The 57,671-nt window shown below is 66.2% G+C and carries 45 protein-coding genes (2 of these 45 only partly in view); 7 read left to right on the top strand and 38 right to left on the bottom strand.

Annotation, left to right across the window (positions count from 1 at the left end):
* Both M5D76_RS05100 and M5D76_RS05095 read right to left on the bottom strand, forming a co-directional pair.
* On the bottom strand, positions 1-338 hold the beginning of the coding sequence (locus M5D76_RS05100; RefSeq protein ID WP_248922298.1) for a Fic family protein. 442 nt of this gene lie to the left of the window's left edge; 338 of the gene's 780 nt are visible here — the first part of the coding sequence; the start codon lies at positions 336-338; its stop codon lies off the left edge, out of view.
* Between the two features lie 8 nt (positions 339-346).
* Positions 347-667 carry a helix-turn-helix domain-containing protein gene (locus M5D76_RS05095; protein WP_248922297.1) on the bottom strand — a complete coding sequence of 107 codons (321 nt, stop codon included), beginning with the start codon at positions 665-667 and terminating at the stop codon, positions 347-349.
* A 773-nt stretch (positions 668-1,440) separates the two neighbouring features.
* Here M5D76_RS05095 and M5D76_RS05090 point away from each other — a divergent pair.
* On the top strand, positions 1,441-2,604 hold the full coding sequence (locus tag M5D76_RS05090; protein WP_248922296.1) for an FprA family A-type flavoprotein: 1,164 nt from the start codon (positions 1,441-1,443) through the stop codon (positions 2,602-2,604).
* 273 nt (positions 2,605-2,877) lie between these two features.
* The gene (locus M5D76_RS05085; RefSeq protein ID WP_248922295.1) at positions 2,878-3,774 is read left to right on the top strand and encodes a cysteine ABC transporter substrate-binding protein; all 897 of its coding nucleotides are present in this window, start codon (positions 2,878-2,880) and stop codon (positions 3,772-3,774) included.
* Positions 3,775-3,844: 70 nt separating this feature from the next.
* On the opposite strand, the gene M5D76_RS05080 is transcribed toward M5D76_RS05085, so the two are convergent.
* From M5D76_RS05080 to M5D76_RS05005, 16 genes are all read right to left on the bottom strand, one after another.
* The gene (locus M5D76_RS05080; protein ID WP_248922294.1) at positions 3,845-4,750 is read right to left on the bottom strand and encodes a LysR family transcriptional regulator; all 906 of its coding nucleotides are present in this window, start codon (positions 4,748-4,750) and stop codon (positions 3,845-3,847) included.
* 49 nt (positions 4,751-4,799) lie between these two features.
* Positions 4,800-5,477 carry a methionine ABC transporter permease gene (locus tag M5D76_RS05075; protein ID WP_248922293.1) on the bottom strand — a complete coding sequence of 226 codons (678 nt, stop codon included), beginning with the start codon at positions 5,475-5,477 and terminating at the stop codon, positions 4,800-4,802.
* Positions 5,477-6,241: a methionine ABC transporter ATP-binding protein gene (locus M5D76_RS05070; protein WP_248922292.1), complete on the bottom strand. Its 765-nt coding sequence runs from the start codon at positions 6,239-6,241 to the stop codon at positions 5,477-5,479. Before M5D76_RS05070 ends, M5D76_RS05075 begins: the two co-directional genes overlap by 1 nt.
* A gap of 126 nt (positions 6,242-6,367) precedes the next feature.
* Complete coding sequence (locus M5D76_RS05065) at positions 6,368-7,237, bottom strand: MetQ/NlpA family ABC transporter substrate-binding protein (RefSeq protein ID WP_248922291.1); 870 nt, start codon at positions 7,235-7,237, stop codon at positions 6,368-6,370.
* 143 nt (positions 7,238-7,380) lie between these two features.
* Positions 7,381-8,172, bottom strand: a complete 792-nt coding sequence (locus M5D76_RS05060; RefSeq protein WP_283102021.1) for an amino acid ABC transporter ATP-binding protein — start codon at positions 8,170-8,172, stop codon at positions 7,381-7,383.
* Positions 8,172-8,837, bottom strand: coding sequence for an amino acid ABC transporter permease (locus M5D76_RS05055; protein ID WP_248922290.1), 666 nt, complete (start codon positions 8,835-8,837; stop codon positions 8,172-8,174). Before M5D76_RS05055 ends, M5D76_RS05060 begins: the two co-directional genes overlap by 1 nt.
* Positions 8,827-9,438: an amino acid ABC transporter permease gene (locus tag M5D76_RS05050; protein ID WP_248922359.1), complete on the bottom strand. Its 612-nt coding sequence runs from the start codon at positions 9,436-9,438 to the stop codon at positions 8,827-8,829. The genes M5D76_RS05055 and M5D76_RS05050 overlap by 11 nt, the downstream gene beginning before the upstream one ends.
* Before the next feature lie 274 nt (positions 9,439-9,712).
* On the bottom strand, positions 9,713-14,509 hold the full coding sequence (locus M5D76_RS09270) for an InlB B-repeat-containing protein (protein ID WP_248922289.1): 4,797 nt from the start codon (positions 14,507-14,509) through the stop codon (positions 9,713-9,715).
* Positions 14,510-14,846: 337 nt separating this feature from the next.
* A complete protein-coding gene (locus M5D76_RS05040; protein ID WP_248922288.1) occupies positions 14,847-15,650 on the bottom strand; it encodes a tetratricopeptide repeat protein in 804 nt (267 codons plus the stop codon).
* Entirely contained in the window at positions 15,643-16,119 is a 477-nt protein-coding gene (locus M5D76_RS05035) for an HIRAN domain-containing protein (protein WP_248922287.1), read from the bottom strand. Before M5D76_RS05035 ends, M5D76_RS05040 begins: the two co-directional genes overlap by 8 nt.
* Positions 16,109-16,936, bottom strand: coding sequence for a hypothetical protein (locus M5D76_RS05030; protein ID WP_248922286.1), 828 nt, complete (start codon positions 16,934-16,936; stop codon positions 16,109-16,111). Before M5D76_RS05030 ends, M5D76_RS05035 begins: the two co-directional genes overlap by 11 nt.
* 156 nt (positions 16,937-17,092) lie before the next feature.
* Positions 17,093-17,779, bottom strand: a complete 687-nt coding sequence (locus M5D76_RS05025) for a hypothetical protein (RefSeq protein ID WP_248922285.1) — start codon at positions 17,777-17,779, stop codon at positions 17,093-17,095.
* A gap of 184 nt (positions 17,780-17,963) precedes the next feature.
* A complete protein-coding gene (locus M5D76_RS05020) occupies positions 17,964-18,263 on the bottom strand; it encodes a flavin reductase (RefSeq protein ID WP_248922284.1) in 300 nt (99 codons plus the stop codon).
* Between the two features lie 12 nt (positions 18,264-18,275).
* Positions 18,276-19,253 carry a prephenate dehydratase gene (locus M5D76_RS05015; protein WP_248922283.1) on the bottom strand — a complete coding sequence of 326 codons (978 nt, stop codon included), beginning with the start codon at positions 19,251-19,253 and terminating at the stop codon, positions 18,276-18,278.
* A gap of 425 nt (positions 19,254-19,678) precedes the next feature.
* A complete protein-coding gene (gene cysK / locus M5D76_RS05010; RefSeq protein ID WP_248922282.1) occupies positions 19,679-20,641 on the bottom strand; it encodes a cysteine synthase A in 963 nt (320 codons plus the stop codon).
* Between the two features lie 105 nt (positions 20,642-20,746).
* On the bottom strand, positions 20,747-22,039 hold the full coding sequence (locus tag M5D76_RS05005) for an O-acetylhomoserine aminocarboxypropyltransferase/cysteine synthase family protein (protein ID WP_248922281.1): 1,293 nt from the start codon (positions 22,037-22,039) through the stop codon (positions 20,747-20,749).
* Positions 22,040-22,372: 333 nt separating this feature from the next.
* Between M5D76_RS05005 and M5D76_RS05000 the strand changes: the two genes are divergently transcribed.
* On the top strand, positions 22,373-22,801 hold the full coding sequence (locus M5D76_RS05000) for an RrF2 family transcriptional regulator (RefSeq protein ID WP_248922280.1): 429 nt from the start codon (positions 22,373-22,375) through the stop codon (positions 22,799-22,801).
* 59 nt (positions 22,802-22,860) lie between these two features.
* Here M5D76_RS05000 and M5D76_RS04995 read toward each other — a convergent pair whose 3' ends face one another.
* The 17 genes from M5D76_RS04995 to M5D76_RS04915 form a co-directional block, all read right to left on the bottom strand.
* Positions 22,861-25,809 carry a CotH kinase family protein gene (locus tag M5D76_RS04995; RefSeq protein ID WP_248922279.1) on the bottom strand — a complete coding sequence of 983 codons (2,949 nt, stop codon included), beginning with the start codon at positions 25,807-25,809 and terminating at the stop codon, positions 22,861-22,863.
* Positions 25,810-25,971: 162 nt separating this feature from the next.
* Positions 25,972-27,030 carry an acyltransferase gene (locus M5D76_RS04990; RefSeq protein ID WP_248922278.1) on the bottom strand — a complete coding sequence of 353 codons (1,059 nt, stop codon included), beginning with the start codon at positions 27,028-27,030 and terminating at the stop codon, positions 25,972-25,974.
* Between the two features lie 14 nt (positions 27,031-27,044).
* Positions 27,045-27,971 (bottom strand): ribokinase, encoded by a 927-nt coding sequence (locus M5D76_RS04985; RefSeq protein WP_248922277.1) that lies wholly within the window; start codon positions 27,969-27,971, stop codon positions 27,045-27,047.
* A 2-nt stretch (positions 27,972-27,973) separates the two neighbouring features.
* Entirely contained in the window at positions 27,974-28,717 is a 744-nt protein-coding gene (locus M5D76_RS04980; RefSeq protein ID WP_248922276.1) for a type 1 glutamine amidotransferase, read from the bottom strand.
* Positions 28,710-30,062 (bottom strand): MurT ligase domain-containing protein, encoded by a 1,353-nt coding sequence (locus tag M5D76_RS04975; protein ID WP_248922275.1) that lies wholly within the window; start codon positions 30,060-30,062, stop codon positions 28,710-28,712. Before M5D76_RS04975 ends, M5D76_RS04980 begins: the two co-directional genes overlap by 8 nt.
* A gap of 2 nt (positions 30,063-30,064) precedes the next feature.
* Complete coding sequence (locus M5D76_RS04970; RefSeq protein ID WP_283102020.1) at positions 30,065-30,706, bottom strand: Asp23/Gls24 family envelope stress response protein; 642 nt, start codon at positions 30,704-30,706, stop codon at positions 30,065-30,067.
* A gap of 94 nt (positions 30,707-30,800) precedes the next feature.
* Positions 30,801-31,229 carry a DUF2273 domain-containing protein gene (locus M5D76_RS04965; protein ID WP_248922274.1) on the bottom strand — a complete coding sequence of 143 codons (429 nt, stop codon included), beginning with the start codon at positions 31,227-31,229 and terminating at the stop codon, positions 30,801-30,803.
* A 2-nt stretch (positions 31,230-31,231) separates the two neighbouring features.
* Positions 31,232-31,930, bottom strand: a complete 699-nt coding sequence (amaP, locus tag M5D76_RS04960; protein ID WP_248922273.1) for an alkaline shock response membrane anchor protein AmaP — start codon at positions 31,928-31,930, stop codon at positions 31,232-31,234.
* A 506-nt stretch (positions 31,931-32,436) separates the two neighbouring features.
* Positions 32,437-33,477 carry a glucosaminidase domain-containing protein gene (locus M5D76_RS04955; protein WP_248922272.1) on the bottom strand — a complete coding sequence of 347 codons (1,041 nt, stop codon included), beginning with the start codon at positions 33,475-33,477 and terminating at the stop codon, positions 32,437-32,439.
* Between the two features lie 78 nt (positions 33,478-33,555).
* Positions 33,556-37,614, bottom strand: a complete 4,059-nt coding sequence (locus tag M5D76_RS04950; protein ID WP_248922271.1) for a S8 family serine peptidase — start codon at positions 37,612-37,614, stop codon at positions 33,556-33,558.
* Between the two features lie 243 nt (positions 37,615-37,857).
* Positions 37,858-40,893, bottom strand: coding sequence for a S8 family serine peptidase (locus M5D76_RS04945; RefSeq protein ID WP_248922270.1), 3,036 nt, complete (start codon positions 40,891-40,893; stop codon positions 37,858-37,860).
* 65 nt (positions 40,894-40,958) lie between these two features.
* Positions 40,959-43,142 carry an N-acetylmuramoyl-L-alanine amidase gene (locus M5D76_RS04940; RefSeq protein WP_248922269.1) on the bottom strand — a complete coding sequence of 728 codons (2,184 nt, stop codon included), beginning with the start codon at positions 43,140-43,142 and terminating at the stop codon, positions 40,959-40,961.
* Positions 43,143-43,431: 289 nt separating this feature from the next.
* The gene (locus M5D76_RS04935; protein ID WP_248922268.1) at positions 43,432-45,051 is read right to left on the bottom strand and encodes a rhamnosyltransferase WsaF family glycosyltransferase; all 1,620 of its coding nucleotides are present in this window, start codon (positions 45,049-45,051) and stop codon (positions 43,432-43,434) included.
* A gap of 156 nt (positions 45,052-45,207) precedes the next feature.
* On the bottom strand, positions 45,208-46,698 hold the full coding sequence (locus tag M5D76_RS04930) for a glucosyltransferase domain-containing protein (protein WP_248922267.1): 1,491 nt from the start codon (positions 46,696-46,698) through the stop codon (positions 45,208-45,210).
* Positions 46,699-46,734: 36 nt separating this feature from the next.
* The gene (locus M5D76_RS04925) at positions 46,735-47,727 is read right to left on the bottom strand and encodes a glycosyltransferase family 2 protein (RefSeq protein WP_248922266.1); all 993 of its coding nucleotides are present in this window, start codon (positions 47,725-47,727) and stop codon (positions 46,735-46,737) included.
* Positions 47,728-47,784: 57 nt separating this feature from the next.
* Positions 47,785-48,213 carry a GtrA family protein gene (locus tag M5D76_RS04920; RefSeq protein WP_248922265.1) on the bottom strand — a complete coding sequence of 143 codons (429 nt, stop codon included), beginning with the start codon at positions 48,211-48,213 and terminating at the stop codon, positions 47,785-47,787.
* Positions 48,213-49,190 (bottom strand): glycosyltransferase, encoded by a 978-nt coding sequence (locus M5D76_RS04915; protein WP_248922264.1) that lies wholly within the window; start codon positions 49,188-49,190, stop codon positions 48,213-48,215. The genes M5D76_RS04920 and M5D76_RS04915 overlap by 1 nt, the downstream gene beginning before the upstream one ends.
* A 236-nt stretch (positions 49,191-49,426) precedes the next feature.
* On the opposite strand from M5D76_RS04915, the gene M5D76_RS04910 reads away from it, so the two are divergent.
* Complete coding sequence (locus M5D76_RS04910) at positions 49,427-51,298, top strand: DUF6020 family protein (RefSeq protein WP_248922263.1); 1,872 nt, start codon at positions 49,427-49,429, stop codon at positions 51,296-51,298.
* 560 nt (positions 51,299-51,858) lie between these two features.
* Positions 51,859-53,367, top strand: coding sequence for a hypothetical protein (locus M5D76_RS04905; protein ID WP_248922262.1), 1,509 nt, complete (start codon positions 51,859-51,861; stop codon positions 53,365-53,367).
* Between the two features lie 75 nt (positions 53,368-53,442).
* On the opposite strand, the gene M5D76_RS04900 is transcribed toward M5D76_RS04905, so the two are convergent.
* Together M5D76_RS04900 and M5D76_RS04895 are read right to left on the bottom strand one after the other, a co-directional pair.
* Complete coding sequence (locus M5D76_RS04900; protein ID WP_248922261.1) at positions 53,443-54,846, bottom strand: sensor domain-containing diguanylate cyclase; 1,404 nt, start codon at positions 54,844-54,846, stop codon at positions 53,443-53,445.
* Between the two features lie 127 nt (positions 54,847-54,973).
* The gene (locus M5D76_RS04895; RefSeq protein ID WP_248922260.1) at positions 54,974-55,174 is read right to left on the bottom strand and encodes a hypothetical protein; all 201 of its coding nucleotides are present in this window, start codon (positions 55,172-55,174) and stop codon (positions 54,974-54,976) included.
* 190 nt (positions 55,175-55,364) lie between these two features.
* Between M5D76_RS04895 and M5D76_RS04890 the strand changes: the two genes are divergently transcribed.
* Both M5D76_RS04890 and M5D76_RS04885 read left to right on the top strand, forming a co-directional pair.
* Positions 55,365-55,715: a hypothetical protein gene (locus M5D76_RS04890; protein ID WP_248922259.1), complete on the top strand. Its 351-nt coding sequence runs from the start codon at positions 55,365-55,367 to the stop codon at positions 55,713-55,715.
* A complete protein-coding gene (locus M5D76_RS04885; protein ID WP_248922258.1) occupies positions 55,708-56,751 on the top strand; it encodes a type II TA system antitoxin MqsA family protein in 1,044 nt (347 codons plus the stop codon). The genes M5D76_RS04890 and M5D76_RS04885 overlap by 8 nt, the downstream gene beginning before the upstream one ends.
* A 10-nt stretch (positions 56,752-56,761) precedes the next feature.
* Here M5D76_RS04885 and M5D76_RS04880 read toward each other — a convergent pair whose 3' ends face one another.
* Positions 56,762-57,671 carry the 3' portion of a MupG family TIM beta-alpha barrel fold protein gene (locus tag M5D76_RS04880; protein WP_248922257.1) on the bottom strand. Its footprint extends 170 nt past the window's final position, so only the last 910 of its 1,080 coding nucleotides appear in the window; the start codon falls outside the window, past its right edge; the stop codon is at positions 56,762-56,764.

Genomic DNA, 57,671 nt, shown 5'->3' with positions numbered 1-57,671 from the left:
GTCAGGGTGCGATGCACGTCCAACACGAACTGCTCGTCAATCGGCCGCCTGTTTGCGAAGGCATCCAGGATGACCTCGTGGCATTCCTTGAGGTTTTGTATCTCGAAGAGCGTGCGGGGGTCGCCCGAAAAGCCTGCCACGCGCCCGTCCTCAAAGACGTCCCTGGTGTCGCGATAAGTAATCGAGGGATTCTCGATGGTTCCCGAATGGTAGGCAAAACGCACCCGATAGTCAGCAAGCGCGACGGCAAGTCGGTCTCGATCGACGATGTCCCGATCGGCCCATTCGGCGACGACGTCTTGATAGGCCGCCTCGACAATGCGAGCGTCATCAACCATGCGACACCTCACAAGTAGTCCGACAGGGCGACCCGAGGGCCGTCTTTAGCGAGCCCCCGTGCAACGCGCCTCGTCACCGCGCCCACCGCCTCGCCCGCGCCACCCCGCGCGCCTGAGGTCTCCGCGCGAAGGGCAACGTCCAAATGGGTAAGCACATGGATGGCCTTCCCCACCTCCGCCGTCTGCTTACCGCGCTCGAGCTCTGAAATAAAGCGCTGGGAACACCCGCATTGTTTTGCGAGGGCGCGCTGGGACAGGCCGCTGGCCCGGCGGGCCAGACGAACCGCACGTCCAAGGTCCGCCGCATCCTTGATGGTCTCGCAAATCACAAGCAGCCCCCAACTGAATACCGTTCGTTACTCACATATGCATTCTATACCACGTACGGCACTCATACCCCGTCAGATCCCTTGGCTCCAAGAACGCGACCTCGTCCGACCTCGTCCGCCACTGAGTTTCGTAGAGTTTCGCAAAGGGCGTACACACGACGTCGTGGGCGCCCCAACAACTTGCGCTAAGCTGCTCCAAGCTGCTCGCCAACAGGCTCTACACAAAAGGAAGGCTCGGCAGGGCCTGGGTCGTCATGCGAAGTGACGTGTTGTAAACAAGGGCGTTCCGCTTGACAAAACTATGGCGAACACCCCCCTTGCGGCGCGACTCGTCACCACAACGCGCGCCTCGATGAGGGCGACCTCCTCGCCCTCGCATGTGGGACGCAAGACGTAGCGGCCGGCAGCCGCGGGCACAGATGAAGGTCTCAGCGTAATGCACCTCGAGGGGCGCGGAGGAGCCGGTGGGGCTCTCGACGACGACGGAGGTGCCGTCCACCAGGTTGAGCATGCGCACGTTGCGCGTGGCGTCACGCTCGACGGCCACGCGCGTGATCAACAAAGTAGAGAATCTTCTCTATGTATTTTAGAGGAAGCGCCAGGCGAGCGACGGCAGCGGGCCGGCGCGGGCCGCACGCCCCGCGGACACCGCCACGGGCGTGCACGTTGGGCTATGTTATCTAGAGCACAGGTTTCGAGGGCGTCGCATCGCGGCCGCCAATCGCTGCGGTCGGGCGTCGGCGCCCGTGAAAGTCATCCGGAAAGGGCACGGCATGGAGCAGATAGCAGACGGCATCATCTACATCGGCGTGAACGACCACAACATCGACCTGTTCGAGGGCCAGTACATCGTGCCCAACGGCATGGCCTACAACTCGTATGCGATCGTGGACGAGAAGGTCGCGATCATGGACAGCGTGGACGCGGGCTATGGCGACGAGTGGTTCGCCAACATCGACGCGGCGCTCGAGGGCCGTGCGCCCGACTACCTGATTGTCCAGCACATGGAGCCCGACCACGGCGCCAACGTGGCCGCGTTCATGGAGCGCTACCCGAGCGCGCAGGTCGTGGCCAGCATGGGCGCGTTCAACATGATGCAGAACTACTTCGGCACCAAGTTCGAGGGGCGCTCCGTCGTCGTGAAGGAGGGCAGCACCCTCGAGCTCGGCGGGCGCGAGCTCACCTTCGTGGCGGCCCCCAACGTACACTGGCCCGAGGTCATCTTCACCTATGACGCGAGGGACAAGGTGCTCTTCTCGGCCGACGCGTTCGGCAAGTTCGGTGCCCTCGACGTCGAGGAGGACTGGGACTGCGAGGCCAGGCGCTACTACTTCGGCATCGTGGGCAAGTTCGGCCCCGCGGTCCAGAAGGTGCTCGCCAAGGCCGCCGGCCTCGACATCGAGGTGATCTGCCCGCTGCACGGACCCGTGCTCAGCGAGAACCTGGGCCACTACCTGCAGCAGTACCAGACCTGGTCGAGCTACGGCGTCGAGACGCCGGGCGTCGTGATCGCCTACAGCAGCGTGTACGGCCACACCAAGGAGGCCGTCGAGCTGCTCGAGGCCAAGCTCAAGGAGAAGGGCTGCCCGCGCGTGGTCGTGACCGACCTCGCCCGTGACGACCAGGCCGAGGCCGTTGAGGACGCGTTCCGCCACGGGCACCTCGTGCTCGCGACGACCACCTACTGCGGCGGGATCTTCCCGGCGATGGACCAGTTCATCCACCACCTGATCGACCACGCGTTCCAGAAGCGCACGGTGGCCTTCGTCGAGAACGGCACCTGGATGCCGGCCGCAACCAAGAAGATGCGCGCGCTCATGGAGGAGTGCCCCGACATCACGTTCGCCGAGAAGAGCGTCACCGTGAAGGGTGCCCTCTCGGACGAGTCGCGCGCCCAGATCGACGCGCTTGCCGAGGAGCTTGCCGCGCAGTTCTAGGCTCCTCTCCCCCGCCCGCGACGTCTCGGCGGCGCGGCACCAGACATGCATCAAACGGCAAGGCCGGATTCCGTCTGGATGCGGGGTCCGGCCTTTCTCCTGCTCACAGGCGCAAAGCCCAACGACGCGCGACCATCGCTGCGAGCGATGGAGCCCCATCGGTTCTGCCTCTGTTTCGGCTCCAAAAACCGGCGCTCAATTACCTACCAAATTACTAGGATATAAAACACGCCGCGGGGAACGGGTCCCCGCACGAACCGATTGGAGCATCTCATGCAGACAACCATCTCACGACGTCAGTTCAGCAAGCTGCTTGGCTCGTCATTCGCTTGCGTGGCAACCATGGCGCTTGCGGGCTGTGGCGCCGCGGGTGGGTCTGCCGGCGCGGCGGGCGACGCCGCGGGCGCGAAGGCCACCGACAGCTTCAGGACGCTCGACCAGATCAAGGAGTCCGGCTCGATCACCATCGGCGTCTTCTCCGACAAGGCGCCCTTCGGCTACGTGGACAACTCCGGCGCCTACCAGGGCTACGACGTCGAGTTCGCCAACCGCCTCGCAAAGGACCTGGGCGTCAACGTGAAGTGGGTCGCCACCGACCCCGCCAACCGCGTCCCCTTCCTCGAGTCGAACAAGGTCGACATCATCCTGGCGAACTTCACCGTCACCGAGGAGCGCGCGCAGAAGGTCGACTTCTCGCTGCCCTACATGAAGGTCCAGCTCGGCGTCGTCTCCCCCGAGAAGGCACCCGTCAAGAGCGTCGACGAGCTCGCCGGCAAGACACTAATCGTCGCCAAGGGCACCACCGCCGAGACCTACTTCGAGAAGGAGCACCCCAACGTCAAGCTCCAGAAGTACGACCAGTACGCCGACGCCTACAACGCGCTGCTCGACGGCCGCGGCGACGCCTTCTCGACCGACAACACCGAGGTCCTGGCCTGGGCCAAGCAGAACCCCGGCTTCACGGTCGGCATCGACGCCCTGGGCAACCAGGACACGATCGCGGCCGCCGTCTCCAAGGGCAACAGCAGCCTGCTGAAGTTCATCGACGACGAGATCGAGGCGCTGGCGGGCGAGCGCTTCTTCCACAACGACTACGACAAGACCCTCGCCCCGGTCTACGGCACCTCCGTCAACCCCGACACGCTGGTCGTCGAGGGCGGAAAGATCTAGCGGGACCGCACGCAGGCGGACGAGAAGAGCATGGCCTTGCTTGGCGCCCTCCCATGTGGAGGGCGCCTCTCTATGCGCCGACGATCGCGTGCAGGCGCTCGAGGTAGGCCTCGGGCAGCCCGTCCAGCACGCGACCGTTGTGCGTGACGACGCCGACGCGCATGCTCTCGCTCGTCTCCACGGGGATGGACGCCACGCCGGGCTGCATCTCGGGCACGAGCATGCCCGACGACAGCGTGTAGCCCAAGGTGCTCACCAGCAGCGTCGTGAGCGTCGCGCGGTCCGAGATGGCCACGCGCTGGCGGTGGGGCAGGTGGCTGAGGGGCTCCTCGGAGTAGTAGAACGAGTTGGACGTCCCCTGGTCGAACGAGTAGCAGGGGTAGGGCTCGAGCTCGTCGAGGGTGACCCTCTCGCGCGTCGCAAGCGGGTGGCGCTTCGACATGAACGCGTGGACGGACGCCGAGAAGAGCTGGGTGAACGTGAGGTTGGCATCCGCCAGGGCCTTCGAGATGATCCGCTCGTTGTAGTCGCTCAGATAGAGGATGCCCACGTCGCTCCTGAAGCTCGCCACGTCGTCGATGACCTGGCGGGTGGTCGTCTCGCGCAGCGTGAGCTCAAAGTCCTTCCCAGCGCACTCGTCGACGATGTCGAGAAACGCCTGCACCGCGAAGGCGTAGTGCTGCGTGGAGATGGCGAGGCGCGACCTCGTGGCCGCGCCCTGCGCGTAGCGGTCCTCGAGCATGCCCACCTGCTCGAGCACCTGGCGCGCGTAGCTCAGGAGCTCGACGCCCGCAGAGGTGAGCGTCACGCCGCGACTCGAGCGGTTGAACGCCTCGATCCCCAGCTCCCGCTCCAGGTCGGAGACGGACGCCGAGAGGTTCGACTGCGTCGTGTACAGGTCGTGGGCCGTCGCCGTGAACGAGCCGTGCTCTGCCACGGCGACGAAGTATCTAAGCTGCTGGAGCGTCACTGGCATCTCCCAACGTCGAGTCCAAAGGGGCAAGGCGGCCGCACGCCGCTTCCCGCTACCTGCTGCGGTGGTCGATCCTGCGGGCCAGGTGGTCGCCCATGGTCTGGAACGCCACGACGAAGATCACGCACAAAAGCACCGCCACTACCATCATGGTCGTGTTCCAGCGCTGGTAGCCGTAGCGAATGGCGATCGAGCCGAGGCCGCCGGCGCCCACGGTGCCGGCCATGGCGACGTACCCGAAGAGCGTGACGAACGAGATCGCCACGCCGCGCACGATCGACGGAAGGCTCTCCCTGATCATGACCTTCGCCACGATCTGCAGGTCGCTCGCGCCGAAGCTGTACGCGGCCTCGATGAGCCCGCCGTCGACCTCGGCGAGCGACTGCTCCACGATGCGTGCGACGAAGGGCGCCGCGCACACGGTCAGAGGCACGATCGCGCCGACGATGCCGATCGACGTCCCCACGACAAGCCGCGTGAAGGGGATGAGCGCGACGAGCAGGATGATGAACGGGACGGAGCGACCGATGTTGATGACCCACCCCAGCACGACGTTCACGACCCTGTTGGGGCGCAGCCCGTCCTCCTTGGTGAGGTGGAACCAGATGCCCAGCAGCAGGCCGATCACGTACGCGAAGAACGTCGAGGCCACGGTCATCACCAGCGACGCCCAGACACCCTCGGCGAGAAGAGCCCCATACTCTGCGAAGAACTCACCCATCGGCTGCATTACAGCACCTCCTCGTCAGACACCGTGCCCTTGCTGTGCGCAATGAGCAGGCGCGTCGTCTCGCTCTGCGGGCTGGTGAGGACCTCGTCGGTCGGGCCCTCCTCGGCGATGCGGCCGCGGTCGATCACCGCGATCCTGTTCGTGACGCGCATCGCGACGTCAAGCGAGTGGGTGATGTGCACCATCGTGACCCCCATCTCCCGGTTGAGGTCGCGCAGGAGGTCGAGGATCTGGATGGTCGTGCGGCTGTCGAGGGCGCTCGTCGCCTCGTCGCACAGCATGATCTTGGGCTCGTTGATGAGCGCACGCGCGATGGAGACACGCTGCTGCTGGCCGCCCGAGAGCTCGCTCGGGTAGCTCTGCGCCTTGTCGGCGATGCCCACGCGCTCGAGCAGTGCCGTCGCGCGCCTGCGCGCCTCTCCCCTGTCGACGTGCATGACCTCGAGGGGGAAGGTGACGTTGTCGAGCACGGTCCGCTGCTGGAACAGGCTGAAGTCCTGGAAGATCATCCCCACGCTGTTGCGAAACGCGCGCAGCTCCCTGCCCTGGTAGCCCGTGACGTCGCGCCCGTCGATCACGATCGAGCCCGACGTGGGCCGGTCAAGCAGGTTGATGCAGCGCACGAGCGTGGACTTGCCGGCACCGGACTCGCCGATGATGCCGAACATGTCCCCGTCGTCGATGCGCAGGTTGATGTCGATAAGAGCGTCGAACGCGCCCTTGCGCGTCCGGTACTGCTTGCTTACGTGTCGTAGCTCGATCATGTCTCTCCCGATTCTCCTGCCCCGAGCGGGGCCGTGCATATGCTTTCAGACGGCATGGCAGACGGATGCCACGGCCAAAAGCCCGGCATCCGTCTGCGACCAGCCATCCGTCGTATGGTGCAAGCGTTAGAACAGTGCGACCACCGCATTCTTGTAGGTGCTGTTGATGTAGTCCTTGACCTTGCTGGAGGTGAGGGCCGAGTAGAGCGCCTTGATCTTCTCCTGGTCCTGGTTGCCGTCCTTCACGACCAGCACGTTGCCGTACTGCTTGGCGGACTCGCCCTGGGAGGACTCGGTGGCGAGGGCGTCGGACACGTTCAGCCCGGCCTCGAGGGCGTAGTTGCCGTTGATGACGCCGAAGTCCACGTCGGCGAGGACGTGCGAGACGTTCGCGGCCTCGGCCTCGACGATCTCGATGTTATGCGGGTTCTCCGTGATGTCGTTCTTCGTGGCGGTCACGCCGGCGCCATCGGCCAGCTTGATCAGGCCCTCCTGCTGCAGGAGGAGAAGGGCGCGCGCCTCGTTGGTGGTGTCGTCCGGGACGGCAATCTTGGCGCCGTCCTTGATGTCGGCCAGGCTCTTGCTCTTGCCGGCGTAGAGGCCGAACGGCTCGTAGTGCACGTAGCCCACGCTCTTCAGGTGCGTGTTGTTCTCCTTGTTGAACGACTCGAGGTAGTTGACGTGCTGGAAGTAGTTGGCGTCGATCTGGCCGTCCTCGACGACCTTGTTGGGCTGCACGTAGTCCTCGAACTCCGTGACCTTGAGCGTGTAGCCCTCGTCGGCCAGGACGCCGGCGACGACGTTCTTCAGGATCTCGGCGTGCGGGACGCTCGAGGCCGCGACGGTGATGGTCTTGTCGGCATCAGCCGACTTGGCCGCCGACGCCGCCCCGTTGCCCGGGCTTCCGCAGGCGACGAGCCCGAGGGACATGACGATGGAGGCACCGAGCCCCAGGACCTGGCGACGGGTGATGTTGGTGATGTCGATCTTGCTCATGGCGTTCCCCTTTTCGTTGTGTGCGGAAGCGGTAGGTCTCATCCTAGGGATGCGCCCGGAATTTGGTAGGAGCCTGAATCTGATGGTCCTCTATCGATAATTCCGATGACCACCCCTGACCTCGCCATCCACCCAGCCGATGCCTACCGGTCGCGGTGGAATTCGAAGGTCTTCAGGAACGCCTTGGCGCGGTCCGTCACGGGCGCGTCGAAGAAGGTCTCGTCACCCTCCTCCACCACGCCGCCGCCGTCGAGCATGACCACGCGGTCGGCGATGGCGCGCGCGAACGCCATTTCGTGGGTGACGATCAGCATGGTGAGACCCTCGTCCGCGAGCTCGAGCACGACCTGGAGGACCTCGTGGACCATCTCCGGGTCGAGCGCCGCGGTCACCTCGTCGAGCAGCAGCACCTCGGGGTCCATGGCAAGGGCGCGGCATATGGCCACGCGCTGCTGCTGGCCGCCGGACAGGGTCGCCGGGCGCGCGTCCGCCTTGTCGGCCAGGCCGACGCGGTCGAGAAGAGCCAGCGCCCGCTGCCGCAGCTCTGCCTTGTCAGCGCCACGCACCAGGACCGGCGCCAGCATGACGTTGTCGAGGACGGACATGTTCGGGAAGAGGTCGTAGCTCTGGAACACCATGCCCATGCGCGAGCGGAGCTCCTGGCTTCTCTCGCGGCCGCTCACCTCCTGCCCGTCGAGCAGGATGGAGCCTCCGTCGATCTTCTCGAGCCCGATGGCGCAGCGCAGGAGCGTGGACTTGCCGCAGCCGCTCGGCCCGACGAGCACCACCACCTCGCCCGCGCGGACGGAAAGGTCGATGCCGTCGAGCACGGTGTGGTCATCGAAGCGCTTCACGAGTCCGCGAAGCTCGAGCACAGGAGATAGGCTCTTCTCGCCCTCAAGGGCGGTCTTGTGGTTGGTTGCGGATGCGCTCATTAGGAGCTCCTTTTCTCGAGCCAGCGCGAAAGCAGGGACAGCGGCCAGCAGATGGCAAAGTACAGAAGGCCCAGGGCCGCGTAGGTCCAGAGCGCCCCATAGGGGTAGTCGAAGCGGTAGAAGTCGATGATCTGCTGGCCGACGCGCACGACCTCGACCACGCCGATGAGCATGCAGAGGCTCGTGGTCTTGACGATGCGGGTCACGAGGTTGACGCTCGGCGGCAGAAGCCGGCGCACGGCCTGCGGCAGGATGACGCGAAGGAAGGCCTGGCGCCGCGAGAGGGCGAGCGCGTAGGCGCTGTCGTACTGCGAGCGCGGAATCGACTCGATGGCGGCGCGCACGAGGTCGCCCAGCTCCGCGGAGCCCCAAGCCGTGAAGACGATGACGCTCGCCACCTCGCCCGAGAAGTTCAGGCCAAGCATGGTGGCGGAGCCGAAGAACACGATGAAGAGCAGGACGAGCTGCGGCATCACGCGGATGAACTCGAGATAGACGCGCAGGACGGCGCGAAGCAGGGGGTTTCTACGGGTGAAGAGCACGCCCATCAGCACGCCCATCGGCAGCGAGAGCGCGACCGACACGAGACTGATGCGCAGGGTGACCGACAGGCCCACGAGGAGGCGGGAGATGGTCTCGCCCTGCAGGAGGAAGTCAGCAGCCATCGGCGAACCTCCTCTCGACGTAGGTGCCAAGCACGCTCAGGGGAACGAGTATCACGGCATACGACACGACCAGCAGGAAGAGCGCCTCGGCGGTGTCATAGCTCTGTCCGATGATGTCCTTGGCCACGTACATCAGGTCGGCAAGGGCGATGCCGCTCACGACCGAGGACTCCTTGACGAGGAAGATGACGTTGGCGACGAGGGCGGGCGTCGCCTGCGCCATGGCCTGGGGAAGGATGACGTGCTGCAGTGCCTGCCTCGACGACAGCCCGAGCACCTGGGCGCTCTCGTGCTGCACGACGGGAACCGCCTCGAGGGCCGAGCGGAACGCCTCGGCCATGTATCCCCCGCCGAGAAAGGCGAGGCACGCGATCGCGCACGCCTCCTGCGAGAGCAGGATGCCCAGCTTCGGCAGTCCGAAGTACAGGAAGAACAGCTGCACGAGCGACGGCGTGTTGCGGCTGAACTCAACGTACGCGCCCGCCACGACGCTCAGGACGGGAACGCGCCACAGGCGGATTACCGCGACAAGAAGCCCGATGAGCAGCGCAAGGGCCACGCCTCCCAGGGAGACGACGACCGTCACCCGGGCAGCGGTCATGAACAAGGGTGCATACGACCCCACCAAATCCCAATGCATGGATCTCCTCTCCAACAAGTTTGAAATCCTAGTACTTTGCTAGGATTCACGCAAAGGGACGGGGCCATGCGAAACCCGTCGGCAACACGGTGCCCGAGGGCCGAGGAGGCACGAGGCAAAGCCGACGCAACGGAAACGGGCGCAGGAGCCGTGGCCCCTGCGCCCGTCTTGCTGACCTATGTGCCCCTAGGGGTGCGAACCTAGGTCATCGGAGGTGTGGCTTGCGGGCCCCCTCCTAGATGGATCCCTCGTCCAGTCCGTACCAGCCAATGCCCTCGGCGTTCCACCCGACGGCCACCAGTGCGTCGTTTTCGAACTTGGACAGGGTGTAGTTGTGTGTGCCCACCGTTGCATAGGGGTTGTACTGGCGATAGACCGGCATGCCCTTGCCCTCATCTGAGTACCAGCCGATGCCCTCGCCCGACCAACCGAGGCTCACAAGCTGGTCGTACTCGGCTTTGCTCATGGTGTAGTGGTGGTCGCCGGAATAGGGGTTGTACAGGCGGTAGACCGGCTCATCCGACTTCTCCGGGGAGATCCAGGCAACGCCCTCGTCGTTCCAGCCGATGCTGATCAGCACGTCCCGCTCATAGGCGGATGCGGTGTAGAAGTGCTCGCCGGAGTAGGGGTTGTACAGGCGGTACATGACCACGGAGTTGGCATTAACCCACTTGGCGTAGAGCGTGAGGTCGCCCTTCACCGGGGTCGAGAAGTCGTACGGCTTGGTGAGGGCGGCGTCCGTGTACCACCCGGCGAAGGTGCGCCTCTGCTCGGGATCGGCGGGGTCGGCGGGCTTGGTCACCGTCTCGCCGTAAGCAACCTTCTGGGCCTCGGGCGCGGTGCCGCGACCCTTGGTGTCGAAGGAGACGGTGAACTCGTCAGCGGTCATCTTCGCGTACAGCGTCACATTGCCCATGATCTTGGTGTCGGCGAAGTCGAACTCATTGCCCGCGGTGCAGTCCTGGTCGGTGAACCAGCCGCCGAAGGTGTGGCCCTCTGCCTGAACGGCACCCGGGTCCTTCGCGTAGCTGGCCTGCTCGACCTCCTGCGCGGCAGGCGCATCGCCGTAGCCGTTGGTGTCGAACATCACGGTGTAGTGATTGATGTTCCACTGGGTGAACAGCTCCATGTCGCTGGTGACGGGATTGGTCGCGATGCTCCAGGGAGTGCCGTCCTTCGTGACCCAGCCGAGGAACGTTGCCCCGGCCTCCGCGGGCCTCGTGGGTTCGGGGAAGGGAAGCTCGCCGATGGCCGTGTTGTACGGAACGACGGACTTGCCGTTCAGCGCCGTGTCGCCGTCGTAGTAGGTGACGGTGCGCTCCTTGGGGATGACCCTCGCATAGAGCTGGGTGTCAGCCGTGATGGCCTCGTTGAAGCTGAAGGGCGCGGTGCAGTCCTCGTTGGTGAACCAGGTGGAGCCGGTCGTCGCGTCCTTCTTGAGCTCGTAGCCCACGTTGTCGCCGGCATCTGCATAGATGTCGTTGGTGGGGTCGTAGGCATGCCCGCCCTTCTCGACCACGTAGCTGGTTTCATACGTCGCAGGCGTGAATCCCTCGGCGTTGAAGAGCTTGTACGAGACGTTGAACTTCTCGATGCCCGCCGGCACCCACTTGGCGTAGAGCGTCGCGTCCGCCGAAACGGGAGCGTTGAACAGGTACGGCTTCGTGCAGTCCTTGTCCTCGAACCAACCGCCGAAGTCACAGCCCTCGGCCGTCGGGTTGGCAGGCTGCGCGGGGATGCTGCCGTAGCCGATCTTTGCAGGCTCGGGCACGCCGCTCACGGTCACGCCTGTCGGAGCGTTGCCGTCGTAGGTAATCGTGACCTGAGCAAAGCTGGCCACGACCGCAACGTCGGCGTCGGGGGTAGTAATCGAGTATGAGGTGTCGCCGACCTTGTTGGGCGTGAAGGGGTCGCCAAACGAGGCGTCGGCGCCGACCGCGACGGCCTGGATGGCCTTCAGACCGTAGCCCGCATCAGGCGTCACCACCATGGAGACCGGAGTTCCGTATTCGACCTCCTTGACGTAATACGTGTAGCCGTCCTCGGTTACTTCAGTTCCGCCCTCGATCGCGGCCGTACCGTTCACGTTGGGATCGACCTTCGTCTCCCCCTCGACCTCGTACACGTCACCGACGGCCATGATGGCAACCGTGTGCTTGGCAACGGACCACTTTGCGTACACGATCGCGTTATCCTGTACGGCGGCGCCGAACTCGAAGGGCACGGTAAGCTCGGGGTCGGCAAACCAGCCCTCGAACACGTAACCAGTGGCCTTGGGGTCCTGCGGGGTCGCTGCCGACGTGCCGCCCGGGACGACCTGCTTGTCAGGAGCGGTGCCATGGCCGTTCATCTCGAAGCGCACCGTGTAGAGGCCGCGGGTCTCGACGTGGCTCTCGTCGCGGGAGCACACGCGCTGCTGCTCTCCAGCCGCCTCGTCCGTGGCCTCCCTGGTGGTCACCCAGTCGCTCCAGACGTGACCCAGCGCTGGGACGAGGACGTGCTCGGGCGCAACCTCGGTCGAAGCGGAGGCATCCGTATAGTACTTGCCGCAGTCCGTGCACTGGTAGTTGTCCTTGCACCCGTCGTCGGCGCAGGTCGGATCCTGCGCCTCGTGGTGCACTATGTCGTGCTCAGAGGCGGTAATGGTCACCCAGTCAGAATATGCTGGATTGCCGCCGTTCTTAGTGACGTAGGCACGCACCTGATAGGTACCGGGCTTCGTGAACTGCACGCTGCCGGTACCCTCATCTACGATGATGCCCCAGCTTGCTGGTTGACGGCTCTCCCACTTGGGCTTGACCTCGAGAATCTTGTCAGTTGCGTCAGTAACCTCGTTGGTCAGAACGTCGTTGAGGTTGACCTGCTTCTTCCAGAAGCCCGAGTAGCTTCCTTGGGCATGAACCTCCGGGGCGTCAAGACTGCTGTCCTTGACCTCGATCTCGACCACGGGAGACTCGATCTTGCCAGCGGCCTGATCGCCGGCAAGATCCTGCCCGTCGAGGTGCTCGCCAGTCTTGGGCGTTGCGGTCGACTCAAACATCCACTTCAGGTAGACAGTGCCACCCGTCGTGCGGTCCTTCGGCCTGAGTGTATTCAAGTCGTAAAGCTCTACTGGGTCTGTTTCAAGGAGGCGCCCTTCGTTGATGATGGTGCCGTTCTCGTCGCAGCGGTTCCACTCGCCCAAACCAGAATCGAAGCCATAGAAGGGCACGTTGAACCTGTTGAAAGCCGAAACCGTCATGGACTGACGGTCAAGCGTGTTGCCCGTATACAGGACGTACTTGCTGTTGGGCGTCGTGACCTTGGAGAGGTCGAACAACGGATAGAGCGGACCCACATCGGAGGTCGACTTGTCCTTGGAAACGCTCAGCTTGCCTGGCGTCTCGTAGAAGTAGTTCTGCGTGGACACATCGCTGACGTTCGCACTATAGAAGCTCGCTGCGTTCTCAGCCACGGCATCCCAGTTGATCTTAGTGCTCTTGGTAAACCCGCTGGCGGTGCTGTGCGTGCTGTACGTGCGGCCATTGATGGAGTCGTAGTCTGCCATCTGCTTGTTCTGCAGGCGACCATAGAGGTCGTCCGTCGCAGCGCACCCGTAGGAGGTATCGGTCTCCTCCTTGGTATCGAACTTGATGACAAGAGACTGCTTGTCATAGCCACCAGGATTGATGCCGCCCTGACCGCCACCAGAGTAGAAGTCGCCACTCGTGGCAAAGATCGCCACCTTGTAGTTAAGGATGACCGGCTGGTTGTAATACTGGTGGTAGGTGGTCGTTTCCGACTTCTGGCTGAGCTCTGCAGCCGTGTGAGGAGGAAGCGCGACCGTAGTTGCCACAGCCTTGCTCAGCTCCCGGGACGTGCTGTGACCCTGCTCGACGCCAGCCGCACCTGCCATCTCCCAAGCAGCGCCCCAGTTGGCACCTGCGGAGATGGTCTCGGCACTGCCTGAGGTCGACTCGCCCCAGCCCGGGCCATCTTCGCCTTCGTCGTCGTTAAAAGAGCCCTGCGTGTCGGCCTGGAACTCGGTCGAGCTCCACCCCAGGTTCTCGCCGATGTTCTCCGACATCTTGGCGGAGGCAAGGGCCGAAAGCGTAGTGCTCGTCGTCTCCGTGACGGAGTCGCCAAGCGTGGCGGAGTGCATGATGTCCTGCTGCTGGCCGTTGGAAATGACGGAGTGGTTCTGACCGTTGTCGCTCGTCTGCATCTTGAAGTTGCCGCTGTGATAGTCAAGCTTTTCTGCGGCGACCGGGACTGCCTCGAAGTCGTAGAAGGCGATGCCGAACGACACGTAGTCGAAGTTGCTCGATGCGCCCTTGCAGTTGACGGCCGTGACGACGTTTGCGAAGCCGGTCGTCTCATCGTCCGAATTGAGGGCGTCCAGCCTCTCACTGCCACCACCCTCGTCCACACCGAGGAATTCATCGACCGAGAGGTTCTTGCCGTTCTGGGAGTCGTAGAGCGACTGGCCCATCATCGTACGCGCGTCACTGAGCTTTGAGATCTGCCTGACGCCCGTGATAAGGAACTGGTCCCAACCGGGATCGCCCGCGCGGGAAGAGTTCGTCTGGCCGAGCTTGCTCGCAAGGCTGTAGCAGCTCCAAACCTCATCTTCGTATTCGTCGGTCGCGCCGCCCTTGCCCATGTTGAAATAGGCGTCGAAGCCCGACTGGGTCATGCTTCCCGTATCTGTTCCATACCCATAGAGGTCCACCAGCTGGTTTGCCTGGTCGCGGAAGACACTGGCCGCGATTGGGGCCCACTTGGGCAGCAGCGTGTTCTTGACCACGGATTCCTTGGCACTTGTGCCAAGAGTCAGCGTCGCCTTGCCGCTATCGTTGCCCAGGCTCTGGTAGTTGAACTTGCCGTCGAGCGTGAACTTGTTGGTACGAGTGATCTTTGGGTCTGTAGAGACAATCTCCGTGTTCTCCTGACCCGTGGCGACCATCTCGCCGGACGAGGTGTCCTGCGTGGCCAGGGATGGACCCTGCGCCGCGCGCTGAGCCTCCACCCCCTGCGCGAATGCTGCAGACACCGTCAACGCCAAGGTACACAAGCCGGCGATGAGGGTCCTCAATCCTTTTCTCACGGCCTACCCCCTTCTCCCCTACCCATTCCCAGCGCCCATGGCCGACACGACCGTGCTCGACCTAAGGCGCCGTCGGGCATGGGGGTGCGGGAGGGCGTTTAAGGAACCATTACTTCGAGAATATATGCTTGGTGGTGACCAATTAACCTCCTCGCACCCACAATTCGCCAGGCGGGATATGTTCCACGGCGAGGTTCACCCAAGAAATGCCACTCCATAGCAAGGGGCAGGCCCGGGACGTCATCCGTCCCGGGCCTGCCGTCCGCAACCATGATGAGGTTCACTAGTACTTTCCGCTCAGCTCCTGCTTGCACCTCGCAAGACCCGCCTCCGCCCTGCGCAGGGCGCCGCGATACCACGAGTCCCCTTCGCGAACCGCGACGGACAGCCAGGTGACGGAGCGCTCGTACCAGTCACGGGCCACGTCGAACCCCTGCCTGCAGCCCTCGCCCATCTCGTGGGCCTGCCCCAGGCGAAGCGCGACGCTCCCCAGGACCGAGGCCCTCTCCTCGTCGGCACTCTCCCAGGCGCGCGAGAACCAGAGGTACGCCTCATCGAAGTTCGCGTCGCATCCACGACCGTCCCGCAGGAGGTCTCCGTACTTGTAGCACGCCTCGGGAATGCCCGCCCTGGCCGCGGCTCCAAAATGCGCGAGCGCATGGCCTTCCGGATCGAAGGGCCGCTCGCCGCCCCAGTAGCTTCCCTCGCAGCGATCGTAGCTGTACACGTAGCCAAGGCACAGGTCGCCAAAGGGATTGCCGAGGTTGGAGGCGTGCAGGTAGAGCAGCTCCGCGGCCTGGAAGCACATGATCCGCTTCTCGTGCTCGCCCTCGCCCATGCAGGCCATGCCCTCGTCGTAGTAGCCGCCGCCATAGTAGAGCGCGTCGCCTCCGTCCGGGTCAGTGTCGGGCGTGTAGTGCCCCACGCACATGCGACCCGTGCGCTCGGCGGTCGGCTCACAGCGCTGCTCCGTCACCCAGACGTCGGGATACGGCCAGGTCCTCCCGCCCCACTCGAACTCGTTGTTCGTTGCGAAGACGGGCGCGTTCCTCGCCCAGTCGGCGCCATTTTCCGTCCACTCAGTCATCCAGAAACACCTCTATGCCTATCATCGTCCACTCGTCCCTGCGATCGACGCACGTCACCTCGGCGTAAACGCTCTTGCCCCCGTCCATCAGCCGCGCAATGACCTCGTTGCGGTCGGCAGGGAGCCAACCGAGCCGACGCCCCTCGCCGTCCATCACGCGGATCGCCCACGAGTCGTAGCGGTTCGCCACGTCGCGCTCGAGACGGAGGCGCATGCCCCTGGAAAGGCGCGAGGCGATGGCCTCGATCCCCTTGACGTGGCTCGTCCCGGCCACGTGGATCTGCTCGAGCAACAGTATGGGCTCCGAGAAGGGCTTCGGCACGCTGATGCCGCGCGAGGAGTCATCGTGCATGGCGCGCAGGAGCTCGCCCGCCCCCATGCCTCCCGGAGCCGCGAGCGGCCCGGCCGAGGGCGAGGGCGCCGGGGTCGCCTCCTGCACGTCCGCAGCGAAGTCGACGCTACCGCCCATTGCGCCCACCCCTCAGCTCGAGCTCCTTGGCCCGGCACTCGCGCACCACCTGCTCCCAGCGGTCGGCGGCATCGCGCAGCCTCGCGGCCCTCTCCTCCACCCACTCGCGGTCGCCGAGAAGAGCGAGCCTCCTCAGGTCCTCGCACTGCTCGAGCTCCGCGAGGCGACTTCGGGCCGCGGCCTCCTCGGCCGTCGCCGCCTCGAGCCTGCGCTCGAGCTCGCCGGCGTCCGTGACGTCGTCCAGGCCGTCGTCCTCCCCAAAGGAGCTCGTGGCCGCCTCGAGCGACCTGAGCATCGGGAGGTTGCCGTTCTCGTAGGCGAGCTTCGCAGCCAGGAAGAGTCCGTCGACGTCCTCTCCCTCGACGCGGCAGACGTCGGGGTGCAGGCGCGTCATGAGCACACGATAGACGCGCTTGACCTCCTTCGACTCCGCAGGCGACAGCGTCTTGCTCGAAGCGAGCCGCGCCATCGCGCTCGCGTACGCCTTGCGCGCCTGCTCGACCTCCTCGGCCCACGCGACGTGCTCCTCATCGATCTGCGCCTCGATCGCGGCGACGTCGATCCGCTCGCCGCGGTTCGCCCGCGCACGCATCAGCGTGAGCCGCCTCCTGGCGCGCCTGCCGGCAAGCTCCGCCTCGAGAAGGGCCTGCTCCCAGCAGCCGATCTTGAGCTGCCACTCCACCTTCGCCTGGGGGATCTGCTGCAGCTCGATGTCGTCGATGCGCACGACCACGTCGAGTATCGACGCACGTACCTCGCGCACCCTCTCTCGCAGCGAATCAAGCCGGGGACCCATGCCCTTCTCGTCGTCGTCCATTTCACCCTCCGCAAGAAGCGATTTCGACTGACGCATTCACCCATGCGGGCAGACGCTTGCCCCGCCCTGTGGGGTCGCGCTCATTGTCCGACCGCGGCCGGACAGATATTCCGCCTCGCGGCTGCAACGCGACGTCCCGCGCGCAGGGGCGACGCCCTAGGGCGTCGCCTCCCCATCGCGCGCAGGCGACGCCTCGCGGTCGAAGATGCCAAGCAGGGCGCTCTCGAAGTCGTCGTAGCCCGCGGGCCATGCGTTGCTGCCGCAGCTGTCGAGCGCTCGCCCGTCGTCGAGCACGATGGCGAGCTCCCACGACGTGCCGTCGAGCACGTCGCACTCCGGCTCGTAGCGCCGCCTCCAGGTCGAGACGCCGCCCTCACCCAGGGCCCTGTCGATCGCCGCCACAACGGCACCGTCGACCGGCCGTATGAGGGACTGGGAGGCCCGTGCCCTCATGAGGCGGACCCATCCGTCCGAGAGCTCGAGGTTCATGGCACCGTCGCCACAGAACTGGTAGACGGCCATTCTGAGTCGCTCGATATGGGATGCGTCAAGCGGGGCGCCCTGCTCGACGCGGTCGCGCAGGACGAACGAGCCGAACCCGACCCCGTCCACGTACAGGCCCCGCTCGTCCGCCATGTCCCAGAGGTCCGTCTCCAGCTCGTCGATGTCGAGCTCGTCCTCAAGGTACTCTCGGCCCGAGATCTGATAGCCGCAGACCTCGCTGTAGGTGATCGAGGGACATGACTCCGCAAGGCTCTCGACGCTCGTCCTGGTGCCAGGCGGAAGGCCCTCCAGCTGCTCCCACAGGAGCCTACGTGCAAGCCTCCTCGTGTCGTCCCGCATGACGTGCTCCCTTCTGCCATCCGGGCACGCCTCCATCCACCACCCACGAGACCGTCTCGCGCATGCCCGGGACCTTAGCTGAACCATCGCACGGCCACCGGACAATAATTCGAGGGGGCAAAAAGGACGGGCCCTCCTCGCCGAGAAGAGCCCGCCCCATGGCAGATCGCGGTGCGCCTGAGCACTACTCCACGTGCTTGCACCTCGCGACAACGTCGCCAAGCGTGAGGTAGGTGTAGTTAGGCATCTCGATGAGCACCGGCCTGTGCAGCGTGCCGAAGCCGACCTTGCCCTTCTCGTTCAGGATCGACTCCTCGGCGTAGGTGTTCGCCACGGACGCGACGAAGTTCTCGAACGCGCCGCACTCCCAGACGTCCTCGACCGAACACTCCATGCTCAGGCGCGCCTCATCGATGATCGGCGCGCCGACCTCGCCCGCGGTCCAGGCGAACACGTCGGCCTTGCTCTCGCTGGCGCCGCTCACGCACCAACTCCCCTACCCCTCGACGCGCGAGAACCCACCGAGGCAGGACACGTCCTTTACCTGGGCGAGTCGGTCAAGCTCGGTCGAGGTGAACCCGCCGTCACGCTCGAGCTCGATCTGGTAGCGATAGACGCCGAGCGACGACTTCTCGGGGCGATCATGCACGCAGACGACGCGCGCGCCACCCGCGCATGCGTCGTCGAGCACGCGGGGCAGCTCGCTGGCAGGACACGTCGCCGCAAGCAGCGCGCAGCCGTAGCCCTCGCGAGTGTTAGCCGTGCGCGAAACCACGTAGAAGCGGGTCTTGTTCGCATCGGAAAGCGAGACGTTGGCCTGCAGGACCTCGAGCCCGTAGAGGCTCGCGGCGCCCGGCGCCGCGATGGCGACCGACGTGGAGTCGCCGGCGCTCGCGACCTCCTGGGCCGCGGCCGCGGTGCTCTTGGCCTCGACGCGCTCGGCCGAGGGCAGATTCCCATCGAGCCATGCCGCGCTCTGCTGAAGCCCCTGCTTGTGCGAGACAACGCGCGTGACCTTGGAAAGGTCCGTGCCGGGCAGCCCCATGAGGGTCTGGCGGATGGGCAGGACGACCTCGCCCGCGACGGAGACGTCCTTCTGGGCGAGAAGGGCATCCACGTAATCGGTGACCGGGCCTCCCAGGGTGTTCTCCTGGGGGATGACGGCGTAGGAGGCGGTGCCGGCAGCGACGGCCTCGAGCGCCTTGGGGACGCTCTCCTGGGGCGCGAGCTGGTCGTTCGTGCCGAAGAAGAGCTTGGTGGCCTCCTCAGTGTAGGTGCCCTCGGGGCCGAGGTAGGCCACCGTAGTGGAGTCGGGGACCTCGGCGGTTGGCGAGGTGGGGTCAGTCTGCTGAGATTGCTGGGGGTGCGAGCCCTGGGCGCTGGATGCGGGTGTTGTCTGCGGCGAGGCACAGCCAGCGATGGTCGCGGAAAGGACGAGAGCAAGAAGAGACGCGCTGAAATGGCCGGCTCGCATGGGGACCTCCTGAGAATCGGTCGTACTCGATGCGCTACGCGCACAGCATCGCATGCAGTTGCGCAGGCCTCATCGTAACAGCATGGACCACGAGTCACCACCACCGCAAGAGCATGCGCAGAAAGGGCGAGGCCACGAAGCGTCGGCAAAAAACGCGAGAGCCGGGGCCCACGAAACGCGGGATGTCCGGCTCTCACTTCCATACCCCCTCGGGGGCGGCTGTTAATGACAGGATACATCCTCAATGCGGCGATGCGTCAAAACCAGTGCTGGACACCCGTTAGACGGTGGCGCACGCGTTCACACAGGGCAGGGCGCACCACGGGCGAGTCGCTGCCCATGGTGCGCCCTGGCATGGACGGGGTCAGGAGGAGAGGAGGCCTGGCCCCTGGTCGATGCCGTGGTGGGGGTTGCCGTGCACTTCCCTACTCGTCCTTGGCGTAGAGCGCCGTGGAGAGGTAGCGCTCGCCGGTGTCGGGCAGGATGGCCACGATGGTCTTGCCGGCGTTCTCGTCGCGGGCGGCCAGCTCGAGAGCGGCGGCGAGAGCGGCGCCGCTCGAGATGCCGGTGTTGACGCCCTCGGTCGCGGCGAGCTCGCGCGAGGTGGCGATGGCACCCTCGGTCGAGACGGAGAGCACGTCGTCGATGGCCGAGGCGTCGTAGTTCTTCGCGACGAAGCCGGGGATGATGCCCTGGATGCCGTGCTTGCCGGGCGCGCCGCCGTTCAGGATCGGCGACTCGGAGGGCTGGACGGCGACGGCGGCAAGGCCGTCCTTGCGCGCCTTGAGAGCGCGGGAGATGCCCGAGATGGTGCCGCCCGTGCCCACGCCGCCCACGACGACGTCGACGGCGCCGGCGGTGTCGCGCCAGATCTCCTCGGCGGTGGTCGCCTCGTGGATGGCGGGGTTGGCGGCGTTCTCGAACTGCTGCGGGATGATGGAGTTGGGCGTCTGGGCGTGGATCTCCTCGGCCTTGGCGATGGACCCCTTGATGCCGTCGGCGGCAGGCGTCAGCACGAGCTCGGCACCGTACTGGCGGATAAGAGCGCGCCTCTCGACGGACATGGACTCGGGAAGCACGATGACCACGCGGTAGCCGAGCGCGGCGCCGAAGGCGGCAAGCGCGATGCCGGTGTTGCCGCTCGTGGGCTCGATGATCGTGCCGCCGGGCTTGAGCTGGCCGGAGCGCTCGGCCGCGGCGATCAGCGAGTAGCCGATCCTGTCCTTCACGGAGCCCGCGGGGTTGAGGTACTCGAGCTTCACGAGGACGCGGGCCTTGAGGTCGTGGGTCTTCGAGAGACGGCCGACCTCGAGCAGCGGCGTGTTGCCGATGAGCTCGACGACGCTCTTTGCGACGTTTTCGGACAGGACCTTGGGCTGGTAGGACATGGTGTGCTCCTTCTGCATAGGGGTTGTCATTCGGCCGGCCGAGGCCGGTCGCCAAAATGGCTGAGTTGTTGGTGGCGCGGCCGGTCCGCGCGAAGTCCCCTCGCGCTAGGCGAGCGCACGCACGGCGGCAAAGCCGCGCTCGAGGTCGGCGATGATGTCGTCGATGTGCTCGCAGCCGATGGAGAGGCGGATGGTGTTGGGGTGGATGCCCACGGAGGCGAGCTCATCGGCGGAGAGCTGGCTGTGGGTGGTGGTGGCCGGGTGGATGGCGAGGCTCTTGACGTCAGCCACGTTGGCGAGCAGGCTGAAGATCTCGAGCGCGTCGATGAACGCCCAGGCCTCGCGCTGTCCGCCCTTGATGTCGAAGGTGAAGATGGAGCCGCCTCCGCGTGGGAAGAGTCGACAGTAGAGGTCGTGGTCCGCGTGCGCCGCGAGGCTCGGGTGGCTCACGCTCTCGACGAGCGGGTGCGCCGCGAGGTACTCGACCACACGAGCGGTGTTCTCCGCGTGGCGGTCGAGCCTGAGCGAGAGCGTCTCGATGCCCTGGAGCAGCAGGAACGCGTTGAAGGGCGAGATGGCCGCACCGGTGTCGCGCAAAAGGATAGCGCGGATGTAGGTGACGAATGCCGCAGGTCCCGCCGCCTCCGAGAAGGACACGCCGTGGTAGCTGGGATTGGGCGCGGCGATGGGCGCGAACTTGCCGCTCGCGGCCCAGTCGAAGGTGCCCGCGTCGACGATCACGCCGCCGAGCGTGGTGCCGTGGCCGCCGAAGAACTTGGTGGCGGAGTGGACCACGACGTCTGCACCATGCTCGATCGGGCGCACCCAGTAGGCGGCCCCGAAGGTGTTGTCGATCACGAGCGGGATGTCATGCGCGTGCGCGATCTGGGCGAGCGCGTCGATGTCGGGAATGTCGGAGCCGGGGTTTCCGAGCGTCTCCAGGAAGAGCGCCTTGGTGTTGGGGCGGATGGCGGCCTCCACCTCCGCAAGGTCGTGGGCGTCGACGAAGCTCGTCTCGACGCCGAACTGCGAGAGCGTGTGCGCAAGCAGGTTGAACGTGCCGCCGTAGATGGTCTTCTGCGCGACGACGTGGTCGCCTGCCTGGGCGAGCGCCTGCAGCGCGTAGGAGATCGCGGCGGCGCCGCTTGCCGTGGCCAGCGCCGCGACGCCACCCTCGAGCGCGGCGACGCGCCTCTCGAGCACGTCCTGCGTGGAGTTGGTGAGGCGACCGTAGATGTTGCCGGCATCGGCGAGTCCGAAGCGGTCGGCCGCGTGCTGGGAGTCGTGGAAGACGTAGGAGGTCGTCTGGTAGATGGGCACCGCGCGGGAGTCGGTGGCGGGGTCGGCGCTCTCCTGGCCGACGTGGAGCTGCAGGGTCTCGAACTTGTAGTCACTCATGGCTGTGTCCCTTCTCGCATGCGTTGGTCTGGGTGCGCCTCCCGACCCTCCTGGGTCAGGTGTGTTTTTCGCTCCCGGGCATGCGGCGCAGGGCTGAGCCGTGTGTCCTACTCGCGAGGGCGTGCAGGCGCTGGGGGACGGCTCCCCGAACATGCGCGGGAGGCGGGCATTCGCTGACACATGCGACACATCTGGCAGTCCATGTCCGGCCCCCTCTCTGCGGCTCGCGGTTTCGTTGGGTGAGAATATATACCTACCAATGTGGTAGGTGAATACGCGTAACAGAGTGATAACATACCAATGTGGTAGGTGATTGAGGAAGAGGAGAAGAGCGTGATCTCGACCAAGGGACGCTATGCGCTGCGCATGCTCGCCGACATCGCGGGACAGGGCGAGAGGCCTCAACCGCTGCGCGACGTGGCGGAGCGCCAGGACATATCCGAGAAGTACCTGCAACGGGTCGCCAAGCTGCTCGTGGACGCGCGCATCCTCGTCGGTTCGAGCGGCAAGGGTGGCGGCTACCGCCTCGCCCGGGAAGCCGAGGCGATCAGCGTCCTGGAGGTGCTCGAGGCAACCGAGGGGACGGTTGCGCCGGTGGCATGCCTGGCCGAGGGCGCCGAGCCCTGCCCGCGCGCCGCGGAGTGCTCCACCCTCCCCCTCTGGAAGGAGTACTACGACCTCACGCGCGACCTCTTCGGGAGCGTGACCGTCGCCGCGCTCGACGACGACGCATGCGAGATGATTGGACGCCGGGTCAAGTAGCGACCCAGTCCTCCTCAGGCGCGAGGCTTTCTTCCGTCAGCACCAGAGGCGCCCGTAGGCTACCTCCAGCCGATGCGGCCGTCGAAGAAGCCGGCTGTGCAGTAGTGCTCGTAGTAGGCGCGCAGGTCGTTGCCGAACGCGCTCCTCAGGTCGGCATAGCGGGCGCGATACGCGTTCACGTCGAAGTTGCGGCACGACACGCGACCCTCCCTCATCCCGTATTCGACAAAGTGCTGGATGGCGTCGTTGGGATTTCCCGCGTATGCGGCAGCGACGTCGGGGTTCTTCTCGAGGTAGTAGTCGAGGTCGAAGACGAAGCCGTAGTCGAAGTCGTTGTACGAGCGAGGCCTCTCGGCGGGATAGGTTGCCTGGTCATTATCGAAGGCAGCGTCAAGCCAGTCCGCACGCCAGCCCATCCACTTGCAGAGGTACTCGACGCAGACCTCCCAGCTCTCGAACGGGTTGGCCATGTTGCGGAAGAACGAGAGGCCATAGAGAACGTTGTTCATGCGCTGCGAGGCGGCGATCCTGTCGGCGTAATATGCGACCGAGCGGAGCTCCCCCTGCTCGGCGTCGATGCCGCCGAGCAGAACGTTCCTCACGAGCGGCGCAAGGACATCGCGATAGACGGCCTTCATCCTCTCGACCGTGGTCGCGTCGCTGTGCCAGGCGCGAACGCCGGGGACGGAGATGTCCGCATAACGGCCGAACCCCGAGATGCCGGCATCACACCTGAGGCCGAGGCACGCGTCGAAGTCCCAGAGCGGCGAGCAGAAGAAGGTCTTCGAGCCCTTGTCGAGGTAGAAGTAGGTGGAGGTGTAGAAGGCGTCGATGTTCTTGGTGAACTCGTGGATGGCGACGGCCTTCGAGAGGGTGTCGATATCGTAGGAATAGCCGGACGGCATGTTGAACTTGCCACCCTGCTTATTCTTGATGGCCTCCTGCATCTTCTCGCTGATGAAGCGCATGACGTTTAGGGAGCAGAACTCAGGGCTCTTGACGACGAAGACGCCATCATCGGTCTCGAACCAGCACTTCTCGCCGCGGTAGTAGGCGCCGTCCTGCTCGATGAGGAAGCCGCCGGTGAAGTCCTCAGGGTCGGCGACGCCCTCAACGTACTGGAAGGTCTTGCCGTAGGCATTGGTCGACTGCTTGACGGGAAGGCTGTCGAAGTCGACGCCGGGATTGGCCTTCTCGATGTCGGACTCGAGGTCGTGGATGTCAATGCGGCCGGACTTGATCTCGACCTTCTCGACGAGAAGGTAGCTGCCGCGATACTCGCCGTCGTAGAAGAGGTCGACGGGAACAGACTCGACGGCGCCGTCGATCCCGAGGGCGCGGGCCAGCTCGAGCCCGATGGTGTTGTGCAGAAGCGACGAGTCGTTCGCGTTGGCGAGCAGGATCCACTTCTTGTTCGCGTTGTCGTCGTTTCCGGACTGCAGCAGGTCGGCCTTCTTGTTGAGGCTGATCTGGTAGGGCTTCTTGTCGCCGATGCCCCACGTGGAGTTGCCACGCCCCTTGATGGAGGAGAGCTTCTTCGAGTTGCCGAGCTCGTCCTTGTCGTAGACGGCGTTGCCGTCCTTGTCGACGACGTTGACTGCCACGCTGGCCTTGGCCGAATGGTCGGGACTCGCCTCGACGTAGGCGCGGTCCTGCTTCGGGTCGTTGCTGTTGACGAAGACGGAGGAGATGTTGGCCGAGATCATGACGAACAGGTTGTGGATGTAGTCGAGCGCCGAGAGGCCCTGCTTGACGAAGAGCGCCAGCCCGCTCTCGTCGGTGCGCGTCGCGCCGAGCGACGTGAGGTCGAGAGGCGTGCTCTTCTCGGCGGAGACGAAGGCGGTCTTGTTGCCGGAGAGCGCGAGGTCGATGGGCCTGCCTGCGGCGTCGAAGGCGGAGAGGGTCACCTTGGTGAGGTCGGCGTAGGAGGGAAGGAAGAGGTAGAGGGCGTCGTGCGCGATCGAGGAACGCAGGGTCTGCGGGCTCGAGCCGTCGGCGGCGACGACGTTCGCGGTGAGCGAAGCGACGCCGTGGCTGAAGTCCTTGGTGGGGTCCTTCAGCACGTGGTCGGGGTCGACCGCGTAGAAGCCGATGGCCTCCCCGTTCCAGCCGGCGCGCACGACGCTCTCGTACTCAAAGCGCGAGATCGTGTAGTGATGCGTGCCGATCGAGACATAGGGGTTGTAGAGGCGCCACACGGGGAGCCTGCCGAAGGAAGCCGAGAGCCAGGCGACGCCCTCGTAGTTCCAGCCGACCTTGACGAGGCTGTCGCGCTCGTAGGCGCTCAGGGTGTAGTGGTGGTCACCCGCGAAGGGGTTGTAGAGGCGGTAGACGGAGTCGCCGCGCTTGGTGGGGACCTTCCACGCGAGGCCCTCGTCGTTCCAGCCGATGGCCGCGAGCACGTCGCGCTCGTAGGCGCTAGCGGTGTAGAAGTGCTCGCCCGAGTAGGGGTTATAGAGGCGGTAGAGGTCGACGACCTCGTCCTCCTCGTAGTAGGCATCGTCGGCCGTGGGGCTCACGGCGGGGGCGGCGGCTTTCGAGGCGTCGGCCTTCGCCGCAGCGGACTTCTGGGCGTCGTCGGCGGTCGTGGCGGCGGGCGTGGTGGGCGCGGGCTTGTCTGCCGTGGCGGCCGCGGCGGCCTCGACGGCGCCCGCGGCGTCGCTGGAGCCGTCGGTCACGGAGGCGTCCGGCGCGGCGTCGCCGGTCGTGGCGTCGCCGGTCGTGGCGTCGGAGTCAGGGAGCAGGCTCTTCTCCCCCGCCGGATCTGCGGGAGCGGAGACAGGCGCGTCCGAGGGGGCGTCCGGAAGCGTGGCTGGGAGCTGGTCGCTAGGCTGTTGCGAGGCCTCATCCGCGAGGGCGGAGGGGTCTGTGGGCTGCTCGAGCGAGGGTTCCGCCGGGGACGGGGCCGCGGTGCCGGAGGACTCGGCGGCGCGGGCCAGCGCGGGGGCCGCGGCCAGGACGATGGCGGACAGGGCCGACGCCACGAGGGCGCGAGACGCTCTACTCATACGGTGCTCCAAACCAGTCGGTCATGGTTGCATCTTTTGTATTGTAGCGCCCGCACTGGGCACATGCCGCTCACCGAAAAAGAAATGCGGCCATCGGAGACGCATATGGGTGCCGAGGGCGAGCGCGGCGATCCGTCAGCGAGCGATTCGCGGCGCGTCGGGCTAAAGCTTGTTGCGAAAGGCCGGGATGAGCCTGAGCAGGCGCGTGACGAGGATGGAGCCGACCACGCCCGAGACGACGATCACGAGCTGGAGGGCCGCAAGCGGCAGCTGGGCAAGGGCGGGGACCCTGAGAGCGACGTGGGCGAAGAGCGGGTGGAAGAGGTAGATGCCGAAGCTGTCGCGCGCGAGGAGCGCCGCGGCGGGGTGGTCGTCGAGCGGCACGTCGAGCCAGCGCCTGAGCGCGAGGAAGACGGCGAGCGCAAGCGGAAGGGCGAAGCCGTACTCCGGCAGGGCGAGCGGTCCGCCGAGGGTGGGGTCGGCGACGTAGATGGCCGCGAGCGCCGCGAGCGAGCAGGCCGCGGCGAGCACGATGCGACGGTCGAGCTCGAGGTAGGCCCAGGCGTAGTGGCCGCAGAGGAAGTAGACCACGGGCGAGCCGACCGTCAGGAAGGAGAGGATCTTCGTGTCGAAGACGGCGTTGATGGTGGGGGCGACGCACAGCACGAGGTAGAGCGTGACGCAGGCGACAAGCTCTTCTCGGCGGGAGGCGCGACGGACGAACGCGCTGAGAAACGGCGTCATGAGGTAGAGGCCGAGCAGCGCGTAGAGGTACCAGAGGTGGTCCCACGAGTCGCCGGAGAGCAGGTTGAGGAAGGACGTGCCCACGAGGCCCGCGACGTGCGCGGCGAGATCGGCGCCTGCGGCGGGCACGGCCGAGAGGAGCGTGGGGTCGTTTGACGCCGACTCCATGAGGCAGAAGACGAAGCCGACCGTGAGCAGGACGAACGAGATGCGCCAGAGGTAGCGGCCGACGCGCTCGAGCGTCATCTCGCGCGCGGGGTCGAGCAGGAGCGCGCCCGTGACCATGAAGAAGACGGGGACCGCCCAGCGCGCGAACGGGATCGCCGCGAGGTTCTCGGCGTAGAGGAGCGCCTGGTTGGCTGAGGCGATCTCGGGCACGTTGGTGGTCGAGACCACGGCGTGCAGGCAGACGATGGCGAGGGCGCCAAGCGCCCTCGCCCACTCGAACCAGTTGATCGTCTTGCGCGATGCGGCCATCGGGGGATGCGTCGCTACTTGGTGCCGTGCTCGGCGACGAACTTCTCGACCTCGTCCCAGGTGGGCATGGCGGCCTGCGCACCGACCTTGCCGACGCAGAGCGCGGCCGCGGCGGAGGCGTAGACCATGCTCTCCTGCAGGCTGCCGCCGAAGGAGAGGTGGGCGACGAGCTCGCCGAGGTAGGCGTCGCCGGCGCCGGTGGTGTCGACCGTGTCGACGCGGAAGGTCGGGACCTTGACGTACTCGCCGTCGACCATGGAGACCGAGCCGCGGCGGCCGAGCGTGATGACGGTCTGCTTGACGCCCTGGTCGGCGAAGTACGCGAGGGCCTTCTTGCGGTCGTCGTCGTTCACCGGGTTGGTGCCGGAGAGCAGCTCGCACTCGGTCTCGTTCACGCAGAGCAGGTCGAGGGCCTCGTAGACCTTCGTCGGGACGGAGCGCGCGGGGCTCGCGTTGAGGACCGTGAAGAGGCCGTTGCGCTTGGCGCAGAGGATCGACTCGATCGTGGCCTCGAAGTTGCCCTCGAGCTGCGTGAGGAAGTAGTTGCCCTTGCCGGCGAGGCCGTGGATGGCCGCGCGGATCTCGGGGTAGGTCATGGCGGCGTTGGCGCCCGGGTCGACGACGATGCGGTTGTCGCCCTCGGCGCGGATGACCACGGCGACGGCCGTGTGCTCGGTCTCGGAGACGCTCACGTTGGAGCAGGTCACGCCGTGGCGCGCGAGGGAGGCGACCAGGGCGCGGCCGCGGGTGTCATCGCCGACCTTGGCGACCATGAAGGTGTCGGCGCCCATGCGGGCGCAGGCGACGGCCTGGTTGCCGCCCTTGCCGCCCGGGGTCTCCAGGAAGTTGTCGCCGATGGCGGTCTCGCCGCGACGCGGAACGGTGCGGCACTGCACCGACATGTCCATGTTGAGGCTGCCCGACACGATTACCTTGTTCATAGCTACTGCTCCTCTACCTCGCCCGCCATGAGGCGGTCGTACATCGACTTGTTTGCCGTAAGCTCCGCCGCGTCGTCGAGCGGCTCGAGCTCCCCATTACCATACCTGCGCTCCAGCGCGCGCGAAAGCAGATAGTCCGCAACGCCCGGGTTCTTGGGCAGGAGCGGGCCGTGGACGTAGGTGCCCAGAACGTTCTTGTAGAGGCACCCCTCCTGCCCCGTGACGCCGTCGTTGCCGTGGCCGTAGGTGACGCTCCCCAGGGGCTCGACGCCCTCCCCCAGGTGCGTGCGGCCCCCGTGATTCTCGTAGCCCACGATCGGGTGGTCGCAGATGGGGCTCTCGACCACGACGTTGCCGATCAGGCGCGGCTCGCCGCGGTCCGTGTAGAGGTCCACGAGCGAGAGGCCCTCGATCTTCTCGTCACCCATGAGATAGGAGTGGCCCAAGAGCTGGTAGCCGCCGCAGACCGCGGCAAGCACTCCCCCGTCCTCCACGAAGGAGGAGAGCTCCGCCTGCTCGGCAAGCAGGCTCTCGCAGACGATGCGCTGCTCGCGGTCGGAGCCGCCGCCGATGAAGACGATGTCGGCGTCGGCGAAGCTCGGGCGCTCGCCGACGTGGACCTCGGCGACGTCGGCCACGAGGCCGCGCCACGCGAGGCGGCGGCGCAGCACGAGGATGTTGCCCGAGTCGCCGTAGAGGTTGAGCAGCTCCGGAAAGAGGTGGACGATGCGAAGGGATTTAGTCATGGCGCTCACCCAGCCTCTCGAGCGTGGCCTTGGCAGGCCAGAGCGCGGAGTAGTTGGTGAGCACGTAGAGCGGCATGTCGGCCGGCAGCGACGCGACGCGCGCGAGGGCGCCCTCGACGGCCGGCGTGACGGCGGAGTCGATGCCGGCGTACTTGAGGCGCACGCGGACGTCCGCGGCACGCGTGCCGCCGGCGAGCGCGACGAGGCCCTTCTCGGCGGCGAGGCGCTCGAAGTCGACGTCCCAGATCCAGGAGATGTCGCGGCCGTCGTTGAAGTTGTCGTTGATCGAGAAGAGCACGGCCTTGGGTCGCTCGTCTGCCTGGAGCAGCGAGATGTTCTGGTTGAAGCCCGTGGGGTTCTTCGCGAGGTTGAGCGTGACCTCGCGGCCATTGACGACGAAGCGCTGCAGGCGGCCGTTCTCGGGGCGGTAGGTGTCGAGCGTGTGCTGGAAGTCATTGGCGGAGACGCCGGCGAGGCGCGCCGCGACGAAGGCCGCGAGCAGGTTGTAGACCATGTAGACGCCGCCGAAGCCGGCCGTGAGGCGCGCGGGGTCGCCCACGAGGGGGCCCGCGGCGTCGAAGGAGACGCCGGAGCGCGAGACGGAGACGCCCGTGGCCGCCGCGTCGAGGGCGGGGCGGGCGAAGTCGCAGTTGGGGCACGAGAAGGCGCCCATCTGCGCGTAGGCGCGCCAGTCGTAGGAGAGCTCGGCTCCGCAGGCCTGGCAGAAGCGCGCCTCGGGCACGCGGTCGGCCGGCAGGTGGAGGTCCTCGTCGATCCCGAAGTAGAGGACGCGGGTGCCAGCGGCCGCCGCGCGGCGCGCGACGCCGACGCAGAGCGGGTCGTCGCCGCAGGCCACGAGCGTGGTCTCGGGCGAGGATGCGAGGGCCGAGACGAGGCTGTCCTGCACGTGCTCGATCTCGCCCGCGCGGTCGAGCTGGTCGCGGAAGAGGTTGAGCAGCACGAGGTAGGTGGGGCGAAGCCCCGGCAGGATGTGGACGCAGGAGAGCTCGTCGGCCTCGATGACGGCCCAGTCGGCCGAGGGGCCGGAGAGCAGCGCGCTCGCCACGCCGGCGGCCATGTTGGCGCCGTCGCGGTTGCAGAGCACGGACTTGCCGGCGGCCTCGAGCGCGGAGGCGACGACATTGTTGGTGGTGGTCTTACCGTTGGTGCCGCAGACCACGACGGATCCCTCGCGCACCTTGGGCGCGAGGTCGGCGATCAGGTTGGGGTCGATCGCGAGGGCGACGCGGCCGGGCAGCTGCGAGGCGCTGCGGCCCAGCACGTCATGCAGGCCCCACCTGACGATGCGGCCTGCCCCGGAGGCGACGGCGGAGGGAAGGCTCACGCTTACTCCTCGTCGTCGGCGGGTGCCAGGGCGGGCGTGTCGCGGACGGCCTCGCCGCGGCGGTCGGCGAGCTCCTCGGCCGTGAGGACGTCCTCGATGCGCAGGTTGACGCCAGCGACGGAGAGGCCGGTCATGCCGGTGACCTCGCTCACGACGGCACGCTTGACGTCCTCGAAGACCTGGGGCGCGTAGGCGCCGTACTCGATGAGGACCGAGATGTTGACGCGGACGGCCGCGTCGGGCGTGACCTCGACGGTGACGCCCTTGCGCGGGTCGGAGGCGCCGATGACGTCCTGGACGCGGTTGAGCCAGCCGCCCTTCATCCCGATGACGCCCGGGACGTCGCGCATGGCGACGGCCACGATCTTCTCGATGACGCCGTTGGAGAAGGTGAGGGAGTCCTCGGAGTCGAGGTCCTCGTCCTCGTCGAGCTCGGCGTCGTCGGGAGCGGCGAGCGCGGAGGTCGCGGTGATGTCGCCGTCGGCGGCGAGGTCGGCATCGACGTCGGTGGCGGCGTCGTCGGCCGTGGGCTCGGCCTGGGCCGCGGTCTCGACCTCGGCGGCTGCCACGGCGGCGCTCTTCTCTGCTGCCTGGGCGGCCTGGGTCGCCTTGGTCTGGCTGGACTTGTTCTTCTTGCTGCTCATTTCTTACCCCCTTGGGCGGGATGGTGCTTGGCGCGGGTGCGCCATCGGACGTACGTCACAGCCATTGTGACGCGCTCGTGCGGGTGCGCCGGCGTTAGTTGGCCTCGCCAAAGAACCTGCGCACAAACCTCACGACGGTTGGGTTGCCGTCGACGTACTGGCCGATGGCGACGCCGATCGTCACGCAGAGCGTGAGGAAGAGGGTCTGCCAGAAGCCGATGACGAAGACGAGGATTGCGATGACGAGGCCACAGACGCCGCCAAAGACGGCGTACTCGTGGCCGGGGAAGTTGTCGGAGAGCCAGTTGGTGGTGGCGCTGGCGACGTTCTTGAACGGGTTGCCGCCGGACGCGGCGCCGTCGGCGTCGGACGTGGGGTCGGCCTCGACCGTGGCCTCGACCTTGGCGGCCTTGGGCTTGGGCTTGGACTTTTGCTTGGCCTTGGTCTTGGGTGCTGCCGAGGACGTGCTCTTCTCGTCCGCCTCGGTCTCCTCCACGTTGAGCTTGGGCATCTTGTCTGCCATGGCTACTCCTCCCCCATGGTCTCAGTGTCGTCCTCGCGCTCGGCCGCGCTGCGGCCCATGGGGACGGTGATCTCGGAGGTGTCCGACGGCGCGGGCGCTGCCGTGCGGGCGGGCGCGTCCTGGGTGGCGTCCGCGTCGGCGTCGGCGGCATCCTGCTCGTTGAACGCGGCGGCCTCCGCGGCGGGCGCGTACTCTGCGGCGTTCACGAACTCGAGGTCGATCTTGTCGACGTTGTCGCCCACGATGACGGCGAGCCCCTCCTCGAGGCGCTCGTGCAGCTCGGAGGCGGCAAGCAGGACGTCGACCGTGGACGCGGGCTGAACACGGGCGTGCACGCGGACGTGGCCGTGGGCTGCGGCGCGCACGCTCACGCGGCGAGCGCGGAAGAGGCCGTCCTCCTCGATGACGTGCGTGGCCTGCGAGGCGATGGCGTCGATCGAGACGGTCACCTGGTCGCCGGCCTCGCGCGCGACGACGACCGTCTTGCGGTTGCGCACGAAGAGGGCGCGCAGCAGGCAGACGACGAGGCCGAGCACCGTGATGCACAGCGCGACCTGGAGGGCCGTGAGGTACCACTGCACGCCGAGCATCCTGGTGGCGTCGGCGGTCACCGGGCCGTACCACGGGGCGACGAGCGCCGCGAGGGCGGCGAGGCCCGCGAGGGCGAACACGAAGAGGCTGAGCCGCTTGAAGAAGCCCATGTGCATCCTCCTAACGGATGGGCGTCGCACGGTCGACCCGCGCGATTTTCATACGTCTAACAGGATAGCGCAGTGGGTGGGCGCAATGCGAAGCGAGGCGCAAATTGGTGGGTTGTGCGACGGCGGGGCTGAGACGGCCGCCTGGAGCGAGGGACCCGAGGCGCGCGAGGCCGCCGATTACTCGGATTACGGATTTGTCACGCCCTATTACTCGAATTACGGAAAAGTCACCTGTAATTACCGAGATTACGGATTTGACACCGCGCGAAATTGGGGCCGTTTGCAAAAGCCAAGGTAGAAAGGGCGGAGTCCGAGCGAAGGCCGCCGCACCGTGCGTCGATTCTGAAATCTCGCTAATCGACGGTGTCGAATCCGTAATCTGGGTAATTAAATGCGTCGAATCCGTAATCTGGGTAATTAATTGCGTCCATTCTGAAATCTCAGTAATGGACGCAATCGGAGACGACGTGATCCGCACGGAAGCGGGGTGACGGGCTCGCTCCGCGCTAGAACTGGTAGAGCCTCTCGAGGACGCTCGCGATCTTCTCGCCGTAGCCCTCCCCCGCCCAGCGGCCGCTGAGGTCGCCGATCGTGGGCGCGCAGCCGCGGGTCACGTAGCTGAAGCGCGGGTCGACCAGGTCGTGCACGAGGGGCTCGCGCGAGCCGTAGGCCTTGAGGTGCTGCACCTGCGCGCGCAGGCCCTCGCGCACGTTGGCGAAGGTGTTGCCCGAGCCAGGGACGCTGGAGTTGGCGCCCAGGCCGCAGAAGTTGCACATCTCGGGGCGGACCGCGCCCGTAAAGGAGAGGTAACCGGTCTCGAGCATGGCCTGCGCGAAGACGACGTCGCCGGAGACGCCCTCGTCGGCGGCCTCCTCGACCAGGATGTGGCAGAAGTCCTCGATCGTGGTCGCGCCCTTGGACGCGTAGACGCCCGCCGGGAAGGTGCGCCCGCTCGCGTTGAAGCAGCGCGCCATGGCGGCGGGCGTCGAGAAGGTCTGCGCCATGATCGGCGCGGCGGTGGAGGCAATGGGACCAGACCCCTCGGCGACGGCGTACCAGGCCACGCCCTCGGCCCGCCAGCCGGCCTCGACGAGCGCGTCGTTCTCGAACCGGCTCGCGGTGTAGTTGTGGGTGCCGGTCGCGGCGTAGGGGTTGTACTGGCGAAACAGCGGCACGCGCTGCTCGTCGTCGGAGTACCAGCCGATGCCCTCGTAGGACCAGCCGACCTCGACCAGTGCGTCGCGCTCGGCCTCGCTCATGGTGTAGTGATGGTCGCCCGCATAGCTGTTGTAGAGGCGGTACACCGGCGCGCGCGAGCTCTCAGGCGCAATCCAGCCGACGCCCTCGAACACCCACCCCACGCTCGAGAGCATGCCGCGCTCGACCTCGGACGACGTGTAGAAGTGCTCGCCCGAGTACGGGTTGTAGAGCCTATACATGTTCAGCTCACCCGTGGAGGCGAGGGCGGGCGCGGCCGAGAAGAGCGCGGCGGCGATCGTCGCGGCCGCGACGGCACCGGAAAGGGCGATCCTGCGAGAGAGCCTCATGGCATACCCCCTAGCCTGCCGGGGCGTCCCGGCGACATCAATCTTCCTATCGTCTCGAGTGTAGCGGCGCGGGAGGCGTCACCCGATGCCGTACCAGCCAACGCCCTCGTCCTTCCAGCCAGCGCGCACCAGGGCGTCGCGCTCGCCGGTACTGGTCGTGTAGTTGTGCGAGCCAGCGGAGGCGTAGGGGTTGTACTGCCGCCAGAGCGCGACCGAGCCGCCAGAGTTCCAGCCCTTGCCCTCGTAGTTCCAGCCGACCGCGACCAGCGCGTCGCGCTCGCCGCGACCCGGCGTGTAGTGGTGGTCGCCCGTGTAGGGGTTGTACAGGCGGTAGACCGGGTCACCGGTGGTGGGCGCCTTCCAGCCGACGCCCTCGTAGTTCCAGCCGATGGAGTCGAGCGAGTTGCGCTCGACCTCGGAAGCCGTGTAGAAGTGCTCGCCGGAGTACGGGTTGTACAGGCGATACATCAGCACGCCGCCATCGGCGATGCGGAAGCTGCCACGGGCCGAGCCCGTGTAGTTGCCGCGGCCCCAGACCGTGACCGTGGCCGTGCCGGGACCCACGTTGCTCGCGTAGGAGACCGTGTAGTCGACGCCGCTCGCAAGACGGCGCCCGCCCAGCGTGACGGCAACGCCCGGCGTGAGCGCGCGCCCGGAGTAGGTCTGGTCGGCCGCCGAGACGCTCGCACCGCCCAGGTCGCACGGGCCGATCTCGAACGTGCCCGTGGCCTGCCCCTGGTAGTTGCCCGTGCCCGTGACCGTGACGCGGCCGGTGCCCGCGCCGACGTTTCCACTGTAGGAGCTCACGGTGAAGTCGCTCCCCTGCGCGAGGCGCACGCCCGAGAGGGTCACCGCGGGCGTGGGATTGAGCGCGTCCCCGGTGAAGGTCTGGGCGGCGGCCGTGACCTGCGCCGACGAGAGGCTCTTGGCCGCGACCTGGAAGGTTCCGCTCTTCTCGCCCGTGAAGTTGCCCGTGCCGCGGACCGTGACCGTGGCCGTGCCCGCGGCCGTGTTGTTGGCGTAGGAAACCACGGTGTAGTCGCTGCCCGAGACGAGCGCGCGGCCGTTCAGGCGCACGTCGGGCGCCGGCCGCAGCTCCTTGCCGAAGTTGTAGGTCTGGGCCGGGGCCGTGACGGTGACGCCGTCGGCGAGCGGGCGGGAGGCGATCTCGAAGTCGCAGGTCTTGCTGCCCTCGTAGATCTGGGCGCCCAAGGTCGAGCCCGTGCCCGTGACCGTGACGCGCCCGGTGCCGACGGCAACGTTCGACGCGTACGCGCACGTGAAGTCGACGCCCGCAACGAGGCGCTCGCCGGCGACCTCGACGGTAGGCGTGGGCTTGATGGTGGTGCCCGTGTAGTACTGGCGCTCGACCGTGACCGTGGCGCCCTCGAGGCTGACCGGCACGCGCGTGTCGAAGCTCACGCGCTTGGCGCCCGTGAAGTACCCGGCAAACGCCAGGTCGCAGGTGCCCGTATGCGCGGCCGAGTCGTAGGCGAAGGCGGCCGTGTAGTCGGTGCCCGCCTCGAGCGTGCGCGAGCCGAGTGTCACCGTGGGCGTGGGGTCGGCGCCGGGGTGCGCGCCGCCCTTGTTCTCGAGCGTGATCACGAGCGGGATGGGGGTCGTCTCGCTGCAGTTCGTGACGTCGAAGGGTGCGATGTCGAAGGGCGCCGTGGCCGAGCCGAAGAAGTTGCCGTACCCGACGACGGTGAGCGTGCCCGCGCCGGGGCCCACGCCCGTGTTGCCCGAGAAGGTCCCGTAGGCGAAGTCCGCAGGCGAGACGAGCGTACGGCCGTTGTAGGTGATCGTGGCGGTGGTGGCGGTGTAGCCGTGCGCGTAGTCGTAGGTGGCCGGCGCGCAGGCGATGGTCGCGGCCGAGATGAGGGCGCGCGAGACGATGAAGGTGCCCGTGGCCTGGCCGGACCACGCGCCGATGCCCTCGACCGTGACCGTGGCCTCGCCGGCGTTCACGTTGTTGCCGTAGGAGACGACGCGGAAGTCGACGCCGTACGCGAGCTCATCGGAGTCCACGCGCACCGTGGGCACGGGCGCGAGGGCAGACCCCGTGTAGGTCTGGTCGGGCGCCGTGACGCTCGCGTGGGCGATGCTGTTGGAGGCGACCTGGATCGAGGCGCTGCCCGAGTAGGTGTCGCCCTCGGCGTTGGACTCGGTGAAGGTCGCCGTGATGGTCGCAACTCCCCTGCTGCCTCCGGTCAGGGTCGCCGACATGCCGCCGTCCGGGGCGACTGAGATGACGGAGGGGTCGCTCGAGGCCCACGTAACGCTCGCATTGGGGTTGCCGCAAGAGAGCAGGCAGGTGCCCGTCTCGCCCGCGCGCAGCACGTCCGGACCCGTGACCTCGGGGTTGAGGTTGCGCATGATCGCAAGGGCGTCGATCTCGCCGTAGCCGGTCTGCTCGTCCCAGCCGACGCCGGCCGTGCCGCGGGAGTCGTCGTACTGCAGGTCCTTGGCACAGGAGTAAGCGATGGCACGCGCCTCGGAGGCGGAAAGCTCGCTCTTCTCGGCGATGATCATGGAGAAGACGCCCGCCACCACGGGAGAGGCCATCGAGGTGCCCGAGAGCGATGCGGTGGTCGTGCCGTAGGTGCTGTAGATGCTCGTGCCCGGCGCCGAGATGTTCTTGGCGCGCGTGCCCGGGTAGTTGTAGTTGGAGCCGAAGTCGGCGCCGTAGTAGGTCGTGTAGTAGCGCTTGCCTCCCTGCTGGAGGTTGATGACCGCGACGGCGATCGACATGTCGGAGGGGTAGTTGGCGTAGGGTGGCTGCTGCACGTAGGTGAACTCGGTGCCGTCCTCGTCGACCACCTCCTCGTTGGGCCGGGCGTTGCCGGCCGCGCAGACGGTCACGATGCCGGCGTCGAAGGCCGACTTCATGCGCCGGTAGAGTGTGGTGTCCAGGGCGTCCATGTTGGTGAGCGGGTCGACGTCGCCAATGGTGGCGACCTCGCCGTCCTCGTCGACGTAGTGCTGGCTGGCGCCGAGGCTCATGTTGACGACGCGGATGTTGGCGCCCTGGCGGTTGTAGTCGCTCACGCGCGTGTAGGCGCTGTAGAGGGCGCTACTGCTCGCGTATCCGTCGTCGGAGAAGACCTTGAGCAGCGCGAGCGGCGCGTTGTACGAGACGCCGGCCGCAAGCTTGCCATTGTTGGCTCGCGCCGCCGAGATGCCCGCGACGTGCGTGCCGTGGCCCGAGATCTCGCCGATCTGGGTGTTGTTGTCGGCCGTGTTGTAGGCGAAGCGGCTGTCGTAGTTGGGCGCGATGTCCTCGTTAGTGACGTCGAAGCCGTCGTCGAAGATGGCGACGCGCGCGTTGTTGGAGGGCACGCCGGTCGCGTCGGCCAGGTACGACCACGCCTTGAAGGCGTTGACGTCCGTCAGATGCCAGGTGCGCGCCGCGCGCTGGCTGGACGAGTAGCCGTCGAAGTCGTCGATCGCGACCTCCTGCTCGTCGGCGGCGGCGAGCAGCAGCTCGCCCGACGGCGAGGTCGTGGCCGCGGGACGTGCGAAGTGGTGGGCGGGGTTGGCCTGCGCGAGCCTGGACGTGAGGCTCGTGGCGCCTGCGCGGGACTCGTCGTTGATGCGATAGACGTAGTTGGGCTGCACCACGTCGACCTCGGGAGCGTCCGCGAGCTCGACCACGGCGTCCTCAACCACGAGGCCGTCGGCAACGGAGAGCGTCACGAGGCCATAGTCGAGGTCGGCCTGCGTGACCTCCGCGGGGACCACGGCCTTCGCCTGGGCGAGAAGGGCGTTGGCCGCCTCTGGCGTGGTGCCCTCGGAGAAGGTGACGAGCACGGAGCGCGGCTCGTACTCGGCATAGACGCCCATGAGGTGCTTGGCGCGCTCATGGGTGGCGGCGTCAGCGGAGAAGGTGGGGAGGAAGCGGCTGGAGGACGACTGGCCGCCGTCGGAGGCGTCGGCACCTGCGTCGGGCGTGCTCTTCTCGGCTGCGGGACCCTCCTGCACAGAGGTCGCGCCGGGCTCCGCCTGCGCCCCGCCGGCGGCGGGTGCGGGATGCGTGCCAGGGGCCTCTCGGGGGTCGCGCCCCAGATAGGCGACGACGAGAACCGTGGCCGCGGCAACGAGAAGAACGACGAGGGCAAAGCCCAGGTTACGCCTCACGGCCACCTCCAACGTGCGATTAAGCGTCAGAGTGAACTGGTCGGGCGCGGTGGCGCGGGCGTGCGCCTAAGTGCTACCGCTCCCGTCCCCTATTGTATCGTGGGCGCGTGGGGCTATGCGGCGAGCAGAGCGAGGCACACGTGGTCGACCTCGCAGGCGGTCGCCATGCGCAGTCAGCGGCATAAAAGATTTTTCGGTACACGACATGCCCACAATGCTTGGGGTGGGCCTGGGCGAGGCGGGCTAGAGCGCGCGCCAGCCGATGCCCTCGTCGCGCCAGCCCAGACGGATGAGGGCGTCGCGCTCGTAGGCGCTCGTGGTGTAGTTGTGCGTGCCGGTGGTGGCATAGGGGTTGTACTGGCGCAAAAGCGGCGCGCCCGAGCCCGTCTTCCAGCCGACGCCCTCGTAGGACCAGCCGACGCGCTGGAGGCTCTGGCACTCGTACCAGGACGTGGTGTAGTGGTGGTCGCCCGCGTAGGGGTTGTACAGGCGGAACACCGAGTCGCCCACCGAGGGGGCCGTCCAGCCCACGCCCTCGTAGTTCCAGCCGCCGCGCGCGAGGGAGGCGCGCTCGTAGTCGGAGGCGGTGTAGAAGTGCTCGCCCGTGTAGGGGTTGTACAGGCGGTACATCACGATGCCGGCATCGGTGATCCTGAAGGCGCCGGTGGCCCTGCCGGTGTAGTTGCCCTTTCCGGTCACGGTCACAGTCGCCGTGCCGGGGTTGGTGTTGTTGGCATAGGAGACGTCGTAGTCCCTCCCCTGGCTGAGCGTCCGCCCGCCCGCGCGCACCGAGACGGCGGGCCGCAGGGCGCTGCCGGTGTAGGTCTGCGCCGCGGCAAAGACCGAGGCGCCGGCGATGCTGGCGGGCGCGATCGAGAAGGACCCGGCGGTCTTGCCCGCGTACTCCCCCACGCCGGTGATGATGACCCAGCCGGTGCCCGCGTTGACATTGTCGTAGTAGGGACCGACGGTGTAGTCGTAGTCGGTGCCCTCGCGCAGCGTGACACCGTTGTAGGTGACCGTGGGCCGGGGCTTGAGGGCCGAGCCCGTGAACGTCTGGCCGGGGACGCTCACCTTGGCGCCGTCGAAGCTCTTGCCGATGGTGACGACCTTGGTGGCCGTGCCGGTGAAGGAGTCGCCCTCGTTGTCGCGGATCGTGTAGGTCGCCGTGATCGTGGCCGTGCCGAGGCCATGGCCCGTGACCGTGCCGTCGGAGGCGACCGAGGCGACGTTTGAGCTGCTGGACCAGCTGACGGTGGTGAAGCGTGTGGCGCCGCACGAGAGCGCGAGCTTGGAGCTCGAGCCAACCACGATGGACGACTCGCCCGAGATCTGGGGCTCAAGCGCCTGCATGGCGGCAAGGGCGTTCACCTTGCCGTAGCCGTAGCCCTCGGTGAAGTCGGCGCCACCCATCCGGTCGGCCGTCGCGTAGATGATGGCGCGCGCCTCGCGAGCGGTGAGCTGGGGCCGCTTCGCAAACAGGAGCGAGACGACGCCGGCCACCGCAGGCGACGCCATGGAGGTGCCCGAATCGGAGGCGATGGTGTCGCGCTTGCTGCTGACGATCGAGGTGCCCGGTGCCGAAATGTTCTTGTTCGTCTTGCCGGGAAGGTTGTAGTTGGAGGTCTCCTTGCGCGTGCCATCGCTCTGCAGGTTGATGACGCTCATGCACAGCTCGTAGTCGGCCGGGTAGGCCTTGTAGGGCACGGGTACGCCGGCCTGGGCGTTGCAGGCGGCCATGACCGAGACGATGTTCTTGTCGAAGGCCGCCTTGACGCCGTCCTTCAGCAGTTCGTCGGAGGCCGGCACGTCGCCGCGGCCGCCGATGCTCACGTTGACCGTGCGGATGTTGTACCTGCTGGCGTTCTCCATCACGTAGCGGTAGCCCTCGACGAGGTAGTCCGACGTGATGCCGCCATAGGAGTCCATCACCTTGACGAGCACGAGGTTGGCGTCATAGGAGGTGCCGACCGTGCCCCAGCTATTGTTGACCTTGGCGCCCGCGATGCCGGCGACGTGCGTGCCGTGCCCGTTGGACGCCTCCGAGATGTCACTGCTCCAATCGGTCGCGTTGTAGGCCGCCGCGACCTTGCCCGAGAGGTCGTTGTTGTAGCGCTGGAATCCATTGTCGAGCACGGCGATGCTCGTGGAGTTGTGCGGCTGGCCGCCCGACTTGGGCAGGTACGCCCAGGCGTCGAACGCCTTTATAAACGTGAGGTGCCAGCTGCGCTGCTCGCCGGTGTAGCCGGCCTGCGTGGTGGCGAAGTCGTTCACGGTGACGGCCGCCTGGGTGGCGAGCTCGGGCGAGGCCGACGCCACGCCGAAGGAATGCTCAAGGTCGGCGGGCACGGGATCGGCCTGCTCGACGGGGTCGGGCACCTCCGAGAAGGGCGCGCCCGCATCGTCGACGGAGGGCTCGGCAGGTGCGGCGTCTTCCGTCGCTGCGCCCCCTGCCGCTTCCGCGGCGGGCGCGGCGCCAGGCTCGGCGGGCGCAGGTGCGGCATCGGTCGCGGCGGGAGCGGGGGGCGTGACCTCAGCCTGGGCGGGCTGCTCGGCCTGGGAAGGAGTCGCCACCTCGGGCGCCGCGCTCTTCTCGGCAGGGATCGCCTCGGCGGACGCCGCGGGAGCGGACGCCGCGGACTGCGCAGGGTCGGACGCCGCAGACTGCGCAGACGCGGCCTCGCGCGCGGCCGAGACCTCCGCGGCGACGTCGAGGCCGAGGTCGTCCGCCAGTGTAGTCTCGTTGGCGACCTGGTAGAGGTAGTTGGGCTGGACGATCGAGACGCCGGCGTTGCCCGAGAGCGCGACCACGGCGTCCTCCACCGTGGCGCCTGCGGCGAGGCCGACCTTGGAGAGGCCGCGCTCGAGCTCGTCGGGCGTGACGTCGCGCGGCGCGAGCGTGGGCGTGGCCGCGACCAGCGCGGTCGCCTGGTCGGCGTCAACGCCGGGCGCGAAGCGGATGAGCACGGTGTCGGCCACGTAGTCGGCGTCGACGTCCATCAGGCGCGTGGCCGCCTCGTGCGTGGCGGGGTCGGCGGAGTAGCCCTCGCGGCGCGCGCCGGTCGAGCCGCCGGCGTCGGGGCCGGAGCCGCTGCCGCCAGGCGCGGCCGTGCCCGAGGCGCCCGACGCGCCCGAACCCTGGGCGGGCGAGAAGAGCGTGCCGCCCTGGCAGGGGCCGCCCAGGCACGGCACGACGATCGCGGCCGCGACGAGGGCGCACGCCACGAGCACGGCAGCAGCCAGCAAGGCACGGTTCCTCCTGTTGAGGGCCCTGCTCATGCTCCCACCTCCTCGGATGCGCGGGCGCCGCGCAGTCGAGTCCCGGCCGCGGCCGGCTGCCAGCGCTACCTCGCCAGGCCGTACCAGCCGATGCCCTCGGCCCTCCAGCCGACCGACACCAGATGGTCGTTCTCGACCTTGCTTGCGGTGTAGTTGTGCGCGCCTGAGGCGGCATAGGGGTTGTACTGGCGGTACAGGGGCGTCGCCTTGGCGTCGTCCGAGTACCAGCCCACGCCCTCGTCGTTCCAGCCCACGCGCTTGAGCGAGTCGCGCTCGTAGGCGCTCATGGTGTAGTGGTGGTCGCCGGCATAGGGGTTGTACAGGCGATACACCGGCGACTTCGACGAGTTGGGGCCGAGCCACCCTATGCCCTCGTAGTTCCAGCCCGCCTTGACGAGCGAGACCTTCTCGAAGGCCGACGCGGTGTAGAAGTGCTCGCCGGAGTAGGGGTTGTAGAGGCGACGCATGCCGCTCTTCTCGGCGGAGAGCTCCGCCGTGGGCTGGCGGCCCTCGCTCACGCCGTACGTGATGTAGTGACGGAAGTACAGCGGCAGGTTGTTGCCGTAGGCGCGCTGCAGGTCGCCGTAGTGGTCCTTGTAGAAGCGCACGTCGAAGTCGTCAGAGGCGCGCCGGCCCTCGCTCATGCCGTGCTCGAGGAAGTGCCTGAAGGCGCCCGCCGGGTCGTTCGCATAGTACTGCGGCAGGTCGGAGTTGTAGGCCATGTACTGCGCGAAGTTGTAGACGGCCGCATAGGCGCGCTCCTGCGTGAGGCCATAGGCGTTGGCGATGCCCTTGGCGTCGGCCACGCCAAGGGCGCGCAGCTTGTCGTCGGTGTTGAGGAACGAGTAGTAGTCACCCGTGTTGTCAAGGTAGCAGTGCTCGACGATCACGCCCAGCATGTTGCGGTAGCGCGCATGGCGGATGATGCCGTAGTAGTCGGCCTCCTCGCCGGTGGGATAGTCCCAGTCGGGGTCATGGTCGATCGTGCGGAACAAGAGGCCGCGGTTGTTGATGCCCAGGGCCGCCAGCTGGTCGTTGATGGAGTTGCCGAGCGCTACGCCCTCGCCGAACACGCGGTTGTTGAACGACTGGTTGGACGGCACGAGCACCATGCAGCCCGACGCGCCGCCCGAGCTGCCGCCCGTGGTCGCGTTGAGGTGGATGCTGACCAGCACGTCGGCGCCCACGGCCGCGGCGTTCGCGACGCGCTGCTCGAGGCTCGGGTTGTCGCCCCAGCCGCGCGTGAGGTGCACGGGCACGCCGTACTTCTCGAGCTCCTGCTTGCAGTAGTTCGCGATGGTCCAGTTGAGGTCGCACTCGCGCGCGCCGTCGACGCCCACCGCGCCGGAGTCCCCTCCGCCGTGGCCCGGGTCGAGCGCGATGGTGAACAGCCCGTCGCCGTTGATGTCGGCCTGCTCGTCAAGGGCGTCCGCGCCCAGGTTCGCGCTTGCGAGAAGAGCCTCGACCCCGGCCGCGACCGCGTCCGGGTCGCTCGCGTCGAGCGTGGTCGCGGACCCGGCGACCTCGCCGTCGGCGGACGCCCCCGTTACGGAGAGCGACGCCGCGCCCTCGACACCCGAGGCGTCACCAGCGACCGAGGCGCCATCCGCCGCGGCCTCCTCGCGCGCGGCCTGGCCGGTCGGCGTGGTCGGCGCGTACTGGGACGGGTCGCGCACGTCCACCGTGGCGTCTGGGACCGCGACGGCAACGACCTCGTCGCTCACGGAGAAGGTGCGCGTGGCGACGTCGGTCGCGCCAAGGTCGATGGACGTGGTGGTCGCGTCGCTGGCACCAGCGACGACAAGGGTGACCTCGATCGCGCGCACCTCGTAGGTGCCGGCCGCGGGCGCGCAGGCAAAGAGCAGCGAGCGGCCGGAGATCGTGGTCGCGTCAACGAGAGTGGTCTTGCCCGTCGCATCCGCAAGCGTGAGGCGCGCGGCCGAGACGAGCGTACCCTCGGGCACGAGGGCCTCGCGGAGGCCGACGGCGACGTTCTCGGTCGCGCCCGTGGCGACGACGGAGTTCTCGATGTAGACGAACTCGACGGCGTCCGACGCGGCGGCACTCGCCTGCGACGCAGGCGTCGCGGCAGGGGCGCCACCGTCAGGCGACCCTGCGGCCGTGGCCACCACAGACGCGGCGAGGGCGGGGTTGGGAATCGCGAGGGAGCCGACGAGCGAGCAGGTCAAGAGAGCGGTGCCGACCCTGGAGAGCAGTGTCTTGGCGCCGGGGCGAAAGAGCATGCGCATCCAAAACCTCCGAAACGGTTGCCCGCAAGACGAATACGTGCAGGCAGGTGTCAGTAAACGCCATACTATCACCCAGCCAGTTGCATTAGAGCACCTAAAGGGGCATGCAACCCGCAATCGGTATCCCTCGTCTCGTGAAAAGCGAACGACGTGCTCGGTCGATTCAACCACCCAACACCAGAGGCCAGCTCACGTGATGCCCCTGTGCGCAAATGCCCCTCGGGGCACGAGAGTCCGAGCACAATCACCTCGGCACTCACGCCCTCAAGAACGGATCGCGCACAAGAACCTACGACAGGCCGAGCTTCCGCGATAGTCGAGACAGAACCCCTTCCCCGCGCACCTCCGATTCATTCGTCTCATCCGAATTCACCGGATCAGCAGCTCTCGCATCAAGAGAAGCCTGAAAATCAGACGGATCGAGCGACAGCACGCGAACTTCAATCTCAGGAGCCTTGCGAGACGCCTCCTCATCTCCCACAGCACTCGTGTCGCCTGCCTCATCCGGGGTGGCAAGCAACGCCGTCGCAGCACCAATGATCTGGCGCTCACCGTCAATGGTCGAATACAAGTGGAAGTTATAGGTGCCGTACCCCTCGGCGCGACGCCAAAGGTCGACGCAAGCCACGTACTCCTCCCCCTCAAGCGAGAGGGGGATGTCCTGCATGTCAGACTGATCCGGCAGACACCAGGCAAACGCGACCGGATCGTTGAGCGGAGCTTCACTCCTTACGCGAATCTGAGCGTAATGATTGGAGAGGCCACGCGAAGCAGTGTCCTCACGCTCGACCTTCTTACCAATCAGCTTGCGATAGAGCGCAGCCGCCTCGGCGCTCGCCCCCACCGCCTTCGCATGGTATGAGCGCTCCGCCGTGCCGACAGCCGCCGTCTCTCCGGCAAGAAGACAGGACAGAGAATCGGCAAACTGGCCGCCCTCGCCGTCCGCAGGCCTGCCTGACATGAGCGCAATGCCTGCGGATGAGCGTGCGGCTCGAGCACTGGCGTTGTCCAGAAGCGATACGACGGCAGACGCGAGCGCATCGGGACGCGGCATCGCAAGAAGAGCGGTGTCGTCGGAGAAGTCATAGAGGTTGTTCTCGCGATAGATGTCGACCACGGGAAGCCCCGACGCCATCATCTCGAACGGGACGCGCGACGGGTTGGACGAGCTGATGCAGAGTCCTACGGCGCTCTCGTTGTAGAGGCGGTTGCACCCCTGCTTGCTCAAGAGCCCCAGATGCTTGGAAAAGCCGCCGGGCAAGACCGCGTTCGACCCATAGGTCGAGATCGGTACGTCCGGACGCATCTCATGAACAATCCTGAGCGCATCCTCGAGAAGTTGACTGCAGCGACGGTCCTTCGCAGGCTGATAGATGGCACAAATACCCGCTCGCTCAACGCCGCCAAGCGGTCGATAGATTGCCCCATCCGCGCAGAAGTCGGTGTACCAGGCCTCCATCCCATACTCGACAGATAACTTCGACTCGAGCCAGCGCCCAATCGTGATCGCCTTGAGCGGCGCGCCGTATCCCGCCTCGGCCTCGATGTAGCGGTCGCCCATCGCATAGAACCAGGGCTCGAAATCCTGGACGAAGTAGCACCGAACGGGACAGTCGCTTGCGAGGACGTACTTGACCGTGATGTTCGTCGTCGCGACGGCGACGTCTCTGCCATCAAGCTCAGGCCTCATAAACAACGGAACTCCAGAGCAGCCGTAGCATCGCTCCATAAGCCCGAGAATGGTGGCGCGATTCCTTCCGAACGGCTCCTCGCAAAGATGAACTTCGCATCGCACGCCCAACGACTTGAGGTGCATTACATGACGGAAGATCGTCTGAAGACCACCCGACCCCTCGTTGATGGCAGGGAGGACCCACGCGACTCGCTTTCCAGACAACTCCTCGAACATATGAAGTCCTTCCTCAGCGCCGCGGCAAAACGAGACGCAGCCTCAACGGCCATATCAGGGAGTATAGTTCCGCAACGCAGAAACGCGCCCCAGATGTGGGACGCGTTTCTACAGCTCGTTGAAGGAGTTACTCTGACGTCGACGTGCCTGCCGACACTACCAAAGCCTCACAACGTAGAACCCATCATGCACCTTGATGGCTCCCGCATGCGGCCAGGCCTCGAGGGACTCGTATTCGGCGCTGGCGGCCTCAAGCTGCTCCTGCGTGGGGAACGAGACGTCAAAGCCGTAGGCCTGCATGGCCTCGACGGTCTTGTTCGGCCCATAGAAGCTCGACACCTCGAAGTAGGAGAAGCCAATGACCTCGCTCTCCGTCAGGTCGTCCGTCTCGCGCGTGGGAAGCGGGCCAACCAGGCACAGCGCGTCGCCCGGGCGCGCGCCCTGGGCCATGGCCTGGTAGTAGATCTGGGTCATGGTCTCGCGGTCCTTGTCCATGGTCTGGACGTCGGTGTAGAGAAGACGGCTCTGCTGCTGCGCCTGGAACACGACGGCCGCAAGCGCGACGGCAGACACGACCAGCACGGGAACTACGCCCTTGCTGCGAGGCAGAAGGACACCGGCCAGCAGGTCGATCTCAAACGCGCCGAGAAACGCCAGCGCGAGCACGAAGGCGAACTGGCTGCGGATCACGACGTCGCCCGCCGTGACGACCTCGAGCACGAAGGGAGACGCGAGAATGCCGAACAGCATGAGCGCGACGAAGCCGAGACGAGCCTGCCCCTTCCTTGCCATGGCGACGAAGATGCCGACGAGTGCGATACCCTCGACGGCGAAGGTCGCCCCGTACTGGACGCCGTCGCCGAAGGCTGAGTGCTTGATGTAGACGAGGATCTGCTTCACGTTCTCGAGGAACGGACGCTTGCCCCACATGAACTGGTTGGTAAGGTACGAGTTCTCATTCGGCACGCCCGCGATGAGGAGGACGGCCTTGCCGATGAGCGTGCACAGAACGAAAGCGGCCACGACGATCCCGACGCAGGCGATAAGCTCGCGCCAGGGCCTCTCGGTCTTGCCCGCGCGCACCCTCAGGAAGAGAAGTATGCAGGCGGCCTCGACGTAGACGAAAATGAACGACTGGTAGCAGCCAAAGAGGAACGTGGCGATGGCAAATGCGCCGATGCCGAAGGAGCGGCCGCGGCCATCAAGAAACTCGCCAAGCATGAGCATGCCCACGGGCGCGAGAACGAGCGCGACGGACATAACCTCCATCTGGTTGCGATAGGCAAACTGAAGCGCCCAGATGGGGTGCGACAGGAAGAGCGCGCAGAACAGCACGCAGGCCCAGGCGCGACGCTCGTCATCCATCCAGCGCTCGAAGGCAAAGCCCCAGACCAGCGCCGAAAGAGGGAACAGCAGGAGGAAGAATGCCGTCGAGAAGTACGGGTTGATGGCCACCACGCGCAATACGTGCTTGAGCCCCACGAAGCCCCAGCGACCGAGCACGATCCACTGCTCGTACCACTTTGCGCCGTTCTCGAACGAGAAGAACCCCTCGGCGTCGAAGGTCACCATGTGGTGAAAGGACCACATCCCGAAGAGCGCGGCGAACACGAGGTAGACGGCAAGCACGCGAAGTGGCTTGCGCACACAGTAATCCCTGAAGTCTCGAAGCATTTCCATGGGCTAGCCTCTGCCTCCCTCGTCACCCTCGCCTTCAGCGGAGGTGTAGCAGTCGTCCAGAACGTAGATGGGCCGGTGCTTGCTCTCGCCGTAGACGTTGGCCAGGTACTGGCCGAGCACGCCCAGGAAGAGCAGCTGGACGCCGCCGATGAAGATGATCATGCACGCGAGCGACGGCCAGCCGCTCACGGGGTCGCCAGCCACGGCCCAGCGCACGATGATGAACACGAGCGCAAGCACCGCGACGAGGCAGAGCACGAGGCCGACCACGGAGGCGACCACGAGCGGCGTCGTCGAAAAGGCCGTGATGCCCGAGATCGCGTAGCGCGCGAGCGAGAAGAACGACCACTGCGAGGAGCCGGCCGAGCGCTCGACGTTGGCGTACTCCAACCAGTGCGTCTTGAAGCCGACCCAACTGAAGAGGCCCTTGGTGAAGCGGTTGGACTCGCCGAGCGACAGGACCGCGTCGACGAACTTCCGGCTCATGAGGCGGTAGTCGCGCGCACCGTCGACGAGCTCCGTCTCGGACATGCGGTTGATCATGCGGTAGAACAGGCGCGCGAAGGCCGACCGGACCGGCGGCTCGCCGGCGCGGTCCTTCCTGCGCGTGGCGACGGACTCCACGTCCTCCTCGCGGATGATGCGATACATCTCGGGGAGAAGAGCGGGCGGATCCTGCAGGTCGGCGTCCATGAGCGCGACGTAGTCACCCTTGGCGTGCTGGAGCCCGGCGAAGATCGCGGCCTCCTTGCCGAAGTTGCGCGAGAAGGTGAGGACCTGCGAGCCAGGCCAGGAGGCGGCGAGCCTGCGGCCCACCTCGCTCGTGGCGTCGGCGGAGCCGTCGTCCACGAGCACGAACTCGACGCGCGCGGGCGCGAGCTCGGCGGCAACGCGCTCGAACTCCTCGAAGAGGAGGGGCAGCGACTGCTCCTCGTTGTGACAGGGGACCACGACGGAAATGGCGTCGACGTGATCATCAGTTCTGTTTTGAGACATCAGCACATCCCTCTTCCGGCTCCCCCACCCGAGACGAGTGGGGCCCCTGGCTCGCGGCTACTCCGTGGTCTCGCTCTTCTCGGCCGCGGGGTCACCGGCGTCGAGCCACTTCTTGCGGCTCAGGAAGTTCCACACCATCACGACGGCCGTCGCGAAGACCTTGGTAACGGTGACCATGAGAGCGGACTCGCCGAGAAGAGCCGTGCCCGCCCACATGCAGAGCTCGTTGATGCCCAGGCCGATGACCGAGAGCACCACGAAGATCACGAACTCGCGTCCCTTGGAGAGATCGTCGCGGTGCGTGAACACGAAGCGCATCGACGCGACGTAGTTGAAGACGACCGAGACCACAAAGGAGATGGCAGCCGCCGCGACAGGGTTCATGTGGAACACCTGCGACAGCAGCATGAGCACGCCGTAGTCGATCAGGAAGGCGAGAACCCCCACGACGCCGAACTTGAGCACCTGCTCGATGAGCTTCCTCACTAGCAATCACCCTTACCGCGACGCTCGCGACGCTCGCGCTCCTCGTCGAAGGCACGGTAGCAGTCAATCTCCCACTGGCGGCGGTTGGCCTTCACGATGGTGTCGAGGAGTATGCCGCAGACCAGGAAGAGGGCCGCGAGGCCGGCGAAGGCAACCGCGAGGATGGCCGTCGGGAAGCGGGCGACCACGCGCGTGGCCATGAACTCTGCCACGACGGGGACGCCGAGGCAGAGCGAGATGACGAGCGAGATCAGGCAGAGGATGCCGAAGAACGGGAACGGCTTGTAGTCCTTGAACAGCGACGCGATCATGCGCAGCACCTTGAAGCCGTCGGAGAAGGTGTTGAGCTTGGACTCGGAGCCCTCGGGACGGTCCTGGTAGACGATGGGGACCTGGACGATGCGGAAGCGCTTGTCAGCGGCGTGGATCGAGAGCTCGGTCTCGATCTCGAAGCCGGGCGAGAGCACCGGGAAGGTCTTGACGAAGGGGCGGCTCATGGCGCGGTAGCCGGTCATGACGTCGGTGTACTCGAAGCCGTAGAGGACCTTGATGAGCCAGCGCACGAGGTTGTTGCCGAAGCCGTGGAAGGCGCGGTCGTTCTCGTCGCCGTAGGTGCCGTTGGAGAGGCGGTCGCCCACCACGTGGTCGGCCGTGCCGTCGAGGATCGGCGCGCAGAGCCGGCCCGCGGCCTCGGGCTCGTAGGTGTCGTCGCCGTCGACCATGAGGTAGCAGTCGGCGTCGATGTCGCGGAACATCTGGCGCACGACGTTGCCCTTGCCGCGCCTGGGCTCGGCCACGACCTTGGCGCCGTGCTCGGCTGCGATCTTGGAAGTGTCGTCGGTGCAGTTGTTGTCGTAGACCCAGACGGTTGCGCCGGGCAACTCACGCCTGAAGTCGTCAACCACCTTTCCGATGGTGACTGCCTCGTTGTAGCAGGGCACGAGGACCGCGACCCTGGAGTAGTCGGTAGTGCTCATGAAGTCACACTCTCCCATCTGCGCGACCCGCGGCCGCGCAATGCACCGTCCGCGACGTATCCGCAGGCGGTGGCGTGTCGGCATAGAACATATAGATGGTAAGCTAAGAAAGCGTTATGGAGGACGTCATTTATCTCCGTACACTGAATCGCAGAAACTCGAAGCAGCAGAGGCGCGGCCGCAGCCGACCACGACGCGACGCGCCAAACGAACCAAACGACAGAGATTGGCCACCCATGAGCGAGAAGATCAAGAAGGTCGGGCAGCACCTCACTCCCCTTACCGCACTCATCCTGTTTGCCGAGGCGGCGGCTGCGACTTTTGCGACCGTCTTCGACTACGACCTGCTTGCGGGCAGGAGCGCGCCAGTCTATGCCGCGACGGCCATCCTATGCCTCTTGCTCGCGCCCACGGTCGAGTCGCTGTGGGCGCGCCTCGAGCGGCGCTCGCGCGTGATCGTGATGGTGCTCGCCGTGGCCTACGCCGTGGGCTGGTGCGTCGGCGCGACCTACGCCTACGCCGACGCCTTCGAGGTGGCCGCGGGCCGCAAGGTCCTGCTCGTGCTGCACCTCGCCTGCTCGATCGTCCTCTTCAGGGGAACGATCCTGGTCGCGCTCGGGCTTGCCGAGAAGATCAGGAGCGAAGCCCCGGACGAGCGCCTCGAGGGAGAGCGCGCTCTTCTCGGCGCCTTCACGGCGATCATCGTGGCGGGCGCGGCACTCTACACCATCGCCTACTACCCCGGCGTCTCGTTCTGGGACGGGCAGAGGCAGCTCAACGAGATCTTTGGCCTGCAGCCGCTCACCAACCACCACCCCATCCTCTCGACGGCGATCATCGGCGCGTGCCAGTGGGCCGGACGCGCGCTCGTGGACGACAACTTTGGCGTGTTCCTCTACAGCATGCTCGTCACCGGATTCTCGGTCGTGGTGTTTCGCAAGGTGGCGCGCCTGCAGCTTGACGTGCGCGCGCCGCGCTGGCTCGTGATTGCGACGGGCTGCTTCTTCGCGTTCCTGCCGATCATCCGCCTGTACTCCCTCACGGTCTGCAAGGATACCTCGTACGCCATCTGCCTGCTGTGGCTTGTGGTGCTGCTCTACAAGCTCTACCTCGCGCGCGTGCGCCAGGGGGACCTGAGGCTGGGCCGCTCGTTCGCCGCGCAGATGGTCGCGTGCGTGGCACTGCTGTGCCTGCTAAGAAACGACGGCACCTACGTGGTGCTTTTCACACTCGTGGGAGTGCTCGTGTTCTGCCTCAAGCAGCGTGACCGCCGCGCGGCCGGCCTCACGGCGGGACTTGCCGCAGGCGTCGTGGCGTTGCACCTCACGATGGGCGCACTCGTACTGCCCGCGCTCTCCATCAAGGCCGGCAATCCCGGCGAGGCGCTCTCGGTGCCCATCCAGCAGGTCGCGCTCACGCTGAAGACCTACCCGGATGACGTCACAGAGCAAGAGCGCCGGACGATCCAGAGATGCATCGGCATCTCGCCCGAGGTAATGGCATATCGCTACAACCCAAACATCTCCGACCCGATAAAAGCCGACTTTCTCTCCGAAGGAACAACGGGCACGGCCGGCGAGTTCCTTGGTGCGTGGGCCTCAATGCTTAAACGCCACCCCGTCACGTTCGTGAAGGCCTACATCAATAGCTACTGGGGCTACTTCTACCCCGCGCAGTTCGGTGACGAGGGCGGCTTCACGACCTTCGAGCCCAACCCCGCGATGAACACCGGCTACTTCGACCACCACCACCTGGACGCGACCGCGCCCCTTCGCACGTGGCTCGACGGTGCCGCCGACTACGTGCACGCCGTCCCGCTCGCGTCGCTCCTCTACTGCCCCGGCTTCTACCTGTGGACGCTCGCGTTCTGCATCGCCGCGGCAATCATGCGCAGGCGCTACTCGAGCCTCGTGGTGCTGCTCCCACTCATGGCGACCATGGGCATCGTGTGCCTGTCGCCCGTGAACTGCCGCATCCGCTACGTGCTGCCGCTCGTGCTCTGCCTGCCGGTGATGGTGACACTGCTCGTAGGCAAGGTCCGCGTGGCCCGACAGCGAACGAAGTCGAACACACGATCGTACCCAAAGGCGGAAAGCAAGACGAAATAACCAGCATAGAGATAGACGTAGCGAGCCCTCGCTTCGAACAGCAGGAGAAACAACGCCAGCATCACAGGACTCGCAAGCAATGCCGACAAAAGGGCAAGCTGGCGCGGCTCGGTCTCGACGTCACGTCCCGCCAGGCCGAACAGCCCCAGGGGAATGCCCAAAAGCAACGAGCAGCTGGTATGCGAGGAGCACCAGCGGCACGACCACACACGTCCAGCCGAGGTGACGTTCGCAGGCAACGCCCTCGCCCGCCGGTTCCGCGCGACCCCCTTTCGCACGCGCACCCACAGCATGGCACCGCCGACCATAACAAGAAGCGCAACCAGGAGCAGGACCACATTGGGGGCCAAGGGCACGTTGGCGTTCGAAGAAGCGTAGGCGATTCTCCTGTCACAAACGAGAACGAGGGCGAGAATCAAAGCAAAGATGCCAAAAGCAGCCCCGCAAAGCTGCACCAACGCACGACGCTTAAATCCTCCAAAACGGGCGATACCATACAATGGGTGCTAACATAAAACTTCCGTTATTCCGAACCAAATCGAAATGGGGAGCCATCACGTATGAACAGCTCGATCCCAAACCCGCACGACAGGTCGGGGCACCTTGCACGAATCGCTCCCGTTATTCTCGCCGTGGTGGTGTTCGCGCTCGCCCTTGTTTACCTCACGCGCATCCACCCGCTCTACATCGCCGACACCGACGACTGGACCTACATAGGCTACTGGCGCCGGGCCGCACCGATCTGGGGTAACTGGAACCCGACGCGAGTCCTTCCGGAACTACTCATGCCCATCACCGGAGCCATCGCATCATTTGCGATGACCCCGATCGTCGGCGACTACATCGAGGCGCAGATGATCACCGCCGGAATCGTCGTAAGCGCGTGCATATGTGGCTACGTCATGGTCTTCTACTATACGGTAAGGAAAACGCTCCGTCCCGAGCGTTGGGTGGCCGTCTTGCTAGCCCTGCTCTTTCTTGCGCTACACCTCCTCATCTTCAGGTCCGCACCCACTGACAACCAGCACCTGCTCTACTCTCCCAGCCTGACAACATACTTCTACTACACAGTCTCCAACGTCCTTAACGCCTCGCTCGCGCTGCTCTACGTCGCGGGCGTCTGGGGCGCCGAGAAGAGGAACAAACGGGGCGGCCTCTTGAGCGGCATAATACTGGTGCTCGTCTACTTCGCCCTGCTCTCCAACCTTTTCGCAAGCGTCGTGCTCGCCGCGTGCGTCGGCGCCGGTCTTGTGATCCGACTCGTAAGGGCACTTCGGGCGCGCGACTCCATACTCGAGTTCGCCAAGCGTAACGTTGCCAGCATCTCGGTCATCGCGTTCTGGCTTATCGTCCAGCTCTTTGAGGCCAACGGCGGGCGGGCCTCCTCGCTCCAGACTGACGCCTCTCTTTTCGGCCGCATCCACCAGTCGCTGTCGTTCATGTGGGTCACCGCGAAGACGATCAACCACACGTGGCTCGTCGTCGTAGCTCTATTCCTGGTGGCGGGAGCTTTTGCGAAGCGTAAGCAAGCCGTGTCCAAGGCCGTAGAGGGCGTCGCCGCGACCCTGGCGATCGCCATGCTGCTCGCTGTCGCCTACCTCGCCCTCTGCTGTGCGAAGGTCGCGCCGGAAACTGCGCTCAGGGCCGATATCCTTTTCGGCGTCTTCTACCCCATCATCGTCATCGCGGTCCTCGGCCTCGGGCTGTTCCTCACGCGCATGCCGCACGCCAAGACCGCACTGCCCCTCGTTGTCATATTCCTTCTCTGCCTCTGCAACACGCAGGGTAGGACCTTTGCCAACTCAAACATGCTCAAGGCGCCAGAGAGCGCCGTGCGCGAGCTTGACCACCAGATAGTCGAGCAGTGCACCACAGCTGCCAAAGAAGGAAGGGACGAGGTCGTTATTGAGGTCCCTAAGGTGGACACCCCAGACAATTTCCCCTTCGCGCTCTACGGCGGCGAGAGGATCAAGGCAACGTTGACCGCGCACGGCCTCATCGACAGGGACATCACAATCAGTCTGAATCCAACTGAGGAGAAGACTCGTGAAATGAACGTAGGCCTCTAGAGCGGCATAGGAGACACCTACCAGTACGTGGTTGCATAGGAAGCAGGCGCTCGGGAACGGTCGCGCTCTTCTCGGCTAGGCCTTGTCGAGCTTGGGGTCGAAGACGCAGCACTTGGTCGGCGTGCGCTTCGCGCGGTAGAGGGCCGTGTCGGCGCTGGCCAGGAGCTCGTCGCACATGCTGCCGCTTGCGCCGAAGGCGATGCCGGCGCTCAGCGTGAGGTTGGGCACCTCGGCGAAGCGGCCCTCGAGCGAGCGGTTGATCAGGCTGATCCTGTGGACGAGCTCGGGCTCGGACGAGGCGGGGCAGTTGCGCGCGATGACCACGAACTCGTCGCCGCCGTAGCGGTACACGAGGTCGGACGAGCGCATGCTCGACGAGATGGCGTGCGCCACGCCGCTCAGGACCTGGTCGCCCACGCCGTGGCCGAAGCGGTCGTTCACGCTCTTGAAGGCGTCGACGTCCATGATCATGACCGCGACCGGGCGCGGGTCGTCGCGCACGTCGCCCATCGAGTGGTCGAGCGCCGCGCGGTTGAGCAGACCGGTGAGCGCGTCATGCTCGGCCCGGTACGAGACGAGCTCCAGCTGGCGCTTCGACTTGTCGATGTCCTCCACGATGTAGAAGAGCTTGGTCGGCACGCCGTCGGCGTTTCGCTCCATGACGACGGCGCGGCCGAGCATCCAGCCTACTTCCTTGGCGAGGTACTGCACGGAGTCGCTGTCCTTGTCGCGCAGCTCCCTCTTGAGGCGCTCGAGGTTGACGAACTCGCGCACGAGGTCCTGGTAGGCGGGATCGACGGTCTCGCGGATGGCGTCCTCGTTCGCGTCGAGCGAGCCCGTCACGGCATGCGAGCTCCACGTGGGAATGCTGTGCTCTATCTCCTGGTACGTGTAGGCCTCGAGGTCCCAGTAGTACATGCCAACGTAGACGGACCTGATGGCCGACACGATGCGGTTGCCCAGGCTCTCGCGACGGGCGATGTCCTCTTGGATGCTTGACGCCACCGTGCGCATGACGATGAAGACGTCGTCGGTGTTGCGGGCGTTGTCGACGGTGAGAAAGGCGACCAGGCGCCCGTCCAGGCGTATGGGCGAGACCAGAATCGTGGAGAGCCCCCACCTGCCGAGAAGCTCGGCCTGGGCCTTGGGGCCGCCTACGCCCTCGTACGTCTCGGGATCGATGAAGACGGCCTGCCCGGTGCCGAGCGCGTCTGCCCAAGGCGAGAAGTCCTGCACATGCATGCCGTCGAGCGTGTCGATCTGCGACTCGAAGCCCTCACGGCACCACTCGAAGACGCTGCTGACGACCTCGGTCCCGGGTGCGAACTCGAACAGGAAGGCACGGTCTCCCCCGTAGTGCTCGCCCAGGATCGCGAGAAGCCGGTCAATCGCACCCTTGGAGCCGAGGCCGTCACCGAAGACCTCAAGGCATTTCAGCAGCGTTTGGTTGACCTTTGTTGCATGCACTACAGCGTGCATTGCTCCCCCTAACGGCGCGGCCCGTCTGTTTAGGTAAAAATGTATGCGAGGCGCGTCGCCAGGGGGGGCGCTTACATCGTTGGAATCCATCAAGCGGCGGTATTAGTCCGCCAGCGTCGCCAATAGGTCATAGGACGATACCACCCACCGCGAGCAACGCGGCGGCCGCAATCGCACCGACGCAGACGACGACCAGCATCGGGTAGTCGCGCGGCGCGAACGGACGCAGGCCGCGCTCGCGACGACCCATGGCGTAGAACACGAAGCCGGGGACGTAGCCCAGGCAGCACAGGAGCAGATGCTGCCAGCCGGAGACGACCGTGCCCACAACGAGGAAGGCCGTGGCGAGAAGGTCGGTGGGCGCTTGGCCCCACTCGCGCCCAAGGAGCCTACAAGGACGAGCTCAGTCGACGGGCGCCCATCGACCACTCGCGACAAAAACGTGGTGACGTGCAGCGATTCGTTCTATACTATTTTGTAATCATATGATGACAATACTGAAAGGTGGAGGCCTGACCGTGAGACAGACGGCGTCGATAGAGCTGTTCCTGCGTCAGCTCAAGCTGTTTGTCGAAAAGAACTCGATCATCATCGTCAAGCGCGAAGCAAGCGTTCAGTTCCTTGCGAGCCGTGGAGTTAGCGCAAGAGGTCTGGAGGAAATCATCCTCAACCTCACCACCGACGATTGCTTCGACGGACCAGAGCCCGATAGGGACCCGAGATACGCAGACAAGTGGACGGTAGCCGAGTTCGCGCCACTGTTTCTTGGCGAGCGACTCTACCTGAAGGTTTCGATACGAACAGAAGTGGAAAGAGCGAAATGCCTATCCGTGAAGGCATACGTGGAGAGAAGAGGGTCTGATGAGTGACCACATTGAGACATTCTGCCCCGAATGCGACGAGGAGGTCAGGGCCATTCTGATCAATCGTCCGACGACCGTTGCCGTCAGGGGCGAGGAGGTCGGCTACACGGAGACGGTTGCCGTATGCCCCAACTGCCAATCGGTCATTGGCGATGCACGGATAGAGGGCGAGAACCTGAGCCGCGCCTACGATGAGTACCGCAAAAGGCACCAGATGCTCTCCCCCGCCCAGATAACGGAGCTCCGAAGCTCCTATGGGCTCTCCCTACGCGACTTCAGCCGCTTCCTCGGCTTCGGCGAGCAGACCATCTATCGCTATGAGCGCGGCGACCTGCCCGACCTGCCCCACAACACGACAATGCTGAGCGCCACGAAACCGGAAGGCGCGCGACTGCTCCTCTCGCAGAACCGAGCGCGACTCGGCAAACGAGCCCAGTCGCGGGTGGAAGCGCGAATCAAATCGATGGAGGAGGGCTCCTCGACCGAGGCGCCCGCACGCCTGGTCCTCGAGAAACGCGAGTCAATCGCACCCTGTGCCGCCAACGGCTATCGCGCGCTCGACCTCGAGCGAGCAAGCGCGCTCATGACGGAGCTCTCGAGAAGGTGCAGCAAGCTGTACTGGACCAAGCTTCAGAAGGCGGCGTTCTATGCGGACATGGTCTCATACGAGCGAACCGGGCAATCTCTCACGGGCCTCTCGTATGCGCACGCCACATACGGTCCCGTGATCGACCAGGGGGACGAGATGCGACTCATCCTCAGCCAGCGGGGCGCGATTGACTTTGTCGAGGAGGGATGGGGCGAGGTCGCAATTCCACTAGCCGAGGGACACAGCAGGTTCAGCGATGAGGAGCTCGCCCTGATCGACGAGGTGTCGGCCTTCGTGAACACGTTCAACTCTGCAAGCGAGCTGTCGGGGTACTCGCATGGGCTCGGCTGCTGGGAAAACAGCGCCGACGGCCAGATCATCGAATATACGAGCAGTGGTTCAGAGGTGGACGCATCGATGGCGCGCAGGCTCGAGGCAGTCGGCGCGAGGTAGCCAGCTCCCCCTACGCGCGCACGAGCCTAAAGCCCATGCCGCGGCGGACGTGGCCGAGAAGAGCCAGGTCCTTGTTCGCGACCGAACCCACGACCGCGTCACGTGGATCGAGCGGGAAGGGTGCGCGCGCGATCGAGAGCTCGCCGGCGTAGCGACCGTAGGCCTGCGTGCTCATGACCACGTCGCCGGGGCGCACCATGGCAGGGCCCGGGGCGGCCTCGGGGTCCGCGACGGGCTCGGCGGGCGGCTCGGGAGCGTCGTCCCACAGGCGCGACTCCTGCGAGCGCACGAGCCAGGGCGACGAGTCCGGCCGGTCGTGCTGCACGCGCCCGTAGAGCCACTCGTAGCCGGCCTCGAGCTCGCAGGCCAGGTCGAGGCAGTCGCGCGAGATCTGCCCCAGGCGGTCCCACAGGACGTCGGAGGCACCCGGGTCGCCGAGCATGACCACGTCGCTGTCAGCCGCAAAGAGCTCCAGCGCGTCGAGGGCAAGCTCTTCTCCCCTATGGCCGCGGTGCGCCTCGACCGTGGGCAGGCCCTCGCAGAGGGGCCCGCGCAGCTCGGCGTCGCCGGGCACGAACGACATCACCGTGAAGCCGAGCGCCTTGAGGCGCGCGTTGGTGCGGGCGACGTCGGCGATGTCGAGGCCCGTGAGCGGCTTGGGGTAGAAGTTGTGGCACGCGCAGAAGCGCGAGAGGTCGGCGCCGGCCGCGCGCCACGCGACCACGTCGCGCTCGCTGAGCGTCGACGCGTTGAAGACCACGTGGAACGTGCGCGAGAGCTCGACGGTTCGGGCAGCGTCGAAGCCGAAGTCGAGGCGGACGTACTCGATGCCGAGGTCGAGCAGGTCCTCGAGGCGCGAGACGCCGAGCTTCTGCAGGGTGACGGGCGACACGTCGGCGATGAGCGAGAGGCCCGCGTCG

The organism is Olsenella intestinalis (assembly GCF_023276655.1).
GTDB lineage: Bacteria > Actinomycetota > Coriobacteriia > Coriobacteriales > Atopobiaceae > Olsenella_J > Olsenella_J intestinalis.
The sequence above is the reverse complement of the archived record's forward strand: the minus strand, read 5'-3'. Positions and strand labels throughout refer to the sequence as shown.

Excerpts from the sequence above, each read along its gene's own strand:
- cysK (WP_248922282.1), bottom strand. The coding sequence starts at position 20,641 with ATGTCCTACCAGCCCAAGGTCCTGTCCGAAAACGTCGCAAAGAGCGTC.
- M5D76_RS04995 (WP_248922279.1), bottom strand. The coding sequence starts at position 25,809 with ATGAGTAGAGCGTCTCGCGCCCTCGTGGCGTCGGCCCTGTCCGCCATC.
- M5D76_RS04885 (WP_248922258.1), top strand. The coding sequence starts at position 55,708 with ATGAGTGACCACATTGAGACATTCTGCCCCGAATGCGACGAGGAGGTC.
- M5D76_RS04900 (WP_248922261.1), bottom strand. The coding sequence starts at position 54,846 with ATGCACGCTGTAGTGCATGCAACAAAGGTCAACCAAACGCTGCTGAAA.
- M5D76_RS05075 (WP_248922293.1), bottom strand. The coding sequence starts at position 5,477 with ATGCAGCCGATGGGTGAGTTCTTCGCAGAGTATGGGGCTCTTCTCGCC.
- M5D76_RS05085 (WP_248922295.1), top strand. The coding sequence starts at position 2,878 with ATGCAGACAACCATCTCACGACGTCAGTTCAGCAAGCTGCTTGGCTCG.
- M5D76_RS05050 (WP_248922359.1), bottom strand. The coding sequence starts at position 9,438 with ATGACCGCTGCCCGGGTGACGGTCGTCGTCTCCCTGGGAGGCGTGGCC.
- amaP (WP_248922273.1), bottom strand. The coding sequence starts at position 31,930 with ATGGGCTTCTTCAAGCGGCTCAGCCTCTTCGTGTTCGCCCTCGCGGGC.
- M5D76_RS04965 (WP_248922274.1), bottom strand. The coding sequence starts at position 31,229 with ATGGCAGACAAGATGCCCAAGCTCAACGTGGAGGAGACCGAGGCGGAC.
- M5D76_RS04905 (WP_248922262.1), top strand. The coding sequence starts at position 51,859 with ATGAACAGCTCGATCCCAAACCCGCACGACAGGTCGGGGCACCTTGCA.
- M5D76_RS04925 (WP_248922266.1), bottom strand. The coding sequence starts at position 47,727 with ATGTCTCAAAACAGAACTGATGATCACGTCGACGCCATTTCCGTCGTG.
- M5D76_RS04940 (WP_248922269.1), bottom strand. The coding sequence starts at position 43,142 with ATGCGCATGCTCTTTCGCCCCGGCGCCAAGACACTGCTCTCCAGGGTC.
- M5D76_RS05030 (WP_248922286.1), bottom strand. The coding sequence starts at position 16,936 with ATGGACGACGACGAGAAGGGCATGGGTCCCCGGCTTGATTCGCTGCGA.
- M5D76_RS05080 (WP_248922294.1), bottom strand. The coding sequence starts at position 4,750 with ATGCCAGTGACGCTCCAGCAGCTTAGATACTTCGTCGCCGTGGCAGAG.
- M5D76_RS04915 (WP_248922264.1), bottom strand. The coding sequence starts at position 49,190 with ATGAGCACTACCGACTACTCCAGGGTCGCGGTCCTCGTGCCCTGCTAC.
- M5D76_RS04935 (WP_248922268.1), bottom strand. The coding sequence starts at position 45,051 with ATGTTCGAGGAGTTGTCTGGAAAGCGAGTCGCGTGGGTCCTCCCTGCC.
- M5D76_RS04990 (WP_248922278.1), bottom strand. The coding sequence starts at position 27,030 with ATGGCCGCATCGCGCAAGACGATCAACTGGTTCGAGTGGGCGAGGGCG.
- M5D76_RS05070 (WP_248922292.1), bottom strand. The coding sequence starts at position 6,241 with ATGATCGAGCTACGACACGTAAGCAAGCAGTACCGGACGCGCAAGGGC.
- M5D76_RS05015 (WP_248922283.1), bottom strand. The coding sequence starts at position 19,253 with ATGCGAGCCGGCCATTTCAGCGCGTCTCTTCTTGCTCTCGTCCTTTCC.
- M5D76_RS05040 (WP_248922288.1), bottom strand. The coding sequence starts at position 15,650 with ATGACTGAGTGGACGGAAAATGGCGCCGACTGGGCGAGGAACGCGCCC.
- M5D76_RS04985 (WP_248922277.1), bottom strand. The coding sequence starts at position 27,971 with ATGAACAAGGTAATCGTGTCGGGCAGCCTCAACATGGACATGTCGGTG.
- M5D76_RS04980 (WP_248922276.1), bottom strand. The coding sequence starts at position 28,717 with ATGACTAAATCCCTTCGCATCGTCCACCTCTTTCCGGAGCTGCTCAAC.
- M5D76_RS05055 (WP_248922290.1), bottom strand. The coding sequence starts at position 8,837 with ATGGCTGCTGACTTCCTCCTGCAGGGCGAGACCATCTCCCGCCTCCTC.
- M5D76_RS05005 (WP_248922281.1), bottom strand. The coding sequence starts at position 22,039 with ATGAGTGACTACAAGTTCGAGACCCTGCAGCTCCACGTCGGCCAGGAG.
- M5D76_RS04945 (WP_248922270.1), bottom strand. The coding sequence starts at position 40,893 with ATGAGCAGGGCCCTCAACAGGAGGAACCGTGCCTTGCTGGCTGCTGCC.
- M5D76_RS05060 (WP_283102021.1), bottom strand. The coding sequence starts at position 8,172 with ATGAGCGCATCCGCAACCAACCACAAGACCGCCCTTGAGGGCGAGAAG.
- M5D76_RS04910 (WP_248922263.1), top strand. The coding sequence starts at position 49,427 with ATGAGCGAGAAGATCAAGAAGGTCGGGCAGCACCTCACTCCCCTTACC.
- M5D76_RS05065 (WP_248922291.1), bottom strand. The coding sequence starts at position 7,237 with ATGAGCAAGATCGACATCACCAACATCACCCGTCGCCAGGTCCTGGGG.
- M5D76_RS05025 (WP_248922285.1), bottom strand. The coding sequence starts at position 17,779 with ATGCGGGACGACACGAGGAGGCTTGCACGTAGGCTCCTGTGGGAGCAG.
- M5D76_RS04970 (WP_283102020.1), bottom strand. The coding sequence starts at position 30,706 with ATGAGCAGCAAGAAGAACAAGTCCAGCCAGACCAAGGCGACCCAGGCC.
- M5D76_RS04955 (WP_248922272.1), bottom strand. The coding sequence starts at position 33,477 with ATGAGGCTCTCTCGCAGGATCGCCCTTTCCGGTGCCGTCGCGGCCGCG.
- M5D76_RS05035 (WP_248922287.1), bottom strand. The coding sequence starts at position 16,119 with ATGGGCGGTAGCGTCGACTTCGCTGCGGACGTGCAGGAGGCGACCCCG.
- M5D76_RS05090 (WP_248922296.1), top strand. The coding sequence starts at position 1,441 with ATGGAGCAGATAGCAGACGGCATCATCTACATCGGCGTGAACGACCAC.